Consider the following 56,555-nt stretch of genomic DNA (forward strand, 5'->3'; position numbering starts at 1 on the left):
AGGTCGATGAACGCTATTGGCACCGTCACGCGCTCAAGCCGGGGATCACCGGTCTCGCGCAGGTGCGGGGATTCCGGGGTGCGACGCATCGCCGCGACGATCTGACGCAGCGCCTTCAGGCCGATCTGGAATATATCCTGGGCTGGTCCGTGTGGCGCGACTTTGGCATTCTCGTGTCTACGGTACGGGTCGTTGTGCACCGCAACGCATTCTAGTGCACCGTAAAACACGTACAAAAAATGCCGCGACAGCAATTTAACATACGCTTTCTTAACCACCAGTATGGCATGGTGTCGTCATGCCCCTTCACGCACCTCTTGCTAACCTGGCTGACCCCGTATCGCCACATGCGGCGTTTCGTGGCGGCGATCCGCTTTCCGGCGCTACGACGGATTCGTTCGACGGGGCGCGTTCCGTCGCAGACCCGCTCGCGGCCGAGCTTCAGGTCGTCGACCCGCGTGCCGCCAACCCGTTGGCCGGCGACCGGATCGATTATGAGAACTGGCTCCTTCCGGTCGAGCCCGCCTCGTTGGGTGAACGCGCGATCCGGGCCGGTTCGACCATCGCCGGCGTGGCGGTCTTCGCCGCGGCGCTCGCTGGTGTCCTTGCCTGGATCATCTAGCGTGCGTGCGGAGATGACGGCGATCGAGCCGGTGGCCGAGCGCCGGCGAAAGCCGAGTCGTGCGGCAATAGCGCGCGCGAGCACGGTCCGTGCGGCCGATGCGCGGGCGATCGACGTCCGTGTCGAGGATCTGTCCGAAGGCGGTTTCCGTTTTTCCAGCGCCAGCGTCCTGCCGGTCGGCGCCCATATCCGCGTCGGCCTGGCCGGTGCGGGGCAGGCGACGGCGCGGATCGCATGGCGCGACGGCGAGGCGCATGGCTGCGCGTTCCAGCCCCTGCTGACGAACGACCAGATCCAGTCGGCCTTCACGCACACGATCTGCGAGTCTGCAGTCCTGTCGTTGATCCCCGACAGCGCGGTGGTGCCCATGCCCGCCGCGGGTGCGGCGCTGGCGCCGCCGCAGCGCTTTGCAGCGCCGGTGCGGCTTATCCTGCTGGTCGTGGCGAGCTGCGCATGCTGGGCTCTCGCGACGCTGCTGCTGCGAGGACTTTCATCGTTCTGAACCGACGCTGACGCTGGTGTGGTGGTCTGCGAGGTGCAGCCCTGCTTCGGGGGCGTTTGCCAGCCTTGCCGACCCGCTGAACGCACAAGATTTTCAGGATCTTAGCTAATTTTGCGCTAGTCTAGATATTAGTATTGATTATTTATGACCCCTGTCCCATGTTGAGACAAGACGGTTGAAACGACCGCTGAGGAGAGTGTTCATGACTGCGCTTCCCGGCCCGGCTATCCAGGCCCCATCCTATCCCGAAATCCCCTCGGCCGTGCTCGGTCTCATCACCGGCCTCGCGGTCAGCGTTGCGCTCTGGGCGTTGATCGTCCTGATGGCGTTTTTCCTGGCCTGATCTCAAGCACATGGGCGGTCGCTGTCTTGCGCCCGCCTGTGTCTGACGATCCCGGTCGTCGGACTGTCAAAGTGCTTAGGCGCCTCGGATATGACGCTTCGCCTTCGCCCTAGGGCCGCGGTGATCCTCAGGCTTGATCCGTGGCCAGACCCGCTCCATGCAACGGGCCTTGCACGCTCGCGGTGATGTCACCTTAGTCGACATGGGCATGGTGATCGATGCTCAGCGACGATACGCTTCTCGTCACCCAATCACCTCGGAATACGCGCCACGGCACCCCGGCGTTTTCAGCCCTGTACGCCGCGTTTCCGCAGGACATCTTCATACACATCGGCGAACTGCCGCGCGACGCTACGCCAGTCATAGGCCAGACTCGCGGCGATGTTGTTCGCGCGGTTCGACTCATAGGCAGCGCTCGCATCGCGGTGCGCGGCCTCGATCCGGCCCGCACCAGCCTCGACATCGTCGATGTCGAACAGGATGCCGCTGCCGGACGAGCGGACCAGCCGACGGAAGGGCGGGATGTCGCTGACGATCGGGGTCAGGCCAGCGGACAGGCCTTCGACCACGCTCAGCCCGAAGCCTTCATAGCGTGACGCCGAGCCGATATAGCTGGCCTCGCCGATCAACGCCTTGATACCCTCGTCGCTGGGCGACGGCACGAGCGTGACCGCCCGTTCGGTACCGGTCCGGCGCATATGCTCCTCGATCTGTGCAGGCGTGACGTCGGCCGGGCCGCCCGCGATGATCAGCCGCCAGTCGCTGTGAAGCCGGCCGAGCGCGGCGACGAGGTCGATCAGGCCGGTGATGTTCTTGTTCGAGGAAAAGCGACCGATATAGATCATCGTCTGCGTCGGCTGCGACGACCCTGCACCCTGCCACTTGCCGATATTGACGCCATTCTCGATCGTCACCGTCTTGCTCGCGGCGATCTGGTTGAACCGGGCGGCGTCGCTTTCGCTCGAGGCGATGATCCGGTCATAGGCGAGCGACGACGCGCGCGTGACGCTGGCGAAATAGGCGAGCTTCAGCCGGCTGGCGAAATCGGTGTGGAAGAAGCCGCCATGCGTCGAGGCGACCATCGGCCGGCGGTGGAGCGGGCGGGTGAGCGCCATGCCGTCGAAAAACGAATCGATCGCATGGACATGGACGATGTCCGCCTGGCCGAGATGCTGCAGCACGGTGGGTGCGAGCGGATAGCGCGTCGAGCCGCGGAACGGGATCCGCTGCACGGGCACGCCCTGATAGGTGTCGCGCGGCGGCAGCGTCGCGTCGAGACGCGAAAACTGGCGGTCGAGCGTGACCACCGACGTCGTGATTCCGCAGTCCCGCTTGAGCGCGACCGCGAGATTGCTGACGGCGTCTTCCAGCCCGCCAATGGCCGGATAAAATTGACGAACGACGTGAAGAACGTGCATCGGCTTCCCAACGTGATCCAGATTGCCAGCCCCTTTGTCTGATTACGGCCAACCGTCCAGCCCAAAGTCGATGGAGTGTCATGCATGTCCGATAAGCCAGCGCCGGCGCAGCCAAAGCGTTCCCGTGTCGTCATCCTGTCGGCATTTCAGGATTACCGGACGCCCAAGCGCGCCAGCATCCACCAGGTCGCGCATGCGCTGGCGCAGGATGGCTGCGACGTGTCGTTCATCTCGACCCGGTTCAGCCTGATCTCGAAGAAGAAGGGCGATTCGCGCTTGTTCCTGTGGGACCAGGCCAATGCCTGGCACAAGGTGGACGGCGTCAATTGCTATCTCTGGCGGACGCCGCTGCATCCCTTTGCGACGAACAATGCGGTCGCCGATGCGGTGATGGCGAAGCTGTTTCCGCTGTTCGCCAGACTGCCCAATGCCGATATCGACGGCGCGTTCCAGGCGGCGGACTATATCGTCATCGAATCGAGCGTCGCGGCGATCTTCCTCGACCGGATCAAGCGGCTCAACCCGACCGCCAAGATCATCTATTACGCCACCGACCGGCTCGATACCGTCGGCGCGCATCCCTATGTCCGCAGCCATCTGGTGAAGAACGCGCGGCATATCGACCATGTCTGCCTGCGGTCGACCAAGATGGTGTCGGATTTCCTGTGGGCGAAGGATCGCCTGTACCGCGCCGAATTCGGGATCGATCCCGCCGACTTCGAGACCGTCGGGCCGTCGCCCTATACCGCGCAGCGCAATGCCGTCGCGGTCGGGTCGATGCTGTTCGACGAAAGCTTCTTCCATGCGGTCGCGCCGCAGTTTCCCGATGTGCATTTCCACGTGATCGGCTGCGGGAAGAGCTTCAAGGGGCCCGACAACGTGTTCGTCCACAAGGAAATGCCGTTCCGCGCTACGCTGCCCTATATCAAGCATGCGAGCATCGGCATCGCACCCTACCGGCTGGCGCCGGGGGTCGAGTATCTTGCCGAGTCGAGTCTGAAATTGGGACAATATGAATATCTGCAGATCCCCGCGGTCTGCCCCGATTTCGCGGTCGGGACGAACCCGTTCCGCGCGGGCTATGTGTCGAACGATCCGGCGTCGATGATCGCGGCGACCGAAAAGGCGCTGGCGCTGGCGGGGCAGGTGCCCGCGCGGCATTTCTCGACCTGGACAGAGGTCGCCGACCGCGTGCTTCGTCCCGAAAACTACCCTGACGCCCGCATCGTCGCGGACTAAATGGGCGGGGCCGGCGCGTCGCCCGCGGGCGCGGGCCGGCCCGCCAACCCTCTCGGATATCGGCGTTTGATCGGTATCGGCACGGATCGCTGGAGCAGCGTACCGGCCCGCCGCATCAGGTGAACCACCTTATTGATGGCCGGCGGTTCATCTTCTAGGAGTTCCGTCGAATATCAATGTCCGTACGACGATCGTAGGGACCAACATCGTCTGAGGGATTATAATGCGCATAGCGATGGTGGGATCGGGTTACGTTGGTTTGGTGTCGGGTGCATGTTTCGCCGATTTCGGACATGACGTGATCTGCATCGACAAGGATGCCGGCAAGATCGCGGCGCTCGAAAACGGCATCATGCCGATCTACGAGCCGGGTCTGGATGCACTGGTGGCGCGCGGCGTCGAGGCCGGGCGGTTGCGCTTCGGTACCGATCTTGCCGCGAGCGTGAAGGGTGTCGACGCGGTCTTCATCGCCGTCGGTACGCCGTCGCGGCGCGGTGACGGTCATGCCGACCTGTCCTATGTCTATGCCGCCGCCGAGGAAATTGGCGGCGCGATCGACGGCTTCACCGCGATCGTCGACAAGTCCACGGTCCCGGTCGGCACCGGCGACGAGGTCGAGCGGATCATCCGCCGCGTCAATCCCGATGCCGACTTCGCGGTCGTGTCGAACCCCGAATTCCTGCGCGAAGGCGCCGCGATCGACGATTTCAAGCGTCCCGACCGCGTCGTGATCGGCAGCGACGATGAGAAGGGCCTCGCGGTCATGCGCGAGATCTATCGTCCGCTCGCCCTTGGTCGTTCGCCGCTCGTCGAGATGAGCCGGCGTGCTGCCGAGCTGACCAAATATGCCGGCAACGCGTTCCTGGCGACCAAGATCACCTTCATCAACGAGATCGCCGATCTGTGCGAGAAGGTCGGCGCGGACGTGCAGGATGTCGCGCGCGGCATCGGCCTGGACAACCGTATCGGCTCCAAGTTCCTGCACGCAGGCCCCGGCTATGGCGGTTCGTGCTTCCCCAAGGACACGCTCGCGCTGCTCAAGACCGCGCAGGATCACGACGCGCCGCAGCGCATCGTCGAGGCGGTCGTCGCGGTGAACGATAATCGCAAGCGCGCAATGGGCCGCAAGGTCATCGCCGCCGTCGGTGGCGACGTTCGCGGCAAGACGATCGCGGTACTCGGCCTGACGTTCAAGCCGAACACCGACGACATGCGCGACAGCCCGGCGATCGCGCTGATCCAGACGCTGCAGGACGCGGGCGCGACGATCAACGTCTATGATCCCGAGGGTCATGAGCAGGCGAAGGCGGTCATCAAGGACGTGACCTATTGCACCGGTCCCTATGAGACGATGGAGGGCGCCGAGGCGCTTGTCATCGTGACCGAATGGGACATCTTCCGCGCGCTCGACTTCAAGCGCGTCAAGTCGCTGCTGGCGTCGCCGGTGCTCGTCGACCTGCGCAACATCTATCCGCGCGACATGGTCGAGAAGGCCGGGCTGACCTATCACGCGGTCGGCCGCTGATCGACCGGGACAGGCGGCGCGCCGATCGGTGCGCCGCCTGTCTAATCAAGCCAAGGGCCAGTCCGGTTATTCGACCAGGCTGGCATATTGCATATGATCCGGGTCCCGCATCGTGTCGGGAGGGATGACCGCATCGTCGGTATCGCTGGTGGCCGGTGTGCCCGCGTCGGCGCCGGTCGCCGCTGCAGGCGATGCCGCTGCTGCAACCGCAAGAGCGGACTCGCTCGGTCCGACCCCCGATCTGACGACGACGATCCCCGCCTGCTCGGGCGCTTCGACCGCGGATCCGCAGGCGGCGAGCATCGCCAGCGCTGCGATGCCGACCATGCCGCGCAGGGCAGCGCCGGCGCGCGCGGGTCGGCCACCATCATAAAGAGAGTCCGTCAGGACACGGTTCAGGGCATGCGGGCGAGCGGCCGGGGCCGTCGCGGCGGACGCGACGGCGCGATGCGCGTCGTGGATCAGGGGCATTGGAAATTCTCCGTTGGCACCCGATCCTTCACTCGGCCGATGCAAAGGAGGTCTCTTCAAACCTGGTTAGCGGCGGGTTTAGGGTAATGGAGATCCTGTTCTACCATGATCAACCGCTGCTGCCGGGGCCGGCGCGTCCGGCCGGCCGGATCAGCGCCCGGGCAGGGATGGGCGCAGCACGTAGATGATATAGCCGACACTGGCCGCGAGCACGAGCACGGCGGGGATCGCATAGCCTTCGTTGCCGAGCCAGTTGCTCAGCGCACAGGCGATCGCGGGCGGCAGATAATGCCACACCGTATCGACCGGCTCATCCTCCATCGAGCGTTGCAGATAGAGCAGCGCCAGGCCCGCAAATACCGCGACGCTCAGCCAATCGTAAATTGTTTCCATGATATACTTCCCAAGCCGCCCGGAACCCGGCCGGCGCCACATTCCGTCAGAGGCGATCCCTATGCCCGGTCCTTCTAGATTTTCTCATCGTCTCGGGCAAATGCAGTATCTTGCCCCCGCTCTCGCGGTGGGACTGCCCTGACGACGACCACGGCGCTGCGCCCGACCCCGAGCGGGGGCGACGTCGAGGCCTGACGGGCTCGCGACCGGGCAGATGCAGTCGGGGATCAGCCAGCGTCAGGCGGTACTGCGCAAAGCAGCGAAGATCGACGATGCGAAGGGCTTCGCGCCGAAGGTCAGCCCGACGCCAGATTCCTGAACCGCGCGAGCATCGCGCTCGACAGGCGCATCGGGTCGAGCGGCTCCAGATCGGGGCGGCCGCCCGGCGGGCTGGTGCGAAGCGTGTCGATGCTCGCGCGCAACGCCGTCGGCGCGAGCGGCGGATCGAACAGCGTGACCCAGCCGCCGGCGATCTCCGCCGCCAGGCTGGGCAGCGTGCCGACCGCGGGGGCGAGCAGCGGGCGGTCGAGCGACAGCGTGACGAGTGCGGTGCCCGAATTGAGCGTCGACGTCTGGTTCATCAGACAGGCATCGCAGGCGGCGATCGCCGAGGCGAAGCGCAGATCGTCGAGCGGTCCTGTCACGACGCGGATCGTCCCTTCGGACCGTGCCGCGACGCCCGCCAGCTGCCCGACGATGTCGTCATCCCCCGCATCGCCCGCGATCAGCAGCATCTCATCAGGCCGGCGGATCGCGAGGAACGCCTCGGCGGCCTCGACGAGGTTCTTGCTGGGGCGGAGCGACCCGATCATGCCGAGCACCCAGATACCATCGGGAATCGCCCAGGCCGCGCGCGCTTCGGCGCGGGGGATCGCGGGATAGTCCTCACGATAATGCGGGTGCGGAACGATCGTCCCCGCGACCGCGGCGATCGCCGGATGCGCGGCGCGATAACGCTCGAGCGAGGCCGCGGACAGGCCGATCAGGTGATCGATCTGGCCGAGAAGCCGCGCATGATAGGCGTGCCAGATCCGGTGCCGCCAGCCGGTAAGGTCGCGGTGCGGCGTGACATTGTGCGCCGTCACGACGAGCTTGCCGCCCGATCGCCGGATCCCCCGGGCGGCGTTCAGCACGCGCGCTGCCTTGGCCGCGACGATCGCCGGGTTGTTGCTGCCCGAGCCTTCGAAGATCCCCTCGGGCCAGTGGATATGGAAGATGTCCGCGGCGGGGATGTGCCGCATCAGTGGACGGAACGCGGTGACCGAGGCCGCGGGCGCGCGGAACGCGCCGTACATGCGGCGGACATAGGGGTTGAGGTCGCTCGGATCACCGGCGGGCCAGGCGAGGATGCGGAGCGGATCAGCCACGGGCCACCGCCGTCCGCGCGAAGCGGATGAGCGCGAGCATGTCGCGGCGGCCGATCACGAACAGTGCGGCAGCATAGACGACCGCGCCGACCGCGACGTGGATGACCAGCGCGAGCAGCGGGGAGGGGACGTCGATCGTCCGGTGCAGCAGAAGGAGCGCCCCGACCATCACCGCGGATGCGGCAAGCGAGGGTGCTATGCGGGCAGCATAGGCCATCGGTTTTATCCTCAGCAGGTGGAGGGCCGCGCCGACCGAGAGCGGGTAGAGCAGGACGGCGCGGACGGTGAAGCCGATCGCGAGCGCCTGGAGACCATAGCGCACGACGACGAGAAACAGCGATATGTTGCTGACCGCGTAGATCGAGGTGAGGACCGTCTGCCAGTGCGGCTTGTCCTTCACCAGGATGATCGCCTGGTTGTACTGGCCGATCGTCGTCAGATAGGCGGTGCCGGCGATGATCGAGATGATCGGTGCCGCTTCCATCCATTTCGCGCCGAGCGCGACGCGCACGACCAGATCGCTGACCGCGATGAGCGACAGGAACATCGGCGCGGTGATCGCGGTGGTGAACGATACCGCGTTCAGAAACGCGCCGCGAAGCCGTTCCTCGTCGTCGCGAAGTCCGGCAAAGGTCGGCAGCGCGACGCGCGACAGCGCGGACGCCATCAGCTGGTTGAGGCCGAGCAGGATGCGCTTGGCGGCGTTGTAGATGCCCGTCGCCGACGCGCCGAGATAATAGGACGAGAAGAAGGTGTCGCTCTGCGTGTTGGCGAAGTTGGTGAAGCCGGTGATCGCGACGTGCCGGCCATAGCGCCAGGTCGCGAGCAGCTTTGCCCGTTCGACGCGCAGGCTCGGCCGCCAGTCGCTGACGACCCAGAGCAGGATCGTCGACAGCAAGGAGGTGGTGAGCTGCTGGACGACGAGCGCAGTCAGGCCCCAGCCGTTCATCGCGAGGAACAGGCCCGCACCGCCGCCGACGAGCAGCGCGAGGATCGAGCGGATCGCGAGCGGCTTGAACAGCAACTGGCGCGTCATCCACGCCTCATGCGTGCGCGACAGTCCCGAACTGAGCAGCAGGACGGAGGTCAGCCGGAGCGCGAACTCGATCCGCTCATTGTGCATGATCTCCGAGATGAACTGCGCCGACAGCAGCATCAGCGCCGCGCCGATCACCGCGCCGATCTGGATCAGCAGGAAGCAGGCGTTGTAGTCGCCGGCGTCGGGCGCACCGCGCGAGACGATCGCGGTGGCGAAGCTTTCGACCGAGATCTGCTTGAACAGCTCGACGAAGAGCAGACAGGTGGCGAGGATGCCGAAATCGGCGACCGGGACGAACCGCGCGGTCACCAGGAAGACCAGGAGGTTGATGACCTGGACGAGCGCGCTGTTGACGACCGACCAGATTGCGCCGCGTCCGACCTGTTTACCTAATGAGGGGGCAGCCATGACTCACTCCCACAAATCGTGCGGGAATGTCGCGAGCAGCGCCTGGGGATCGAAGGATATCGGCGGCGCGCCCCCCATTTCGAGCGCTTCGGCGACACTGTTCGCGGAGTCGATGCCGGATCGTCCGGTCCCGCGCGCATAATCGTCATATTTGAACGGCGGCTCGGTCTCGGTCAGGCGGACATGCCGCGCGGGAATGCCGAAGGCCTCGGCGATCACGACGCCGTGGAGCGAACTTGCGAGCACCAGATCGGCGCCGACGATCTGCTCGACGACTGCGTTCCAGCCGCGCAGCGGCGACACGAACGGCAGGCCGAGCGTCGGCGCGAGCGTGAGGTCGTGGAGGTTGGGGACGAACAGGACCGGCAGGGCGCTATGCCGCTTGAACCGGTCGGGGAACAGCGTCGGCAGCAGCAGCGCGGGGTCGCCATAGACCGCCGGGACGTCCAGCCCGCGCTCCGCGAGGAACGCCGCCGTCAGCGGACCGCGGACCGCGCGGATGTCGAGTGCGTCGAAAGCGTGACGATCGGCGGGAATCTTGCCGTTGACGCCCGAGCCCCAGACGGTGTCGCCGGTCTTGGCGAAATGCATCACCGATCCGACGGTGAACAGCGTCGCGTCGCGCGCCGTCTCCTCGTCGAGGCTGCGGCCGTGCAGCGCGAGAACACGCTCGGCGACGACCGTCGCGAGCCGGTCGCCGAAATTGATCGCGCTGCCCGCGGGACGCCATTCGAACACGTCGACGCGCGGATAGCGGTCGTCATAGGACGGTGGCGGCGCGTTACGCAGGCGCGAGAGTGCGCGGTGCAGGCGAGGAGGCATCATCTGTTTCATCGCTTCATCCGTTGTCCGAGTGTCGCGGCCAGGAAGGTCGCGTTCCCGACCAGATAGCGAGACGCCATCCGTCGGGGCTCCTGCAGAAGGCGGAAGGTCCATTCGATGCCCGCGCGCTGCATCCAGAGCGGCGCGCGGACGAACTGGCCCGCAGTGAAATCGAGAAAGGCGCCGATGCACAGGATCACCGCACCGACCGCGCCCGCATTGGCGGCCGCCCATTTTTCCTGACGCGGCTGTCCCATGCCCGCGAGCACGAGCCGCGCGCCCGATGCGCGGATCCGCTCCGACAGGGCGGGTGCCTCGTCGGCGCTGAAAAAGCCGTGATGGCTGCCCGCGATACGGATGTTTGGGAAGCGCTCTGCAAGGATCGCGCCGGCCCGCTGCGCGACGCCCGGCGGGCTGCCGAGCAGGAAGACGCCCGTTCCCGCCGGCAGCGCGGCGAGCACCGCGGGCGTCAGGTCGGTGCCGTTGAGATTGGCCGGGAAGCGCGTGCCGTAGAGCAGCCGGCTGGCGATATCGACGCCGCTGCCGTCGTTGAAGAACACGCCCGCCCGCGTCGCGGTCACGAAGGCGGGATCCGCCCGCGCAAGGTTGACGCTGTGCGCATTGCAGAAGCCGAAGATGGCCGGACCGTCGCCTTCTACCGCGGCAACGACCTGTGCAACGGCACCCGGTACATCGGTGGCGACCACATCGATGTGGCCGATTCGCCGAATCTCCATCATGCCCACCATGCTCAATCGATCAGGATCGAGCCGAGCACGGGGGTGGCATGCTCCTGCAGCACGGCCGCGGCGTTGCGCAGCGCGCGCGCATCCGACCGGTTGCGGCGCGCGACGATGATCGCCGCGTCGAGCCCGAAACAGGCCTCGAGCTGTGTCGCGCTGGCGGGGCCGGCATCGAAGATGACCAGCCCATAATGGTCGCGCAGCGGATCGAGCGTGTTGGCGAGACGCTGCCGGTCGAAGAGTTCGGACGCGTTGGGGACGCTAGGACCCGCCGACAGCAGCGACAGGCCGGGGATCGCGGTGGTCTGGGCGATCGCCTCGACGCGGCCGCCCGACGACAGCAGCGTCGACAGACCGGTGCGGTTGGGCAGGCGGAAGAGCCCGTGCTGACGCGGTGCGCCGATGCCGCCATCGACCAGCAGCGTCGAATAGCCGGCCTGGGCGCACGCGACCGCGAGATTGGCGGTGAGCACGGTGGTATGCAGCGTTTCGTCGTCGATCCCGATCATCGCGATCCCCTGAAGCGGAGAGCCGTCGGGACGGACGTCGCGCGTCACGATCGCGCGAATGTCGCGCGCGGTGACCGCGATGGGATCGTCGGGCGCGAATGCTGCGACGACGAGCGGATCGACGCGCTCATCGCCCTCGGCAAGAACCGTGAAGCCCTGTTGCAGCTCGATCGCGCGGCGCACCTGCTCCTCGGTCGCAAAGCCGAGCTGGACCGCCGCCTCGCCGAACAACAGCCCGGTTTCAGCCTGGCGATGCTCGATCTGGCGATGCGCCTCGGGCGACAGCGACAGCAATTTGCCCAGAAGCTGCCGCTGGCTGGGCGCTTCGGCGCCCGGCGCGACCGCGGGACGAACGACATTTGCCGTTTCGCTCGAACGAAGCCTCATGACGTCTGCCTTCCACCCAGCAGCGACGCGACGCGCGACTGCGAAAACGATACCGAGCCCAGCACGGGCACACCCATGGCCGTCGCTGCGCCACTCGACGTCCGCACCCGCGGCCGCCACAGTTCGAGCGCCAGCGCCGTCCCCGCCGCGAGCATCCCGCCCAGCACGAGGCCGAGCGCCAACCGCATCGGCACGTTGGGCGAGGAGGGGAACATCGGCGGCTGCGCGACGTCGAGCTGGACGACGTTGGTCGACGGCGCCTCGCTCTGCAGCCGCATCGTGCCCAGACGCTGGGTCACGGTATCATAGGCCGCACGGGCCGAATCGACGTCGCGCTGGAGCACGTCGAGTTCGGCGCGGTCGCCCGCGAGCGACAGCATCTTGCCGCGCTGCTGGTTCAGCAGGGCGCGCATCTGGCTTTCCTTGCTGCTTGCCGCACCGCTGGCGACGCGCACCGCATTGGTGCTCGTCCCGGTCTCGACCGCGAGCCGGCGACGCAGCGCCGACAGTTCCGCCTCGGCAGCCTGACGCTGCGGGTGGTTCGGACCGAGATCCGCGCTGAGCTGTGCGACTTCGGCCGTCTTGGCCGAGATCTGCGTGCGCAGACCCTGGACGACGCCGGCCGACTGCACGTCGAGTCCGGTGCTGCCGCCGCCCGCCCGCGCGCCGGCATCCGCCGCCGCCGCTTCGGCCGCGGTCAGCTGGCCGGACAATTCGGTCAGGCGGGCGGCGTCAGTGTTGTTGGTCGTCGTGTCGACGATCCCGGTGCGACGCTGGAACGCGGTGAGCCGGCCCTGTGCCTGCTCAAGCGCGGTGCGGACCTCGCGCGTGCGATCCTCGAACCAGCGCGAATAGGTGCGGGCGGGATCGGTCTGCAGTTGCAGGCGCGCATCTAGGTAGCTGGTGGCAAAGCCATTGGCGACCTGGGCCGAGAATTGCGGATCGGCCGATTTGAAGCGGATCGCGAGCACGCGCGAGGTCCGGCCCGGTATGACCTCGAGCCCGCCGAGCAGCTGACGACCATACCAGGCGTTGACGTCGCCGGTGCCACCGGTGCGCGCACGCCACTGGTCAGCAACCTGCGGGTTGGCGGCAAGCTTCAGGTCGCGGACGACCGCGGCGGCGATCGCCTCGCTCTGCAGGACGTCGGCCTGGGTCGCGACGAGCGCGGCCACGCCATCCTGCGGCGCCGCCTCGTCGGTAACCGACTGGGCCGGGCCGCCGTCGAACAGCAGCGAGGACTGCGCGACATAGGTCTTGGGCGTGACGGCCGTCCAGAGTGCGACCAGCACGACGATCAGCAGAATGATCGCCAGCTCGATACGCCAGCGCGCCTTGAGCGACGCGATCAGATCAGCGGGTATTAGCAAGGTTGCTCTCCTGCGGTGCGCCAAGCCGGGCCGCCGTGGTGGAAACAGGGGTCGTCATCAACAGCGCGATCAGCATCTGCGGCGCGGTACTGTCACGGAAATACACGCCATCGTGTTCGCCGTCATTGCCCCGTTCGCGGACCAATGCGGGGTCTAGCATCGAAATGGCACGATCATATCGATCGGTATCAAGCAAAACGACGTCCATTGTCGCGGCGGCGCGGGCCAAAGCCTCGAGCGCATCGCGCTGTTCGAGCGTGCAGCCGAGCACGACCTTCGCGAACAGCCGTGCATCGGGCTCGTTCATCTGCGCCCAGTGGCTGAACGCATCGACAAAGCCGGTGCGGGTATGCGCCTTAGTAACGATATCCGCGTCGCTGCTGACAGCGGCGAGCGACGAATGCCCGGCCAGCATACGCAGGTGATAGGGCGAGCCACAGGCGGCATCGGCGATCATCGCGCGCGCATCGGTATCGAAGCGGACGCCGGTATTGGCCTCGCCGCGTGCGATCAGCGCGTCGACGCTGTCGGCGCCGATCCGGCCCAGCGACACGATCCGCATGTGCCGGCGCAGCGACGGGTGGCCAGCGACGACGTCGGACACGGTCCGCGCGATCCCAACCAGCACGAACAGCACCGGCACGAGCGCGTCGGACAGCAGCTTCATCGCCGCGGCGACGTCGCTCTTCACGCTCGCATCCTCGATCCGGTCGAACTCGTCGAAGATCAGGATCGTCGGCGCGGTCACGCGGTCTGCCACCAGATCGACGAACGCCCGCGGGCCGAAATTCTCCGGCATTTGTTCGAGCTTCTGCGCAAAGGCGCGCTGCCCGCCCGGTGCGAAGGCTGCGGGCGGGAGCGCGTCGAGATAGAGCCGGATGATGTCGGCGAAGGTCGCATGCGGTTCGCACGCGAAATAGAGCACGACGGCGCCCGATTCATCCGCATGCTCACCGAGCACGCGCACCAGCGACGTCTTGCCCGAGCCGCGCGCACCGTGGATCACCGCATGCTGGTGAAAGTCGAGCGTCGCGGCGAGCAGATGGTCGAGCTCGACCGCGCGTCCGAACAGCTCGCCGCGGGTCCGCACCGGGCGTGCGGCATCGAACGTGTCTGCGATCCGGCGCCGGTCGCCGATCAGCCGCGTCGCGGTGCTTGCCGGGGCAGGATCCGCGGGCAGGTCGACGACCGGCGCGGCGGGCGGGGTGTAGCGATGCGTCAGCTCGATCACGGGGGGCTCGGCCCATCCGCGGCCGTCCAGCCAGCGCGTCAGCGATGCAATCCATGACTTCAACATAATTCTTGTATCTGCCTTGCCGATCCGGGGAGCGGGTACGCGACGTTGCTGCAACGCACAATAGGATTGCCGTACGGCTCCACGGGGCCACTATACCCTGTGATCATTAAGATTTGTGCCGTATCAGGATAGACATTTGCGGTTTGTCCCCGGTCTTGTCGGGTTGCACGCTGTACATATACGGCCCCCACAGGGCGCCGCCTGCCCAATAGGTCCAACCGAGCCAGACGTCTGAGCCCGCGTCAAGTGTGACGAGCACCGCATCGAGCGCGGCGAGGCAGTTCGGGTCGCTGCTCGCGCCGAATTCGCCGAGAAATCCCCGTGCCTTGTTGGCGCGCAGCCAGGCGGTGGCCGAGTCGAATGCCTGTGCGGCGGCCTTTGGCGACACGCATTCCGGATGCGTTCCCGAGGAGTCGGCATCCGGATATTGGTGCATCTCGAACGCCATGTTGTTCGCCGGGTCGACGAGCGTTTTCAACGCCTCGCCGTTCGAGTCGCTGCCTTTCGTCCAGGAATGAGCACCCGACCAGTTCGTTCCCGGGACGAGCACCAGATTGCGCGCGCCCGTCGCGCGGATCGCCTGTAACGACGCCTCCGCAATCGGTCGCCACGCCGTGGCGGAGAGGCCATTGGGTTCGTTCATCACGCCGAACGCGATGCGCTGATCCCCGGCATAATGGCGGGCGAGGCGGGTCCAGAGGTCGGCGAGCATGGCGCCGCGCGGGTCGATCTGGTCGAGCCGTTGTCCCCGGTATTTGGCGTAATTGTGCACGTCGAGGATGATCAGGCCGAACCCGCCGAGCCCCGCGATCGATTCGTCGAGCCGTGCGAGTTCCGCGGCGTCGATCGGGGCATTGGGCCGCGGTTGCAGCCGTTCCCAGAGAACGGGCACGCGGATCGCGTTCATGCCCGCGGCGACGAAGGGCGCGGTCTCCTGTGGCTTGGGGTAGAAATAGTCGAAGCCGTAGCGCCCGGGAATGCGCTTGGAGGCAAAGCCGCCCGTCGCGATGTTGACGCCGGTATAGCGCGGATGCGCAGGCTTGCGCGGCCCAGTCGCGGAGGGGGCATCGGCGGCGGGATCGAGCGTGATCGGCAGACCGGTTCGCGCGGGCGCAATCATGACCGCAACGCCAGCCGTCGCGACCAGCGCAGCGCCCCCCAGCGCGATGAACAGGCCGTTATGTCGCATCGGCACGCCCATCACCCAAGCCGGTGACCCGTGCAAGCGTCACTCGACCAACGCCGGGGGAATCGCGACGGCTGGCCCGGGTAGCGAGGTGCGCCGGCGCCGGCGGCGACGGACGTGGCGGGGCAGTAGGGCATGAAAAAAGGCGCCCCGTTGCCGGCGCGCCCTCTTCTCAGGCCGTGGCCGCAGACGTCAGGCTGTTGCGAAACGGACCTGGCGACGACGAACGCGCAGGGCACCGCATGAAACGAGACATCCCGGCCACCGGAATCCGATCACTGATTCAGAGCCATTTTTCATTGATGAAGACCGAGTCCTCGGCCTTCAGTTCGCCGTCGAGATCGACCTTCTTCAACTTCTCACCATCGCGGAAGATCGTGACGTTCCGCGTCGATCCGGCAAGCGTCGGACCACCGGCGCGAGCCAGTGCCTGGCGAACCGTCATCCCGGTCTTCAAGGGGAAGGATCCGGGCGAATTCACCTGACCGTAGATATAGACCACAGGCGCGACCGGAACGAAGAGCGTGTCCTTCGCCTCGAGCAGCGTCGCCGCGCTCCATTCGCCGCTGAGGTCCGAGAGGAGGATGCGGTGTTCGACCGGGTCGCCGTCGCGCTTCAGGATTGCAAAGTCCGCGCTTGTTCCACGCGTGCCGCCCGCGCGGGCGAGCGTCATGCCGACGGTCAGCTGCAGATCGAGCGGATAGATGCCGGGAGTTCCGACCTCGCCGAACACGGTCACCGAACTGCTGACGAACTGCGTGACCTCGACATTGACGACGGGCTTGACGAAATAGCCGCCGCTTCGCAGCCGGGCGGCGATGTCCGCGGCCAGTTCCCGCGCGGTCTGGTTGCGCACCTGGACCGCGCCGAGGAACGGCAGGGTGATCGTGCCGTCGTTTTTGACGCGCGTCTTGACCACCTGACCCGGACCCTGGCCGAAAATCGTCACCTCGACCTCGTCATTGGGGGCCAGCCGATACCCGTCGTTGGGCACGGCACCGGTCGACGCAGGCGTGGGGGGCGCGGTTGGTACCTGCGCCCCGGCGGCCGCAGCGGCCATGAGCAACGGCAGAACAAGCGAATGCGCCATGCGGATCTTCATCATCATCCCCTTAGAAACGGGCCGTGACACCCGCCGATGCGGATGTGGCCGTATAGTCGTAAATCGCATTGTCAGCCGTGCGGCGCTGGTGAGCGACGTTCAGGCTGAGCCGTAGCGACCGGTGAAAATCGAATGCATAGCTTCCGCCGACGACGTTCAGCCTGTCCTTGCCGCGTGGTGGCTGAAGCGTGAGCGCCAGATCCTCGCCGCGCGGGTCGCGTCGCGCGCGCTGGGCGAACAGCGTGGCGGTGCTACGCGCCGAGAGCAGATAGGACACGTTGAGATTATAGCTGTCGGCGATGATATAGGTCGCGCCAAACGAGCTCTGATTCTGCACCGCACGGCGGCCGGAGCCGACGATCGTGAACCGGGGCACCGGGCGTATCGTCACCTGCGCGTCGAACGACGGGCCGCTGAAGGACGGCACGGCCGCGCGCTTGGGGTCGGCATGCGTGATGCCGCCGCCAAGCCGGAAGCTGACGCGCGGCGCGACCGAACGTTCGAAGACCAGCTGGACGTCGGTGATCATCGTCGAATCGTCGATCCCGGTCAGATCCTCGATACCCGGGCGCGCGATCTTCGCAACCGAGCCAATGAGCTGCAGCGTACCGAGGCTGGGCCGCCCATAGCCGATCCCCGCGCGTAGCGCCGACTGGTTCGTGTCCAGAACCTTGCGGCTGCTGTTGGTGAGCGACACGCGGTTGACACCCACCGCGGGAAAGAACCCCGCCGCGGCGCGGCAGCTCGCGCCGACGTCATAGACCTGGCGCAGGAAGCTCTCGGTCACCACGGTGTTGGTGTCGCCGAGATCGAACTGTGCGCGTTCGAGCGCCGCGCTGCCGGTCACGCTGCAGGGCGCGCCGACCGGGGTCGTCACGCTCGAGGTGAGGTTGATCCGCTCGCGATCGAGGCCGCTGAACCGGGTGTTGAAATCATAGCCGACCGTGCCGCCGGCGGTGACGCGGGTGCGTCCGAAGATGCGGTTCAGATCGACCGCCAGCGCCGGCGAAACGCGGATATTGTCGCGCGGCCCGCTCCCGCGCGCGTCGTTGAGACGCAGCACGTTGCTGTCATAGACACTGGTGATCACCGGCACGACACGAAACCGGTCGACATTGCCCGCGACGGGCACGCTGACGGGTGTGTTGACGTTGACCGTCTGTGCCTGCGCACCGCTCACCAAACCGCCAGTCATCGCCGCCGCGAGCGCGACCTTGCCGATCCGTGCAGTTCGCTCGTCTCGAGCCCTTCGCATTGTTTCCCGTCATGTTTTCAATTGCTACCCGCATGATGCGCGGTCGCATTTGTCCTTCGAGCTATTCCGGCGCTTGTCAAATCTCGACTCGCGGCACCGGGCCCAAGGGCACCGCGTCTCGATAAGTGAAAAGCGCGATCAGGTCGAGTGACGGCGTCGCACGGTGCTGTCCCTTGATCGTACACCGGGTCGCGACGATTCGGGTGTCAGGCCTCGGCGATCAGGCTGAGAACGTCGCCGATCAGGCGTCGCATCGCGTCGCGCGCACCATCGGCATCGCGCGCGGCGATCGCGACGGCGACCGCGGCATGGTCGGCGATGTTCGCGCTGCGCCCCTTGATCCGGTTGGTGAAGCGGATCGAGGTGCGAAGCGCGGTTTCGACCACCGACTGGAACTGTGCGTAGAAGGGATTGCGCGACGCGCGCAGGACGGCGACGTGGAACGCGATGTCCGCGTCGAGCGGATCGTCATAGCTGCGCTCCGCAGCGGCCATCCGCGCCAGCCCCGCCTCGATCGCGACCATGTCCTGTTCGGTGTGGTACAGCGCCGCGAGCGCCGCCGCTTCGGGTTCGATCCCGATCCGCAGCTGGTTGAACTGCTGCAGCAGTTCGACCGAGAATTTGCGGTCGAGCAGCCAGCGCAGCACATCGGTGTCGAACAGGTTCCAGCTGCTCGCTGGCTGCACGATCGTGCCCTGTCGCGGGCGCGCGCTGACCAGTCCCTTGGCGGTGAGCATCTTGACCGCCTCACGGGTGACCGATCGACTGACGCCATGCGCCACCGCGATCTCCGCCTCGGTCGGGAAGGGCCGATCCGTATATTGGCCGGTCACGATGGCCTTGCCGAGCAGGTCGAGCATGCCATGCGTAAGGTTCCGTCCCAGATCCCGATTCTCCAGGGCAACGACGTCGGTCAGCACACGCTCCATAAAGCCTGTGTGGCGCAAACCGGTCCGGCTGTCACCCACTGCAAGCGTCTGGGCGGGGTGGATTGTCATATAATTCTGCCGCGCGTGTGCCGGGACGGCGCTGCGGACGGGCAAACGGGCAATAACGCTATCGCCGGAGGACCGAACCGCCTAGACGGCGCGCTCCCCGGGGGGCCGCTGACGCGCGGCTGAGAGGTGGGCTGCAGCCCATGACCCGCTGAACCTGATCCGGTTGATACCGGCGTAGGGAGGGCTGGCGGCGCGTCCGTCGTCCCTCCGTGTGGAGTGGACGCAAGACCGTGATGATCCTTCGATTTGACCTGATGGCGGGCCGGCCGCCCCGTGTTGCATGCAGTGCGCTGGCAGTGGCACTTGGTGCTGTGGTGGCCTTCGCCCCCGCCGGCGCGCAGACGCAGGCGGATTCGCGGGACGGCGCCGACCCGGTCGATATCCGCGTCGTCGGCCTTCTCGATCCCGAAGGGCTGCTCCCCGACCAGACGGTGCCCAAGTCCGAGAGCGCGATCGCCGCGGCGTTCATCACCAAGCAGGCGCCGACGCTCAACGCGTTCCAGCTGGTCAACCTGCTGCCCGGCGCGACCGTCGCGTCGAGCGATCCGTATGGCCTGTCGACCAGTTCGAGCCTGACGTTGCGCGGGCTGGGGCAGGACGAGATCGGTGTGACGATGGAGGGCGCGCCGCAGAACGACATCGGCTATTATTATGCCTATCCCTCGCAGTTCGCCGATACCGAGAATCTGCAGCGGATCGCGCTGGCGCAGGGCGCGGTCGATATCGCGTCGCCGACGCTGGGTGGTGCGGGCGGGTCGCTGTCGCTCTGGCTCGACGATCCGAGTGCGGCGCCGCGCGGGCTCGTCGACCTGTCGATCGGATCCTATGCGGCGCGCCGCGGCTTCGTCCGGCTCGATACCGGGCGGATCGGCCAGACGGGGTTGCGGGCCTTCGTCTCCTATTCGAACACGCGCGCGAACAACTGGCGCGGTGCCGGCCATGACACGCGCCAGCATGTCGATGCCAAGCTGCTCGGCGAATGGGGGAATGGCAATCGCGCGAGCCTGGCGCTGTCGTTCAACGATGCGAACTCGTCGACCTATCGCAGCCCGACGCTCGCCGAATGGCGCGCGCAGGGACGCGATTTCAACTTCGATGCGCGGTACAGCGCGGGCAACACCAATTACTGGCGGCTCTACCGCGCGCCGTTCCGCAACCTCTATGCGTCGGCGCCGGTGCATCTGGCTCTGGGCGCGGGGGTGACGCTCGACAGCACCAGCTATCTGCAGTTCGGCTACGGTAATTCGCCCTATGGAACGCAGCTCGGCACGACCGGCAATTTCCTCGGCATCGAGCCGCTCGCCGATCCGATCGCGCTGCCGGGCGCGGTCGACGGGGTCGCGACGGTGCTGGGCAATTACACCGGCGACCAGCGCCGCGTGGGCACGGTCAACACGCTGACGATCGAGCGCGGCATCCACCGGCTGACCGCGGGGCTGTGGTTCGATCACGGCACCGATCGCGTCGTCCAGTCCTACACCGCGGTCGGTGCCGACGGCGAACCGGCCGATCGCTGGGGCTATCGCGCAAAGGCGATCCGGACCGCGGACGGCCGGCTGCTCGCCTATGAGAACCAGCGGACCGTGACGGTGACCAAGGCGGCGTTCCTGGCCGACCACGTCACGCTGACCCCGCGTCTTGCGGTCGATATCGGGTTCAAGGGCGTCAATGTGCTTCGCAGCGGGCGCAATTACCTGCCCGGGCCGCAGGACCGCGTCCGCCTCGACAGCTTCGCCGCGCTGCCGCGGGCGGCGGTGCATTACGAGATCGACGACCGGCAGCAGCTGTTCGCCAACATCACCACCAATTTCCGCACGCCGAACGAGTTCACGCTCTACGACAGCTATGCGGGCGGTGCGCTGGTCAGCGCGGGGACGACCGCGCTGAAGAACGAATATGCGGTCTCGCAGGAGCTGGGCTATCGCTATATCGGGCCATCGCTGTCCGCATCGGTGACGGGGTTCCATTATGATTTCCGGAACCGCCAGCTGGCGACGGTCATCACCAGCGGCGGCGCGCTGGTCAATTCGACGCTGAATGCCGGGGGGCAGAGCTCCTACGGGATCGATGCCGAGATCGACTACCGCCCGGCGCGCGGCGTAAGCGTCTATGTCTCGGGCGAATATCTGCGCGCGCGGGTCAGCGACGACCTGCCGGTCGGCGACGACTTTCTGCCGACCCGCGGCCGGCATGCGGTCTCGAGCCCGACCGTCCAGGTCGGTGGCGGCGGGACCTATGACGACGGACGGCTGTTCGGCAGTGTCGCGGTGAAATATGTCGGGCGGCAATATGCGACCTTCGTCAATGACGAGAGCATCAAGGGCTATGCGACGCTCGACCTGTCGGTCGGCGTGCATCTGGCGTCGATGCTCGACGGCAAGCGGACCGACCTGCGGCTGAACGCGATCAACGTGACCAATCCGCGCGTGCTGGCGGGCGTGCAGTCGGTCTCGACCAATGCGCGTGACGTGATCGGGCGCGGCGGGACGCTGATCGCGGGATCTGCGCCGACCTATTATGTCGGAAGTGGTGCGGCCGTCATGGCGACCATCTCGCGCGGCCTGTGACCGGAGCGTGCGCGATGATCGGCGCGGGCTCGCCGGCGGCGCATCTGGTCCACGGGATGGGCACCGACATGGCCGCGCCGAGCTGGCCGGCGATCACCGCCGAGGAAGCCGCGACCGTGGCCGCGCAGTTTCCGGCCGCCGGTCCGCTCGAGCGCGTGCACTGGCATTCGCCGCGGCCCTTCTCCGCGGCGGCGCTGATCGAGGCCGGGCAGGGGATGTTCCTGCTCAAGCGGCACCACCGCCGGATGCGGACGCCCGATCAGCTCGGCGCGGAACACCGGTTCATCGCGCACCTGCGCCCGCACATTACGGTGCCCGAGGTCATGACGCTCGCCGCCAGCGATAGCGGCGCGCTGGCCCGCGGCGACTGGACCTATGAATTGCATCGCAAGGCCGCCGGCGTCGACCTGTATCGCGACCGGCCGTCCTGGACGCCGTTCCTGTCACTGGCGCAGGCGCGGGCGGCGGGCGTGGCGCTGGCCCGGCTGCACCGCGCGTCGCAGGGGTTCGATGCGCCGCCGCGACCGCCGCAACCGCTGGTCGCCAGCTTCACCATCCTGCCCGATCCCGATCCGATCGCGGCGGCGGAACGCTATGTCGCGGCGCGGCCGGCGCTCGCCGCGTTCCTCGCCCCGCGGCCGTGGCGGCGCGAGCTCGTGTCGCTGTTCAGCGCGCTCGGCGACGGCTTGCAGCCACGGCTCGCCGCGCAGCCAGCCTTGTGGACGCATAATGACTGGCATCCCTCCAACCTGCTCTGGGAGGAGGAGGACGTGCGGACCGTCATCGATTTCGGGCTGGCGGACCGGACCTGCGCGCTGCACGACCTGGCGATCGCGATCGAACGCAGCGGTGTCGCCTGGCTGGCGCTCGGGCAGGGCGAGGATGCCGCGATCAGCCAGCCCGAGGCGGCGTGCGCGCTGCTGGCTGGCTATGCGGCGACCACCGCGTTCGGTGCGGAGGACCGGGCGACGCTCGTCCGGCTGCTGCCGCTGGTGCATCTCGAATTCGCCTTGTCGGAGGTCGCGTATTTCGCAGGGGTGCTCGGCGACATGAGCGCGGCGGCGCTGGCCTGGGACGGCTATCTGATCGGCCATGCGGCGTGGTTCCTGTCCGAACCGGGGCAGGCGTTCCTCCGCCGGATCGCCGATGCGGAGCACGGCGCGTGACGATGCTCGAGATCGCCGCGGTCGCGGTCAGTTTCCTCGGCATCTGGCTGACCGCGGTGCGGCGGCTGTGGTGCTGGCCGGTCAACCTGCTGGCCTGTGCGCTGTACTTCAAGCTGTTCCTCGACGTGCGGCTCTATGCGGACATGATGCTGCAGGCGGTGTTCGCGGGTGCGCTGCTCTATGGGTGGCGCAACTGGACGCGCGGGCGGCAGGATGCGGGCGACGTCGCTGTCGTGCCGCTACGGCCGATCCCCGCGCTGGCGGGGCTCGGCGCGGGTGCGGGTGCCGCGATGGCGATCGGCTTTGTCATGAGCCGCTATACCGACGCGGCGCTGCCCTGGATCGATGCGACGCTGAGCAGCTTCAGTCTGGTCGCGCAATATTGGACCGCGCGGCGGCACAGTGCGAGCTGGCTGCTGTGGATCGTCGTCGACATCGTCTATGTCGGGATGTTCGTCGTGAAGGGCCTGATGCTGACCGCGGGGCTCTATGCGGCGATGATCCTGCTCGCGCTGCTGGGCTATCGACAGTGGCAGGCGGCGCGTCAGAACCAGGCGCGCACCCCGAGCGCGAGCGAGACGCCGCCGGTCGTATCGCCATCGCTGCGCGCATAACGCGCGGTGGCACCATAGCGCCGCTCCCAGGACAGCCCGACATAGGGCGCGAATTCGCGGCGGATCTCGTAGCGCAGCCGCACGCCGAGTTCCGCCGTCGATAGCCCCGCGCCGATCCGGCTGCCGGGCATGTCCTGCGCGGCGAGGTTCAGCTCGACACGCGGCTGGAGGATCGCGCGCTGGGTGATGCGCTGGTCGTACCAGGCCTCCGCACGCGCCAGCACGTCGCCCTTGTCGGACAAGAACAGCGTGCCCTCGACGTCGAACCAATAGGGCGCCAGACCCTCGACCCCAAGCGCGGCATAGGTCCGTTTGGCACCTGCGCCGAGATCCTGGCGGACGCCCGCCTGCAGGTTCCAGTACGGGTCGAGCGCGCGCGAATAGAGCGCCTGCACTTCGGCGGCCTCGACCCCGTCGCCGAAGCCACCCTCGCCCTCGGTCTTGACGACAAGGCGGTGGATGTCGCCGCCGAACCAGCCTGCGCCGTCCCAGCGATAGCCGTCGCGACCGTTGCGCACCTGCACCTCGGCGAGGTTGAAGAGGATCTGGCTGAACCGCATGCCGCCATGCTCGTCGCGCATCATCCGATTGGCCGTCGCCATCGTTGCGGAATCGTAGAAGCGCGCCGCCGCCAGCGTGGTCGGCGGCGCGGGGGGCGGTGCGTTGCCGGCGGGTTGGTCCGTGCCCGCCGGGGCGGCGGGACTGTCAGACGCGGCCGGGGTGCAATGGCCCATCGCGGCGTGTTCGGGCAGGCACGGGTCGGCGGCGGTCGGATTGGCTGGGGGTGGCGGGGCCGCGCCAGTCGCGACGGGTTGGCAGTGGCCCATTGCGGCATGCTCGACCGAGCAGGCGGCGGTCGGGGACATGTCCATCGCGGGCATCGCCGATGCAGCGGGCTTCGCAGCGCGCGCCCGCGCGGGCGTCGCCTTGCGTGCCGCGGGTTTTGCCGGGGCGGTCTTTTTGGGTGCCGGCCTTTTTGCTGCGGGCTTTTTGGGCGCGGGTTTGGCGGGCATCGCCATGCCGGGCATCTTCATTCCGTGCATCTCGTGCATCTGCGCCGCGGCGGGCGTGGCCGTGACGGTCGCGAGGAAGAGAGCGAGCGTCTTCATGCCGCTGCTCCCGCTTCGCTGTCGGGGCGGACGGTGACGACCTGCATCATGCCCGCGTGCATGTGGTAGAGCATGTGGCAATGGAACGCCCAGTCGCCGACCGCATCGGCGGTGAGGTCGAAGGTCGCGGTGCCGCCGGGGGCGACGTTGATCGTATGCTTGCGCGGCGCATGATCGCCGTGACCAGTCACCAGCTCGAAGAAATGGCCGTGCAGGTGAATTGGGTGCGCCATCATCGTGTCGTTGACCAGAGTCACGCGGACGCGTTCGCCCTGGCGGAACGGGATCGGCGCCTTCACCTCGTTCAGCTTCACGCCGTCGAACGCCCACATATAGCGTTCCATGTTGCCGGTCAGGTGGATCTGCAGCTGTCGCGTTGGCGCGCGCAGGTCGGGATTGCGCTCGAGCGCGACGAGATCGCGGTACACGAGCACCGTGTGGCCGGTGTTGCTCAGGCCCTGCGGCGGCTCGCCGGTGCGATCCATTGGCATCGGCGCGACGGTCTGCACGGTCGGCGTCTTCGGCAGGCCCGGCGCGTTGGCAAAGTCACGCATGCTGTGGCTCATGGCCGGCATCGGTGCATCGCCGGCGGGAGCCTTCACGGGCTTGTCCATGCCCGGCATCGCGCCGTGGTCCATCCCCGCCGTGCTGCCCATCGCGCCATGATCCATCGCGGCCATGTCGCCCATGCCCATGTCCTTCATGGTCGCGAGCGGGCGTTTGCGCAGTGCCGGGACCGCAGCGACCATCCCGATGCGCGGCGTCAGCGTGGCGCGCGCCATGCCCGACCGGTCCCAGGCCTCGGCGACGAGCGTGTGGGCGACGGGCGCGGCGGGTTCGACGATCACGTCATAGGTTTCGGCGACCGCGATCTGGAACTCGTCGACCGCGACCGGACGCACGTTCTGGCCATCGGCCTGCACGACGGTCATCTTCAGCCCGGGAATACGGACGTTGAAATTGGTCATCGCCGAGGCGTTGATGATGCGCAGGCGGACGCGCTCGCCGGGCGTGAACAGCGCGGTCCAGTTGTCTGCGGGGCCATGCCCGTTGACGAGATAGGTGTAGGTCGCGCCCGTGACGTCGGACACGTCGGTCGGGTCCATCCGCATCCCGCCCCACATCCGCCGTTCGCCCGCCGGCTGATCCCGGCCCGCGAGCAAGCCGCCAAGCGTCTGCTTCTGATAGTTGAAATAGCCGCCCTGGAGCTTCAGCTTGCGAAAGATGGCGTGCGGGTGAAGCGGGCTGTGATCCGACAGGACGATCACATGTTCGCGGTCGGACACGATCGGATCGGCGCCGGCGGGATCGATCACGATCGGGCCGTAATGCCCCATCTGCTCCTGCAGCCCCGAATGGCTGTGATACCAATAGGTCCCCGCCTGCACGACGGGGAAGTCGTAGGTGAAGGTGGTTCGCGCCGGGATGCCGGGAAAGCTGATCCCGGGCACGCCGTCCATCTGGAACGGCACGAGCAGCCCGTGCCAGTGGATCGACGTCTCCTCGTCGAGGCTGTTGGTCACCGACAGGCGGACCTGCTGCCCCTGTTTCAGCCGGATCAGCGGCGCGGGGCTGGTGCCGTTGATGCCGATCGCGTGGCTGCGCGTGCCGTCGATCGTCCGCGTCAGATGCGCCACGGTCAGCGCGATATCTGTGCCGGACAGCATCGGCAGCGGGGTCGCGATCCCGGCGGACACGGGCTGGGCCCAGGCGGGCAGCCAGGGCAGCGCAAGCGCGCCGCCGCCAAGCGTGGCGTCGCGGAGGAATTGGCGGCGGGTCGGTCGGGTCATGCGGATCCTCGGGCCGGGAGCGACCACGTCTGTCAGGTCATACGCCGCCGATCGGCTTGCCCCTCATGACGTTAGACAAATCAGGTGGCGGCGGCGAGTGCTGCGCGGGCGCGACGGATCCGGGTCTCGACCGCCTTAACGCTGATCCCCAGCGCCTGCGCGGCCTCTGCCTGGCTCAGCTCGTGGATCGTGCACAGCAGCAGCGGCTCGCGCAGCGTGGCGGGGAGCCGCGCGATATCGGCCAGCGTACGCGCGAGGTCGTCGCGACCGATCGCGTTCGTCTCCGTATCCGCCGCCCCATCCGCGACCCGCTCGCCCGCCTCGATCGGCAACACGCGGGCGAGCATATGGCGGACGCGGCGGCGACGGTGCCAGTCGCGGCATTTGTTGATCGCGATCCGCGCGAGCCACGCGCGCAGCGACCGGTCGCGGTCATAGCGGGACAGCGCGGCGTGCGCCGCGACGAAGCTCTCCTGCAACAGGTCGAGCGCCTCGTCGGGATCGCCGATCTGCGCGAGGATCAGGCGGTAGAGCGGCTGCTTGTGCCGCCGCATCAGCGCCGCAAACGCCGCCTGCCGGTCCGCCGCCGGGCCGGCGAGATGCGCGGTGACCAGCGCGGCGTCGTCATAGGCATCGAGATCGATGCTCGTGCGGCGCGCGGTCCTGTCGGGGCGGGGCGGGATCAATGCGCGGGGGTCAGCGCCTGCACGACGACCCGGTCGAACGCCGCGGTCTGGTCGGCGCGCATCACGCCGCGCATCGCAAAGACATGCGCGAGCGTCGCCTTTTGCAGCGCGCCCATCGTCCGGTGCGACCGGTCGACCGCGGCGGCGACCGCGGGGCCATTGGCATGCTCGCGCTCGATCGCGGCGGCGAGACGGACATTGTCGGCGCGCAGCTCCGCTTCCAGGGCCGCGCGGCGGACCGCGAACTCTGCCTCGAGCCGGTCGAGCGCCGCCTCCTGCGGGGCGTCGAGCACCACGTCGCGGTGGAGCAGCGTGTGGAGTTCGGTGCCGTGCGCTGCGCCCGGCGTCCGGATCCAGCCGCCGATAAACACGCCGGCGATCGCCGCGAGGAAGGCAAGGACGATCGTCGGTGCCGCACGCCGGACCACGAACGTCACTGCCCGAGCAGCAAGGTCGAGGGGGCGAGCGCGCCGTCGATCCCAATCGGGATCGACGCCTGCGCCGGCGCGCCATGGCCGATCGGTGCCGCCCCGCCGATCAATCCCAGCACCAGCGCGGTACCGACCGACCACCGCCCGACCAGGAGGCTGGTGTGCCGACTGCGCGCATTCTCGGCGATAGCATCGAACACCGACGCCTCGACGCCATCGAGCGCACGGGGCACCGGCATCGCCGCCAGCCGGGTCAGTCCTTCATCGACAGGATCCTGCATCGTCTGCTCCCTCTGCATCCAGACATACGCACCGCCGCGCGCGATCCCGCATGGTTTTTGGCGGGTGGCGAGAATGGGCTTGCCGCCGCGATGCTGACGCTACTGCTTGAAGCAGTGCGCGCGGTGCCATTGCAGGAAATGGGCTCACGGCGGACTGCGCACGACCGGATATCCGCCCCTGATCGTTGAAAACGCCGCGTTCGACCGGGCCATCGGGGCCAGCAAAGGGCACCGGCGTCGCGAAGTCGAGATAGGAGCCGGGCTCGATCAGCGCGAGATACATCGCCGGCGTTGAGGGATCGGGGATGATCCGCTCGACCTTGGCGACCGCGAAATAGCCGCGCGTGGCCGCGACCTTGCGGGGTTCGTAATAGAGGATCCAGTCGCCGATACTGGGCTGCGCACGGCTCAGATACTGGGCGGGAAACTGGTATCGTTCGGCCGGGCTGTCGTCGTAGATCGAGTCCGAGCGGTGAATGAAAACGCCAAAGGCCATGGCCTGACCTTAGCGCATCGCCCCCGATCCACCAGCCGCGACCGCGCACGCCCCGACGGGAAGATCAGGCGAACATTTCCATCTGGCGTGGCTTCGGCGCGACGATCGGGCGGAGTTCGGCGCGGTCGGACAGCGCGACGGGGCGCCAGTCCTCGGCGATGATGAACGGGCGGATCTTGGCGACCGCCACGGTCAACCGCGCGATATCGGCGAGGTGGAGGCGGCGCCAGCGGCGGCTGGTCAGGATGCCGTTGACCGCCTTCACGCCGAGCCCGGGGACGCGGAGCAGCATCTCGCGCGGGGCACGGTTGACGTCGACCGGGAACGACCCGCGGAACTTCAACGCCCAGGCCAGTTTCGGATCGATGTCGAGCGGAAGCATGCCTGTCGCGTCGTCCGCTGCGGCGACGACCTCGTGCGGCTGGAATTCGTAGAAGCGCATCAGCCAGTCGGACTGATAGAGCCGGTGCTCGCGCATCAGCGGCGGGCGCTGCAGCGGTAAAACGGCGCTGGCGTCGGGGATCGGGCTGAACGCCGAATAATAGACGCGGCGAAGACCGAACCGGTCGTACAGCGTCGAGGCCTTCCGGACGATGTCCCCATCGGTCGCGGCATCGGCGCCGACGATCATCTGCGTCGACTGGCCCGCGGGGGCGAAGCGCGGCGCGGACTTGTACTTGGCCTTGGCGTCCTTGCCGTCGACGATCGAGGCCTTGACCTCGCGCATCGCGGTCTCGATCCGGACGCCGTCCTTTTCGGGGGCGAGCCGCTTGAGCCCGCCTGCGGTCGGCAGCTCGACGTTGATCGACAGGCGATCGGCGTAGAGCCCCGCTTGGTGGACGAGTTCGGGATCGGCGTCGGGGATCGTCTTGAGGTGGATATAGCCGCGGAAATGATGATCCTCGCGCAAGCTGCGCGCGACCTCGACCATCTGCTCCATCGTGTAGTTGGACGAGGCGATGATCCCTGAGGAGAGGAACAGCCCCTCGATATAGTTGCGCTTGTAGAAGGCGATCGTCAGGTCGACGACCTCCTTGGCGGTGAAACGCGCGCGGCGGACGTTCGAGCTCTTGCGGTTGATGCAGTAATGGCAGTCGAAGATGCAGCTGTTGGTCAGCAGGATCTTGAGCAGCGAGATGCAGCGGCCATCGGGCGCATAGGCATGACAGATGCCCATGCCCTCGGTCGAGCCGAGCCCCTTGCCGTCCTTCGAATTGCGCTTGGCAGTGCCCGACGACGCACAGGATGCGTCGTACTTCGCGGCATCGGCCAGGATCTCGAGTTTCTCACGGGTGTCGAGCTGGGCCATGCGTTCATCTTACGTTCCGCGCATGGGCCTGTCGATTGATGCGGATCAACTGTCCGGGGGATTATCCAAACAGGCCAGCGACGTAGCGGATGATGTCGACGAAGCTGCCAAGGCTGATCGGGAGGAGCATCAGCGCGAGCGCATAGACGAGGAGCATGCGGCTGAGCGCCTTCTCATGGCGGAAGGCGGGCTTGCGCGGCGGAAGATCGTCCTTGCGCGGCCAGATCGTCGAGTCGTCGAGGAACATCCAACCATTATAGCGCGATTGCGCGCGTTTCGCAGCGGGTGACGCCTTTATGCCGCGACGAGGATGGTGGCGGCCTGAAGATCGACCGAGACGAGGCGACTGACCCCGGGTTCGATCATCGTCACGCCGAACAGCCGGTGCATGCGGCTCATCGTGACCGCATTGTGCGTGACGACGAGGTAGCGCGTGGCGGTGTCGCGCGCCATCCGGTCGAGCAGGTCGCAGAAGCGGTCGATATTGGCGTCGTCGAGCGGCGCGTCGACCTCGTCGAGCACGCAGATCGGCGCGGGATTGGTCAGGAACAGCGCGAAGATGAGTGCGACCGCGGTTAGCGCCTGCTCGCCGCCCGACAACAGGGTCAGCGACTGGAGCCGCTTGCCGGGGGGCTGGGCGAGGATCTCGAGCCCCGCCTCGAGCGGATCGTCCGAATCGACAGGCTCGAGATGCGCGCTGCCGCCGTTGAACAGCGTTGCGAACAGCCGCTGGAAATGGCCGTTCACCGTCTCGAACGCCGCGAGCAACCGCTGTCGCCCCTCGCGGTTGAGCGTGCCGATCGAGCCGCGCAGCCGGTGGACCGCCTGACCCAGCTCGTCGCGGTCGGCCGCATTGCCGACCGCCTCGCTCTCGAGCGCGGCGAGCTCTTGGTCGGCGACGAGATTGACCGCGCCGATCCGCTCGCGCTCGGCGGTCAGGCGGTCCGGCGCGCGGGTCTCGTCCGCGGGGGTGCGGACATCGGCGGCCGCGAAGCCGAGGCGTTCGGGCAGGACGGGGGCGGGGCAGGCGAAACGCTCCCCCGACAGCCGCCCGAGCTCGCGGCGGTGCTGGTCCTGCGTATCGACGCGCACCAGCGCGCCGGCGCGGTGTTCGCGGGCCTCGGCGAGCGCTTCGGCCGCGCGGCGATGCGCGTCGTCGGCGGTGCGGAGCGTGGCTTCGGCGGCGCGTTCGGCAGTCTGGAGCGTGTCGGCGTGGGCGCGCGCAGCCGTGTGCTCGGTATCGAGCGTGGCGATCGCGGCATCGAGCGTGGCGGGACGGTCCGCGAGCGCCTCTGCATCGGCGGCGACGTCGCGGGCCCGGCGGTCCAAGGCGGTGATGCGGGTTGCGGCTTCGCCCGCGCGCGCACGCCAGCTGCGGATATCGGCCTGTGCGGCGGCGAGGCGTTCGCGCGTTTCGGCGCGCAGCCTGTCCTGTGCGGCGCGGTCGCTGCGCGCCTGTGCGACCGCGCCGCGGCGGGCCTCGGCGTCGCGGTGGAGCGTCGCGACCGCGTCGGCGCTGGCGCGACCGTCGGGCAATGCCGCGGCCGCGGCCTCGGCGGCGGCGAGCTCCGCGGCGGCGTCGGCCTGTTCGGCATGGACGCGGTGGGCGCGCTGGTCGAGATCGGCACGCTGTCCGGCGCGGCGTTCAAGCGCGGCGACGGCGCGATCCTCGCTGCGCTGCGCGTCACGGATGCGGGTCTCGGCCGCGGACAGGCGTGCGCGAGCGTCGTGCGCAGCGTGGCGGTGCGCGGCGATCCGTTGGTCGATCGCGGTGCGCGCCGCGTCATGCGTGGCGAGCGTGGCGGCGGCGGCGGGGCGCGCGGCCTCCAGCGCGTGCAGGCGATTGCGACGTTCAAGCCGCTCGGCGGCCGCGGCGCCGCTGCCCTGCGCGACGAAGCCGTCCCAGCGGCGCAACACGCCGTCGCGGGTGACGAGGCGCTGGCCGACTGCGAGCGGCTGGCCGTCGTCACGGTCGGTGACGAAGACCTGGGCGAGCCGGCGCGCGAGGGACTCGGGCGCGTCGACGTCGGCGGCGAGCGCGGTGGTGTCGGGCGGGGGCGCGGGATCGCCGGGCGCGGGCACAGCGCCCGCCCAGGCGGCGGGGTCGGTATCCAGATCGTCGCCAAGCGCGGCGGCGAGCGCGCGCTCCAGCCCCGGCGTCGCGGTGACATGGTCGAGCAGCCGGTCGCGACCGCTGCGCTGGGTCGCGCGGGTGAGCGCGGCGGCCTCGCTGTCGAGCGCGGCGAGCTCGGCGCGGGCGGTGGCGCGCGCGGTCTCGGCGGCATCGCGCAAACCACTTGCGGCGCGTTCGTCGCTATCGGCCTGCGCGAGTGCATGGCGGGCGGCGGCGGCGTCCTCCAGCGCGGCGAGACGCGCCTCGGCGGCTGTGGCGCGATCCGCCTCGAGCGGGGCGGAATCGCCGAGCGCGCGGTGCGCCGCCGCGATCTGCGCCGCGTCGCGTGCGGCGCGATCGGCGCGGGTGCGCGCGGCAGCGAGCGCGGCGGCGGCGACGCGCGCCTCGGCGACGTCGCTCGCATGGCGGGTCATCGCCTGCGCCAGCGCGACCTCGACGTCGCGCGCGGCGCGTTCGGCCTCGGCCTGCGCCGCATCGAGCGCGGGAAGCGCGGCGGTGGCGGTGGCGATCGCGGCATCGAGCGCGGCGATCTCGGTCGCGAGGCGGGCGAGCGCATCGGCGGCGTCGCTGGCGAGGCTGCCCTCGCGCAGCCGGTCCTCGACGATACGGCGGCGCGAGTCGGCGAGATCGGCGAGGCGGCGGTCGAGCGCGGTGCGTTCGGTCCGCAGGCCGGCCAGCCTATGGCCGGTGTCGGCGGCCTGGTCGCGCGCGGCGAGCGCGGCGACGCGGGCGGTGGCGACCGCGGCGGCGGCGTCGTGCTGCGCTTTCGCGGTAAGGGATTCGGCGGCGGCGGCAGCGGCCACTCGCGCCTCGGCCTGCGCGGCATCGGCGGTCGCCGACTCGGCGGCGGCGGCGGCGTCCCGCCAGCGCGCGTAGATCGTCCGTGCCTCCGCGACGCGGATCTGGTTCGACAGCAGGCGATAGCGTTCGGCGGCGCGCGCCTGGCGTCTGAGCGCGGCGGCGCGTGCGTCCTGGTCGGCGATGACCGCATCGAGCCGTGCAAGATTGGCCTCGGTCGCACGCAGCCTCGCCTCGGCATCCTTGCGGCGGACGTGCAGCCCGGCGATCCCGGCGGCATCCTCGAGCATCGCGCGGCGGTCGGCGGGCTTGGCGGCGATGACCGCGCCGATCCGGCCCTGGCTGACCAGTGCGGGGCTATGCGCCCCGGTCGCGGCGTCGGCGAAGAGCAGCCCGACATCCTTCGCGCGGACATCGCGGCCGTCGATCCGGTAGGCGGACCCTGCGCCGCGTTCGATCCGGCGGACGATTTCGCGTTCGTCGGCGCCGTCGGGGCCGGCGATCTCGGCGAGGATCGAGACTTCGGCGAAATCGCGCGCGGGGCGGGTGGCGGTCCCCGCGAAGATCACGTCGTCCATGCCGGCACCGCGCAGCGACTTGGCGCTGGCCTCGCCCATCGTCCAGCGCAGCGCCTCGAGCAGGTTCGACTTGCCGCAGCCATTGGGGCCGACCACGCCGGTCAGCCCGGGTTCGATCACCAGGTCGGCGGGTTCGACGAAGCTCTTGAACCCGGTGATGCGGAGGCGTTTGATCTGCATGGCGCGCGCTCTCCCTTCACGATTGGCGAGCGTAGCGCGCTTCTGGTCTCCCGCGAAGGCGGCAGCCCGGACTGGGTCCCCGCCTTTGCGGGGAAACAGTCCGGGCTGCCGAATGCCCGCCGGACGGGATGCGGCTTACGCGCCGGCGGCCTTCAGCGCCTTTTCCATCTCGCTCCACGACAGCACGTTTTCCATCTTCTTGCCGTTCAGCAGGAAGGTCGGCGTGCCGGTGACGGTGCCCGACTGCATCGCATTCTCGGTCGGCTTGGCCATGATCTCGAGCTGCTTCTGGTCGGCGAGGCAGGCACGCGCCTTGGCCTCCGGGATGCCGCGCTGCTTGACGAAGTCGATCGCGCCCATGTGCTCGGCGAGCTTGGTCGCGACCGCGGTCGGGGCGAGATTGGCAAGGCTCTGCTGCATCGCCGGGGGCATCGTCTGGAGCTTGTCTAGGAAGGCGTTCTGGTTCTGGTACATCTGCTCGAGGATCGGGAAGAACGGGGCGGTCCCGCCGCACTGCCCGAGCAATGTCAGCGCGACGTCGGGCGCGCCGTGGACAAGAAAGTCGCGAAATTCGAAGCTGACCTTGCCGGTCGAGACGTAGTTGTCGGTCAGCGGCTTGAACGCCTCGCGGCCGAACGCGCCGCAGGTCGGGCACGAGCGCGCGCCATATTCGACGAGCTTGATCGGGGCATTGGGGTTGCCCATCAGATAGCCCTCGTCGGTCTTGACGACGGTCTCGGTCCAGTTCTGACCGGCGGGGGCGGTCGCCGCGGCGACGGGTGCTGCGGCCTGGGTGGTGTTCGACGAATCGCCCCCCGAACAGGCAGCGAGCGCGAGCGGCAGGACGGCGATGGCAGTGACGAACTTCATGCGGGATACTCCAACGAAATTAGCGGGCGCCGGCAGTGCGCAGCGCGGGTTCAAGCTGGGCCCAGCCGCCATGCGGCATGACCTTGCCGTTGATGAAGAAGGACGGCGTCGAATCGACCTCGGGCGGTGCCGCCGCGGTGATGGCGAGGATCCGGTCGATCTCCGCCGTATCCGCGAAGCACGCGTCGATCGCGGCGGCGGACAGCCCGCGCGCCTTGACCAGATCGGTCAGCCCCGCGCCATCGGCATAGGCCTTGAGCTGCGCCGGCCGCGGATAGAGGTTGATGCGCGCGGCGTTGACCTGCTGGAACTCGATCCCCTTTTCGAGCCAGGCGGGCTGCGCCGCGAAGATCGCCGCCGATGTCGGGAAGAAGCCACGCGGCCCGGTGCAGCGGGCGAGCACCGCCGCAGCGAGATCGAGCCGGTCACGGATCATGTGGCGGAATTCGAGGCTGGTCGATCCAGACGCGATCATCTTGCCCTTCAGCACCGCCTGCGACTGGGTCGAGAAATCGGCACAATGCGAACAGGTGTAGCTGGCATATTCGACCAGTTTGACCCGGGCTGCGGGGCTGCCGAGCACATAGGTGCCGCTCGCCGTCCGGGTGACGGGCACGGGCTTCGGGGCGGGCGCGGCCGCGGCGAGCAGCACGAGACCGAACAACGCAAAGAACAGACGCATTCAGCTGATCCTGGGAAGGCCGCTCGTCGAGGCGACGCCGGCGGCGAGGGATTCGAGGACCGCACGCAGTTCGGGATCGGCGATGCTCTTCAGGCTGAGACCGAGATCGGCGGGAACGGTGCGGAGCGGGGGCGGCGCCGCCTTGACGCGCGGCTTCGCAACCTCGCCTTGGCGGATGGTGATGCGCGCGACCGCGGCGTAGCCGAAGAAGCGGTTCACGCGCTCGGTAATCTCGGGAATGACGTGCTGCATCATCGGCGCATGCGCGCCGCGCACGGTCAGCGTCAGGACGCCATCCTGTTTCTGTCCCATCGGGAAGCGGATCGATTCGGGCGTGCTGACACCGGAAAAGCGCTCGCCGACGATCTCGGGCCAGCGGCTGACGACCGAGGACTGGATGAAGCCGAAGCGCCGGAACGCCGCGCCGCCGATCGCGGGGAGCAACTCGGCGACGGCGCGCGACCGGTTGGCGCGCGGCGCATCGGCGTCGACTTTGGGTTTGCGGGCAGCAGCTTTGCGGACGGCGGTCTTGCGCGCGGGCGGAACGTCCGTCGCGTTGGCCGCGGTCGCGGACTTTTGTTCGGTGGTGATACCGGGCGGGTTGCTCATCGCGCCACCCATGCCATAGGCAGCGCGTGAACGCCAAGCGCTCTTCGGTCCCCGTGGCCCTGCTCGACTGGTATGACGCGCATCGTCGCGTGCTGCCGTGGCGCGCCCGGCCGGGCGAGACGGTCGATCCCTATCGCGTCTGGCTGTCGGAGGTGATGCTGCAGCAGACCACGGTCGCCGCGGTCACCCCGCGCTTCCTCGCCTGGACCGCGCGCTGGCCCGATTTCGCGAGCCTCGCAGCGGCGGACGATGCCGATGTGATGGCCGCCTGGGCGGGGCTCGGCTATTATGCCCGCGCGCGCAACCTGGTGAAGGCGGCCAAGGCGGTGGTCGCGGAGCATGATGGCGTGTTTCCGCGGACCGAGGCCGAGCTGCGGACGCTCCCCGGGCTCGGCGCCTATACCGCGGCGGCGGTGGCGGCGATCGCGTTCGGCGAGCGTGCGGTGGTGGTCGATGCCAATGTCGAGCGCGTCGTCGCGCGGCTGTTCGCGATTGCGACGCCGCTCCCCGCCGCGCGTCCGGCGATCCGGGCGGCCGCGGACACGATCACGCCGGACATGCGAGCGGGCGATTTCGCGCAGGCGATGATGGACCTGGGATCGTCGATCTGCACGACGCGCAACCCCAAATGCCTGTTGTGCCCGCTCCGCCCCGACTGCGACGGCTTTGCGGAAGGGGAGCCCGAACGGCTGCCGATCAAGGCGAAGAAAGCCGCCAAGCCGCAGCGTCACGGGACGATCTTCTGGCTCGAGCGCGACGGACAGGTGCTGCTGGTGCGTCGCCCCGACACCGGGCTGCTTGGCGGCATGCGCGCGCTGCCGACCGGGCCCTGGACCGACCAGCCGCCGGGGTTCGAGGCCGCGCCGGCACAGGCCGACTGGCAGATGCTCGACGACCGCGTCACGCATGGCTTCACGCATTTCGACCTCGAACTCGGGCTTGCGGTGGCGCGGGTGGAGGCGCATCAACCCGGCGAATGGTGGCCCGTCGAGACCCTGGATACCGCCGGGCTGCCGACTGTTTTCGCCAAGGCCGCCCAGGCTATACGGGCGCGATAGGGAGGCCTGCATGACGCGTGCACACTGGATTTCGACCGGCGTGATTGCCGCACTGGCGGCGACCGCAGCCTTGGGGCAGGCGCAGCGACAGGCCGCCCCGGGCCCTATCGCCGTCACCGAACGCGCGGGCGATCCCGCACGCGCCGCCTTGCCGAGCGTCGAACGACTGTTCGACGGCTATGTCCGCGACAACAAGATGCCCGGGATCGTCGGCGCGTTCGGGCTGGGCGATCGGCCGACCCTGTTCCTCGCGAGCGGAAAAGTCGGCGACGAGCCGGGGCGGCCGTTCGCCGATGCCGATTCGCTGTGGCGGGTCTATTCGATGACCAAGCCGATCACCGGTATGGCGGCGATGATGCTGGTCGAGGACGGTCGGCTGAACCTCGACGATCCGCTGAGCAAATACATCCCCGCATTCAAGACGATGACGGTCGCGACCAACCCCGACACGTCGCTGGCGACGCGGCCCGCGACGACGCCGATCACGATCCGCATGCTGCTGACGCATACTGCGGGGCTCGGCTACAGCATCAACGTGAAGGGACCGCTGCTCAAGGAATATGAGCAACGCGGTGTGCTGCCGATGTCGGTCAATGCACAGATGGAAACGCAGATGGCCAAGGTGCGCCCGACCTCGCTCGAGGACTTCGCGAACCGTGCAGCGACGCTGCCGCTGGTCGCCGAGCCGGGCACCAAATGGAGCTATTCGATCGGGCTCGACGTGATGGGCCGGGTGATCGAGGTGGCGAGCGGAATGTCGTTCGAGCGGTTCCTGCAGACGCGGATGTTCGCGCCGCTCAAGATGAATTCGACCTTCTTCATGGTGCCGCAGGACCAGCTGAAGCGGCTGGCGACCAACTATGCGTTCGTCGGCGACAACCGCACCCCGCTCGACCCTGCGGCGACGTCGGTGTTCGCGGAGCGGCCGAGCTTTCCCTATGGCGGCGCGGGGCTGGTGATGTCGGCGCGCGATTATGACCGGTTCCTGCACATGCTGCAGGATGGCGGGACGCTGGGCGGCGTGCGGGTGATGAAGCCCGAGACGGTCGCGCTCGGCATGTCGAACCTGATGCCCAAGGGGGTGTCGTTCGGCGGGATCGGCACCGGGACCGGTGCGGCGGCCGCAGGTAATGCGATGGGGTTCGGCGCGGGCGGGTCGGTGTATCTCGCGGACGTGCCGGGCGGCGCGTCGAAGGGCACCTATGGCTGGGGCGGCGCGGCGGGGACGTTCGCCTGGGTCGACCCGGTCCGTCATGTCCGGAGCACGGTGATGGTCAATTATTTCCCCGGCGAGAAATGGCCGTTGCGGAAAGAGGTGGTCGGCGCGCTGGTCGCCGATGTCGCGCGAAGCGGATCCGCGGGGGGCGTGCGCCGATGAGCTCGACCGCGGATCTCATGCCCGATGTCGCACCGGGTTTTACCGGCGGGACGCTCGATCGTGCCGATGCTCTGCGCCACGATGCAGACGCTCTGGCGGCGGCGCAGGGCGACTGGCGGGCGCGGCTGCTCGCGCTCGACGGTCTGTTGCCCGCCGTGACGGGCGAGGGGCGGCTCGAATGGACGTCGATGGTGGACCTGCCCGACGATGCCGAGCCGATCCTGCTCGGGCTCGACGAGAGCGGGCGGCCGCATTTCACGGCGCTGCTGGCGGGCATGGGGGTCGACAACGCCCCGGCGATGCGCTCGCCCGCGCTGATGGCGGTGCTGGGCAGCCTCGCGCCGGGCGAGGCGGCGACCTATGCCGCGGCGCGCAGCGTGCTCGACTGGCATGTCCGGCACCGCTTCTGCGCGAAGTGCGGGACCGCGACGGCGATGTTCCGCGCAGGCTGGGCGCGCAAATGCCCCAATTGCGCGACCGAGCATTTCCCGCGCGTCGATCCCGTCGTCATCATGATCGCCGAGCATGACGGGCGCGCGCTGCTCGGCCGCGGCAAGGGGTGGCCGCCGGGGCGCTATTCGGCGCTGGCGGGGTTTCTCGAGCCCGGTGAGTCGATCGAGGAGGCGGTCGCGCGCGAGATCGCCGAGGAATCGGGCGTGCGTGTCGGGCGCGTCCGCTATGTCGCGAGCCAGCCCTGGCCCTTTCCCTCGTCGCTGATGATCGCGTGCGTCGCGGAGGCGGTCGACGACGCGATCACGCTCGACGTGAACGAGCTGGAGGATGCGATGTGGGTGCCGCGCGAGATGGTGCGCGCGGTGCTGCGCGGGGAGGAGGGACCGTTCCTGCCGCCGCCGCCCTATGCGATCGCGCACACGCTGCTGACCGTCTGGGCGAAGGGGTGACTCAGCCGCGCGTGCGCGCCTGGCGGTAGGTGCCCAGCACGCGGAGCCATTTCGAATGGAAGCCGAGTTCCTCGAGCGCGTGGTCGAGGTTCGCGTCGCCTGGCTTGCCGACCACATCGGCGTAGAATTCGGTCGCGGCAAAGCTGCCGTTGCGCTGGTAGCTTTCCAGCTTCGTCATGTTGACGCCGTTGGTCGCGAAGCCGCCCATCGCCTTGTAGAGCGCGGCGGGGACATTACGGACCTCGAAGATCAGCGTCGTCATCCAGTCGCCGCCCGCCGGCTCCTGCGCCGCCGGTGGCTTGCCGCCGCGCGCGAGCGTGACGAAGCGCGTCGTGTTGTGATCGGCATCGGCAATGTCGGTCGCAAGCAGATCGAGCCCGTAGAGCGCAGCGGCGGCGGGCGGCGCGAGCGCGGCGATCGTCGGGTCGGCAAGCTCGGCGACCTTGGCCGCGGCGCCCGCGGTGTCGGGATAGCTCACCGGCTCGATCCCGTGCGCCTTGAGCCAGTGGCGGCACTGGCCGAGCGCCTGCGGATGGCTCATCGCCTGGCGGATACCATCGCGCGGGCCGCAGCCCATCAGCGCGTGGCGGATCGGCAGGAAATGCTCGCCGGTAATCACCAGCCCCGATTCCGGGAGCAGGAAATGGATATCGGCGACGCGGCCGTGAAGCGAATTCTCGATCGGGATGATCGCGCAGTCGGCGCGGCCGTCCTTCACCGCGTCGATCGCATCGGCAAAGTCGAAACAGGGCAGCGGCAGGCCGTCCGGAAATGCCTCGGTCGCCGCGACATGGCTGTTGGCGCCGGGCGCACCCTGAAACGCGACCGCGCGCGCGGGCTCCGCCATCGCGGCTTGGGTCATCCGCGCGACGATCGGACGGGCGGGGGCGGCGAAGTTTTCCATCGCCACGGCGCGTAGCCAGCGGGCCGGATGCAATCAAGGGCGCGCGGCGCCCGCGCAAGACGGGGCGCAGCGTTTGCTTGCGGTGTCGGTCAGGCTTTTCTATGGCTGTCCTAAATCAAATAGGGGTGGGTGCGCTTTATGGACGACAGGACCAATACGATCGCCGGCTGGGTGCTCGCAGGTTGTGGTGCGGCGCTTGGGCTGTCGATCGTGGGGGGCATGTTGTTCCACGGCGAGCGCCCCGAGAAGATGGGCTATGCGATCGAGGGCGTCGTCGAGGAGGGTGCCGGCGGTGGCGCTGCCGAGGTGGCGATCGCGTCGCTGCTGCCGACCGCCGACGCCGCCAAGGGTGCCGAGGTCTTCAAGAAGTGCGCCGCGTGCCATACGATCAACCAGGGCGGCGCGAACGGGATCGGTCCGAACCTGTATGCGACGCTGGGCGAAGGGATCGCGCAGGGCAAGGGCGGCTATGCCTTCACCGACGCGCTGAAGGGCGTCGGCGGCAAGTGGGACTTCGACAAGATGAACGCGTGGCTGACCAGCCCGCGCAAGTTCGCGCCGGGCACCAAGATGACCTTTGCCGGATTGGGCAGTGCCGAGGACCGCGCGAACGTGATCCTGTATCTCAACCAGCAGGGGTCGAACCTGCCCTTGCCGGCAGCGCCTGCCGCCGGTGCAGAACCCGCCGCCGCTGGAGATCAGCCTGCGACCGCCAACGCCGCCGAGGCTGCGGTCGAGAACGGCGGCGATACCGCGGATATCGCGAACACCGGCACGGCCGCCTCGGGTGCGCCATCGGTCGATCCGGAAGCCGCACGCAAGGGTGCGCGGACGGAGCAGTAATCGCGGCTCCCTCTCCTCGGTGAGGAGAGGGGCTGTTGCGGGGTGTGCGCTGCCTGGCGGCCCCTCACCCCGGCCCTCTCCCCCGAGGGGAGAGGGGGCAGAAGGTCAGGCTCCTGCGGCCTCTGCGGCTTCGGCCGCAGCGCGCTCGCGGTAGAAGGACTGGACCGCGGCCCAGGCTTCGTCGGCGGTCTCGACATAGCGGAAGATCGACAGGTCCTTTTCGCTGACCACGCCTTCCTCGACCAGCGCGTCGAAATTCACCACGCGCTCCCAGAACTGGCGACCGAACAGCAGCACGGGGATCGGCTGGATCTTGCCCGTCTGGATCAGCGTCAGCAGTTCGAACAGCTCGTCGAACGTGCCGAACCCGCCCGGGAATGCGGCGAGCGCGCGGGCGTGGAGCAGGAAGTGCATTTTCCGGAGCGCGAAATAGTGGAACTGCACCGATAGCGACGGGGTGACGTACGGGTTGGGGGCCTGCTCATGCGGCAGGACGATGTTCAGCCCGATCGACTCGGCCCCGACATCGGTCGCACCGCGGTTCGCCGCTTCCATGATCGACGGACCGCCGCCCGAACACACCACGAACTGACGCCAGCCGCGCTCGTCGCGGGGCAGGACGCTGACCTTGGCGGCGAGCTCGCGCGCGACGTCGTAATATTTCGACTTCTCGACCAGCCGCTCGGCGATCTTCTTCGACTTTTCGTCGCTGGCGAGTTCGAGCAGCGCCTGTGCCTTGGCGGGCTCGGGAATGCGCGCCGAGCCGTAGAAGACGAAGGTCGAGGCGATCTTCGCTTCCTCGAGCACCAGTTCGGTCTTGAGCAGCTCGAGCTGGAACCGCACCGGACGAAGGTCTTCGCGGAGCAGGAAGTCCATGTCCTGGAAGGCGAGCCGGTAATGCGGATGCTGGGTCTGCGGCGTGGAAACGATCTCGCGGGCGGTTTCAGCGTCCTGGCTGGCGTTCGCGAAAACGCGTGAGGGAATGCGGGTATCTGTCATTTCGGCGGATTTAGTCGAAAGCCGTGCGCAGGGCTAGACCGGTGTACTAGCGGCAGAAATTCGCGCGATCGTCCTCGAGATGGAGGTGGTTGCGGTGCGCGGCGTTATAGTCGGGGCTGAGCACCGTCCCGAACCGCTTGCAGGCCGAGGCGCGGATCGTCTGGAGGAACTGGCGAACCTGCGGGTCGGGCGACGACCAGTCGTTCAGGATGCTGATCCGTCGTCCGTCCTTCAGCACGAACCCGCCGATATCGACCGCGTTGGCGACTGCATGGCCCGAGCGGCGGCTCGCGTTGCGGGTCGAGCCGACGACGTTGCGGCATGCATAGCTGCCCATGCTGTCGATCCGCGCGAGTTCGCTGCCGAGCATCTGATAGGCGGCGGGGGCGACCGCGTTGCGCGTCCAGCCGATCAACGCGCGCGCCGCGCCGCAGCGGACTGCGGTGAGGTTGGCGACCGGGACGCCGATATCGACCAGCTTGACCGTGCCCGCGAGCCCGCAGCCGGGGCCGGTCTCGCGGTCGGGCAGGAGCTGGAACGAGACGTGGAGCTGGCGCAGGTCGGCGAGGCACTGCGCGGTCTCGCGATTGCTCGGGACCGAGAGGTTGGGGCGGGTCTGTTGCGGCGCGGCGGGGCGATCGGCGCGGCCGCAGGCGGCGAGCGCGAGAATGGGCGCGAGCGCGAGCAGGACAGGGTAAAGGACGCGGTACATGGAGCCATCATCCCCGCGTGGCACCGGCTTGTCACGCGTCGCGGGGCGGCGTTGCGGCGAGTCGAGGCATGGGCGTGTGCGGCGCGGCCCTTCGACTTCGCTCGGGGCGAACGGGGGAGCGTGGCGACGGAAGCGCATGCGCGGACAAGGTTGACTCGCCGCGCTACGTCGTTAGGGCCGGCGACGGGCCACGCGGTCCCAACGCCGCGCGTGCTCTCTGTGAGGAGAGATACATGACTGATACGACCTACGCCACCGCCACAGGTGCGCCTGTGCTGCCTGCAACCAAGCCAGCACGCCCCTTTTTCTCCAGCGGTCCCTGCGCGAAGCCTCCGGGCTGGTCCGCGGACAAGCTCGCCACCGATTCGCTCGGCCGCTCGCATCGCTCGAAGATCGGCAAGACCCGCCTCCAGTACAGCATCGACCTGATGCGTGAGCTGTTGAAGCTTCCCGATACGCACCGCATCGGTATCGTCCCCGGTTCCGACACCGGCGCGTACGAGATGGCGATGTGGACGATGCTGGGCGCCAAGCCCGTCACCGCGCTCGCCTGGGAAAGCTTCGGCGAGGGCTGGGTAACCGATGCGGTCAAGCAGCTCAAGATCGACCCGACCGTGGTGCGCGCCGATTACGGCCAGCTGCCCGATCTGGACTCGGTCGACTGGTCGAACGACGTGCTGTTCACCTGGAACGGCACCACCAGCGGCGTGCGCGTGCCCAACGCGGACTGGATCCCAGACGACCGCGAAGGCCTGTCGTTCGCCGACGCGACGTCGGGCGTGTTCGCCTATGACATCGACTGGACGAAGATCGATGTCGCGACCTTCTCATGGCAGAAGGTGCTCGGCGGCGAGGGCGCGCACGGCGTGCTGATCCTCGGCCCGCGCGCGGTCGAGCGGCTCGAGAGCTACACGCCTGCGTGGCCGCTCCCGAAGGTGTTCCGCCTCGTCTCCAAGGGCAAGCTCGCCGAGGGCGTGTTCAAGGGCGAGACGATCAACACGCCGTCGATGCTGGCCGTCGAGGACGCGATCTTCAGCCTCGAATGGGCGAAGTCGCTCGGCGAGGACGGGCTGATCGCGCGGTCGGACGCGAATGCGGCGGCTCTGGACACGATCGTCGCGAAGCGCGACTGGCTCGGCCATCTCGCCGCTGATCCGGCGACGCGGTCGAAGACGAGCGTCTGCCTGACGGTCGAGGGTGCGGACGAGGCGATGATCAAGGCGATGGCCGCCGCGCTCGAAAAGGCGGGGGCTGCGTATGACGTGGCGGGCTACCGCGACGCGCCGCCGGGCCTGCGCATCTGGTGCGGCGCGACCGTCGACACCGCCGATATCGTCGCGCTCGGGCCGTGGCTCGACTGGGCCTACGCGACCGCCAAGGCGGGTTGATCTAGCCTAGCCGCTCTCAACTTCTGTCCGTCATCCCGGCGCACGCCGGGACCCATGGGCACGGAGCATCCGCTCATGACGCGGACCGCAACCATGGGCCCCGGCGTCCGCCGGGGTGACGGGGTTGGCGAGGCGGGTTTTCCACATTGAGCGCACCACAGTTTCCCGACATTCCCAGGAGCAATCCCATGCCAAAAGTCCTCATTTCCGACAAAATGGATCCCCGCGCCGCCCAGATCTTCCGCGAGCGCGGCGTCGAGGTCGACGAGATCACCGGCAAGACGCCCGCCGAACTGATGGCGATGATCGGCGAGTATGACGGTCTCGCGATCCGCAGCTCGACCAAGGTCACCAAGGAGATCCTCGAGCACGCGACCAACCTGAAGGTCGTCGGCCGCGCGGGCATCGGCGTCGATAACGTCGACATCCCCGCCGCCTCGGCGAAGGGCGTGGTCGTGATGAACACGCCGTTCGGCAACTCGATCACCACCGCCGAGCACGCGATCGCGCTGATGTTCGCGCTCGCCCGCCAGCTGCCCGAGGCCGATGCCTCGACCCAGGCGGGCAAGTGGGAGAAGAACCGATTCATGGGCGTCGAGCTGACGTCGAAGACGCTCGGCCTGATCGGCGCGGGCAATATCGGCTCGATCGTCGCCGACCGTGCGCGCGGGCTCAAGATGAAGGTCGTTGCGTTCGATCCGTTCCTGACCCCCGAGCGTGCGATCGAGATCGGTGTCGAGAAGGTCACGCTCGACGAGCTGCTCGCGCGCGCCGATTTCATCACGCTGCACACGCCGCTGACCGACCAGACGCGCAACATCCTCTCGGCCGAGGCGCTCGCCAAGACCAAGAAGGGCGTGCGGATCATCAACTGCGCGCGCGGCGGGCTGATCGACGAGGTCGCGCTGAAGGCGGCACTCGATTCGGGGCAGGTCGGCGGCGCGGCGCTCGACGTGTTCGTCGAGGAGCCCGCCAAGGCATCGCCGCTGTTCAATACGCCGAACTTCATCAGCACGCCGCATCTCGGCGCGTCGACGACCGAGGCGCAGGTCAATGTCGCGATCCAGGTCGCCGAGCAGATGGCCGATTTCCTGATGTCGGGCGGCGTCACCAACGCGCTCAACATGCCGTCGCTGTCGGCGGAGGAAGCGCCCAAACTCAAGCCGTACATGGCGCTGGCGGAAAAGCTCGGTGCGCTGGTCGGGCAGCTGACGCATGGCGCGGTGACGCGGATCTCGGTGCATACCGAGGGCGCGGCGGCCGAGCTGAACCCCAAGCCGATCACCAGCGCGGTGCTGGCGGGGTATCTCCAGACGCAGACCGCGACCGTCAACATGGTCAACGCCCCCGTGCTGGCGCGCGAGCGCGGGCTCGAGGTGCGCGAGGTGCGGACCGAGCGCGAGGCGGATTACCACACGCTGCTGCGCGTGTCGGTCAAGACCGAGGATGGCGAGCGGTCGGTCGCGGGCACGCTGTTCGGCGATTCGGCGCCGCGTCTGGTCGAGCTGCTCGGGATCAAGATCGAGGCGGATCTGGCGGGGCCGATGCTCTATGTCGTCAACGAGGATGCGCCGGGGTTCATCGGGCGTCTCGGGACGGCGCTCGGCGAGGCGGGGGTCAACATCGGCACGTTCCATCTGGGCCGCCGCCAGGCGGGCGGCGAGGCGGTGCTGCTGCTGTCGGTCGACGAGGCGGTGACGCCGGAACTGCTGACGAAGGTGCGCGCGCTGCCGGGGGTTAAGACCGCGATGGGTCTCAACTTCTAAGGCTCGCGAACGGGGGGCGAAGTGGTTAGAGGCACGCGCATGACTGCTTTGCTCCCCGAAGGTTTTCGAGACCGCCTGCCCCCCTTCGCCGATTCGGCAGCCGCGCTCGAAGCGCGTGTGCTCGAGGCTGCACGCCTGCACGGCTATGAGCGCGTCGATCCGCCGCTGGCCGAATTTGCCGACGGCCTTGAAATGCGGTTGAAGGCGGGCGGGCTGCACGATGCGGTGCGGTTCGTCGATCCGGTGTCGCAGCGTACGCTCGCGATTCGGCCCGACATCACCGCGCAGGTCGCGCGGATCGCGGCCACGCGGATGGGGCATCATCCGCGGCCGGTGCGGCTGAGCTATGCTGGCTCGGTACTAAAGCTGCGCGCGTCGCAGCTCGCGCCCGCGCGCGAGACGCGGCAGATCGGCTGCGAGCTGATCGGGCTCGATTCGGTCGCCGCCGCGCAGGAGGTCGTCGCGGTCGCGGTCGACATGCTCGGTGCGGCGGAGGTCCGCGGCGCGTCGATCGACTTCACGCTCCCCGATCTGGTGTCGACGCTTGCGGCGGGCCCGCTGCCGGTCGCGCCCGACCAGGTCGCGACGCTGCGCGACCGGCTCGACGCGAAGGATGCCGGCGCGGTCGCCGCGCTCGCGCCCGCCTATCTGCCGCTGATCGAGGCGGCGGGGCCGTTCGAACCGGCGATGGAGCGGCTGCGGATGTTCGATACGACGGGCGCGCTCGCGTCGCGGCTCGACGCGCTCACGCGGATCGCCATGGCGCTCGATGGCCGCGTCGCCCTGACGCTCGACCCGACCGAGCGGCACGGGTTCGAATATCAGACCTGGCTCGGCTTCTCGCTGTTCGCGGATGGCAGCGCGCGTGAGGTCGGGCGTGGCGGCACCTATACCGTGGTGCATGAGAGCGGGGCCGAGGAAGCGGCGACGGGCTTCTCGCTGTTCGCCGACCCGCTGGTCGACCGGGTCGTCAGCGTCGATCGCCGACGGCTGTTCCTGCCGCTGGGTACACCGGCGGCCGACGGTGCGGCGATGCGGGCGCAGGGCTGGGTCACGGTCGCCGCGCTCGACGCGGGCGATACCCCCGAAGCGCAGGTCTGCACGCATCTTTGGGTGGCGGATGCGCCCCGCGCGCTGTAGGCGCTGCGGGTAATTCTCAGGAGATAGAGTTTGGCCAACGTAGCAGTCATCGGCGCGCAATGGGGCGACGAAGGCAAGGGCAAGATCGTCGACTGGCTCGCCGAGCGTGCCGACATGGTCGTGCGGTTCCAGGGCGGTCACAATGCCGGCCACACGCTCGTCGTCGGCGAGAATGTGTACAAGCTGTCGCTGCTGCCGTCGGGCATCGTCCGCGGCACGCCGTCGTTCATCGGCAACGGTGTGGTGCTCGATCCTTGGGCGCTCAAGGACGAGATCGCCCGGCTCGGCGCGCAGGGTGTCGTCGCGACGCCCGAGACGCTGCGCATCGCCGATACCTGCGCGCTGATCCTGCCGTTCCACCGCGATCTCGACGGTCTGCGCGAGGATGCGAGCGGCGCGGGCAAGATCGGCACGACGCGGCGCGGCATCGGCCCGGCCTATGAGGACAAGGTCGGTCGCCGTGCGATCCGCGTGTGCGACCTGGCGCATCTCGACGATCTGGGGCCGCAGCTCGACCGTCTGACCGCGCATCACGACGCGCTGCGCGCCGGGTTCGGCGAGCCGCCGATCGACCGTGCGGCGCTGATCGCCGAGCTGCGCGAGATTGCCGGCTTCGTCCTGCCGTTCGCCAAGCCCGTGTGGCGCGACCTGAACGCGGCGCGCTCGGCCGGCAAGCGGATCCTGTTCGAGGGCGCGCAGGGCGTGCTGCTCGACGTCGATCATGGCACCTATCCGTTCGTCACCTCGTCGAACACGATCGCAGGCGCTGCGGCGGGCGGTTCGGGCCTGGGGCCAAGCGCCGTCGGGTTCGTGCTCGGAATTGCCAAGGCGTACACGACGCGGGTCGGGTCGGGGCCGTTCCCGACCGAGCTCGAGAACGAGACCGGCGAGCGGCTCGGCGTGCGCGGGCATGAGTTCGGGACGGTGACGGGGCGCAAGCGTCGCTGTGGCTGGTTCGACGCGGTGCTGGTGCGCCAGTCGGCGGCGGTCGGCGGCATCACCGGGATCGCGCTGACCAAGATCGACGTGCTCGACGGGTTCGAGACGGTGTCGATCTGCACCGGCTATCGTCTGCGCGGCGAGACGCTCGATTATTTCCCGGCGCATGCCGCCGACCAGGCGCTGGTCGAGCCGATCTACGAGACGATGGAAGGCTGGCAGGAAACGACTGCCGGTGCGCGCAGCTGGGCCGATCTGCCAGCGCAGGCGATCAAGTACATCCGGCGTATCGAGGAGCTGATCCGCTGCCCGGTGGCGCTGGTCTCGACCAGCCCGGAGCGGGCGGACACGATCCTGGTGCGGGATCCGTTCTCGGACTGAGGCGACGGTCGCTGACACGAAAAAGGCCGGGCGATTGCCCGGCCTTTTTTTGGATCAGCCCGTGTGGCTCAGCGTGGCGGCGTGCCGCCGACGGTGCCGCCAGTTGTTGCCGAACCGCCCATGGTGCCGCCCATGGTACCACCTGCGGCCGTGCCGCCCATCGTTCCACCCATGGTGCCCGGGCCCGTGCTGCCGGTCGACATCGAACCGGAGGTGGTGCCGGTCGTGGTGCCGGTGCCGGTCACCGTATCGGGACCCGTGGTGGTACCGGTCGTCGTACCCGTCGTGCCGCGCGTGCGGCTACGGGCGCGGGTGCCGCGCTGGGTGCGGGTCTGGGTCGCGGAATCGGTGGCCGTGGTGCCCGACTGCGTCGTCGGTCCCCTGGACATGCCGCCCATCGCGCCGCCGGTGGTGCCGCCACCCATGGTACCGCCCATGGTGCCACCAGTCGTGCCGCCGCCCATCGTACCGCCCATGGTGCCACCTGCGGTACCGCCGGTGGTCTGGGCCATGGCGGCGGCCGGAAGGATCAGGGCTGCCGCTGCGATCGAGGTCAGAATACGCATGTTTCTCTCCTATCGTGTTGGAGACACAGCGTTCCGGTTCGACTTATGTTCCCCCGTCAGCCGCATTGGCCGCGGTGGAGCAGCGCCTGATCGGCAAGGACGAGTGCGACCATCGCCTCGACGACGGGCACGCCGCGGATGCCCACGCAGGGGTCGTGGCGGCCCTTGGTGGCGATCGTCGCGGCCTCGCCGGACGGACTGATCGTCTCGACGGGAGTGAGGATCGAGCTGGTCGGCTTGAACGCGACCCGCAGGCGGATCGGCTGGCCGGTGGCGATCCCGCCGGCAATCCCGCCGGCATGGTTGGCCAGGAATTCGGGGCCTTCTGCGCCCGGGCGCATCGGGTCGGCATTGGCCTCGCCCGACAGTGCGGCGGCGGCGAACCCGTCCCCGATCTCGATCCCCTTGACCGCGTTGATGCTCATGCAGGCCGAGGCGAGTTCGGCATCGAGCTTGGCATAGAGCGGCGCGCCCCAGCCCGCGGGGACGCCGGTCGCCTCGCACGCGATCACCGCGCCGAGCGATGATCCCGCCTTGCGCGCGGCGTCGACCAGCGCTTCCCAGCGCAGCGCCGCTTCGGCATCGGGGCAGAAGAACGGGTTCTGATCAATCTGTGCGTCGTCGAAGTTCGCCGGGTCGATCGCGTCGCCGCCGATCGCCTCGACCCAGGCGCGGACGCGCACCTGCGGCACGACGAGCCGCGCGACCGCGCCGGCGGCGACGCGCGCCGCGGTCTCGCGCGCCGACGACCGGCCGCCGCCGCGATAATCGCGAAACCCGTATTTGGCGTCATAGGCATAATCAGCATGGCCGGGACGATAGGCCTTGGCGACGTCCGAATAGTCCTTCGAGCGCTGGTCGACATTCTCGATCATCAGGCTGATCGGCGTGCCCGTCGTGCGGCCGTCGAACACGCCCGAGAGGATGCGCACGGCATCGGGCTCGCGCCGCTGCGTGGTGAAGCGCGAGGTGCCGGGGCGGCGCTTGTCGAGCCAGGGCTGGATGACGGCTTCGGTGAGGGGGATGCCGGGGGGGCAACCGTCGACCACCGCGCCGAGCGCGGGTCCGTGGGACTCGCCCCAGGTGGTGAAGCGGAACATCCGCCCGAAGCTGTTGACGCTCAAAACCCTCTCCCCTCGGGGGAGAGGGAGGGGCCCGCCGCAACGCGGTGGGAGGGTGAGGGGGCGTTGGCGCGGGCGACGATCGCCGCAGCAACACCATCGATATTCGTCATCACGTCATCATTCCCGAACCGGCATATCCGGTAGCCTTCGGCTTCTAATAACGCGGTTCGCCGTTTGTCATAGGCCTGCGCATCGGCGGACGCGTGCGTGTCGCCGTCGATTTCGATGACGAGCGCAATCTCGGCGCAAAGAAAGTCGACGATATAGGGGCCAATCCAGACTTGGCGGCGGAATTTGAGGCCGGCCAGCTGGCGGTTTCGGAGGATTTGCCAGAGGCGATGTTCGGGTTCGATGGGCGCTTTGCGTGCATCGCGTTGACGGTCTCGCGCTGCGACGCCGGGTGGCCGTTTCATCCCCTCACCCTCCCATGCTTCGCACGGGCCCCTCCCTCTCCCCTGAAGGGAGAGGGGGTAGTCTGTGCTTGTTCCGTTTACACCAGTGCGATGTCGGGGGCGTCTTCGGCTTTCATGCCGATCACGTTGTAGCCGGCGTCGACATGGTGGGTTTCGCCCGTGACGCCCGATGCGAGGTCGCTGAGCAGGTACAGCCCGGCGCCGCCGACATCGTCGATCGTCACGTTGCGCTTGAGCGGCGAGTTCAGCTCGTTCCACTTCAGGATCAGGCGGAAGTCGCCGATCCCGCTGGCCGCCAGCGTCTTGATCGGGCCGGCCGAGATCGCGTTGACGCGGATATTGTCGCGGCCGAGATCGACTGCGAGATACTGGACGCTCGTCTCGAGCGCGGCCTTGGCGACGCCCATCACGTTGTAATGCGGGATGACCTTCTCGGCGCCGTAATAGCTGAGCGTGAGCATCGAGCCGCCCGGGTTCATCATCTTCGCCGCCCGCTGCGCGACCGCGACGAACGAATAGACGCTGATGTTCATCGTCATCAGGAAGTTGTCGAGGCTGGTGTCGACGAACCGCCCGCGCAGCTCGTTCTTGTCCGAAAAGCCGATCGCGTGGACGACGAAATCGATCGTCGGCCATTCCTCTGCCAGCTTGGCGAAGGTCGCGTCGAGCGCACCCATGTCGGAGACGTCGCAGTCGAACAGCCGCGCGACGCCCAGTTGCTCGGCGAGCGGACGGACGCGCTTCTCCATCGTCTCGCCCTGATAACTGAACGCGAGCTCCGCGCCGGCCTCGGACAGCTTCTTGGCGATTCCCCAGGCCAGCGACTTGTCGTTCGCCAGCCCCATGATCAACCCACGCTTGCCCGCCATCAAACCGTTCACGCCGTTCTCGCCTTCGCCTCTACCTCGTCAGCCGGTTGCTCTAGCGCTGTTTCGAGGGGTTCCGCCAGTGCCGCGTTCAAATGCGCCCCGAATACGAGCCCCAGACCGATGACGTAGAAGAACAGCAGCATGATGACGACGCCCGCCAGGCTGCCATAGGTCAGGTCATAGCCACCCAGGCTCGACAGGACGATCGGCAGCAATGCGGTAGCGCTGATCCACCAGACGGCGGTGAAGAGCGCGCCGGGCCATTTGCGGCATTTCGAATAGCGATAGCGCGACGGCGTCACCGAGTAGAACAGCAAATACAGCGCGCCGAACATCAGCAGGCCGGGGATCAGGCGGGACAGGCCGACCCATCCGGCGGCGTCCTGCGCGAAGGGGACGAGGCGGTAGATGAACTGTTCGGCCGCGGTCAGGATGCCCTGCACCAGGAAGGAGAGCAGCGCCATGATCACCGATCCGACGATCACCGCCGACGAGCCGAGCCGCGATTTCCAGAAGGGTGCGGTCGCCTTGATCCCATAGGCGCGGTGAAAGATGTCGCGGATCGTCTCGACGAAGCTGCCGACGGTCCACAGCCCGACCAGCGCGCCGAGCCACAGCAGCGAGCCGGTGCGCGCCGCCAGCACGTCGGCGATCGGCTTGCGCAGCAGGTCGGCGACGTTGGGCGGCAGCACGTTCAGGAAGGATTCGACCGCACGGATCGTCTCGGTGCTCTGCCCGAACAGCGACAGGATCGCCGCGGCCACGATGAAGAACGGAAAGACCGTCATCAGCGCGAGATAGGCGAGGTTGCCCGCGTGGATGAATCCGTCGTTGAACACGCCGACCGCGGCACGCTTGACGACCTCGAAGGCGTGGCTGCCCGGCTTGACCTTCGCCATGCCGCGATTGAGGCGCCTGCGCGTGCCGCCGTGATCATGGGCACGCGCCTCGGGCGTAAGATTGCTGTCGTTCACAAGGCGTTCAGACGCCCATGGCCCCCCGCGGGTTCCCGGTATTGCTCTTCGCCCAGCCCTCGACGAAGTCGGCAAGCGCCTTGTTGTCGGCCGGAATGTCGATCATCAGCGTGACGAGCTGATCGCCGCGGCCACCGGTTTTCTTGTGGAAGCCCTTGCCCTTGAGGCGCAGCGTCTTGCCCGAGGTCGTACCCTTGGGGATCGTCAGCATGACCGGCTTTTCGACAGTCGGCGCCTTGATCGAGCCGCCGAGCACCGCCTCGGCAAGGCTGATCGGCAGGTCGATGCGAACGTCGTCGCCGTCGCGCGTGAAGAAGCGGTGCGGCTGGACATCGATGGTCAGGATCGCATCGCCCGCGCCGCCCGGGCCCTGCTCGCCCTTGCCCGCGAGCTTCATCTGCGTGCCACTCTCGACGCCTGCGGGCAGTTTCAGATCGAGCGTCTTGCCATCGGAGAGCGTGACGCGCTGGGGCTCGAGCGTCGCCGCGTCGACGAACGGGACCTGCAGGCGATAGGCGACGTTTTCGCCCTTGGGCTGCGGGCGCCGGCCGAAGCCGCTCGCGAATCCGCCGCCACCGCCGCGCTGGGCGCCGCCGAACAGCCCCTCGAAGATGTCGCTCATGTCGGGGCCGCCGCTCTCATAACCTTCGCTGCGAAAGCCACCGCCGGGCTGAGGGCGCCCACCGCCACCGCCACCGAAGCCGAACGGCGCGGCGGGGTTGCCGTCGCCGTCGATCTCGCCGCGATCGAAGCGCGCGCGCTTGTCCTTGTCGTTCAGCAGATCGTACGCGTTGGTGACCTGGCTGAACTTCTCCGATGCCTTCGGATTGTCCTTGTTGCGATCGGGATGAAGCTCCTTGGCGAGCTTGCGATACGCCTTCTTGATGTCGGCTTCGTTCGCGTCGCGGGCAACGCCCAGGGTCTTGTACGGATCGGCCACTTAGGTCCCCACTCTGTCTTGCGCGTCTATGTGGGGCCGCCGCGGGCGCAACGCAATTCCCGTGCCGTGCGTTTGGCGGGCGAGAGGAGACGATGATGGCTGACAAGCAACCGATGCAGGGCGTGCCCGAGGGCGATGATGGTGCCAAGCAGAAGGACGGGGTGAACGATGCGCCGGCCAAGGACAAGGGCGGCGAGAGTGGCGGCGGGTCCTATCCGAACCCGCATGAGGGGAAGGACTGACCTGTCTGTTCTCCCGCGAAAGCGGGAGCCCAGAGTCGCGGGGACGGCGTTCGTGGTTCTGGGCCCCCGCCTTCGCGGGGGAACACATAGGAGCTAGCTCGAAACCGTGTCGTCCAGCGGAGCGACGTCGACGCTGACGTCCATGCTCTGTGCGCCCGAGCCCAGCACCACGCCGTCGACCGGCGCGATCTCGGCATAATCGCGGCCGACCGCCATGACGATATGGTCGCTGGCCATCCAGATGCCGTTGGTCGGATCCATCCCGACCCAGCCATGCACCGGCCCGCACCACAGCAGGACCCAGGCATGCGTCGCGTCCGCGCCGACCAGCCGCGGCTGGCCCGCGGGCGGGATGGTGCGGATATAGCCGGACGCATAGGCGGCAGGCAGGCCGGCGGCGCGCAGGCCGGTGATCATGATCTGCGCGAAATCCTGGCACACGCCCTTGCGGTGGAGAAACGCCTCGTGCGGCGGGGTGTCGACCAGCGTCGCGTCCGCATCGAACACGAATTCGCGCTGGATCCGGCGGGCGAGCGCGATCCCTGCTTCCAGCGCGCCGCGCGCGGGGTCGAGATCGGCCGCGCAATAATCGGCGATCGCATGGTCGAGCGGGATCAGCGGCGAGGGATAGAGATAGGTGGCGGGGCTCGCCGCGGAGAGGTCAGTGCTCGCGCGCGCCAACGCCGCGATCTCGGCGAGCGTCGGGTCGCCGGCGGCGGGGACGGGGACGAGCCGGTCGACCGTGATCCGCGACCGGCTTTCGATCGTCAGGTGGCGTACCGGGCTGTCGACCACCAGCCGGGTGACGTTGGCGAGCCCCGCCTCGGCGCGCGCGGGGCTGACGCGTCCCGCGGGATGCACCGAGAGCGTGTAGGCGTCGAGCCGCTGGCCCGGCCAGTCGATCGGCTTCAGCCGCAGGTTGCAGCGCGCGAACTTGACGCTCGCGCCATAGTCGAAGGTGGTGACGTGACGGATGTCGTATATCATGCGAGCGTCAGTTCGCTGGTGCGGAGCGGTTCTGCGCCCTGCAGGAAATAGCGTCTCGCCAGCGCGTCCGACACGCCCGCCAGCCGGCGTTCGACGTCGCCCAGCGTATCCGCGTCCAGCTCGGCCGCAGTCGCGGTCATCACGATCGCCATGAGTGCGGTCGCCTGCGCCTGTTGCGGTTCGGCCATCTCGTCGTCGCTCAGCACCGGCAGCTCGGCGAGCCGGGCGGCGATGCGGTCGGCGGAGAAGGCGAGGCTGCGCGGGTTGCCGGGGTCGAGCGCGACGAGATCCATGACCGGCACGCGCGCGATCCCCGTCGGATAGCGCTGGCGATAGGTGATCTGGCTGTCGGCGAGGTCGAGCAGCACCGACAGGTCGTCGGGCGAGGCGCCGGGCATGCCGAACAGCCGGATCGCGCGGGCCATCGCCATCGCGCGCTCGATCCGGCGGCCGAGATCGTGGAACCGCCATGCCGCGGTGCGTCCCATATGCTCGGCGGACAGCCCGGCGATCGCGGCATAGCGGCGCTGGAGCGAACCGGCGCGCTCCAGCATCCCGCGATGCGTGGGGAAGGGCGCCTCGAGCAGCCGGACCATGTCCGAGGACAGTCGGTCGCGCGATCCCTCGCCGATCGCACGCGCATGGCGGTTGATCGTCGCGACCGACTGCCAGCCCTCGTCCTCCATCGCGGTGCGCGCGAACGCGGTCAGGTCGGCACGGCGCAGCGCGGGGGGATGCGGTGCGGCACCGCTGCCGACGATCAGCCCGACGAGCTTGCCGACGGTCTGCGACGACAGCACCGCGCCGCCGTCCGCGTCGATCGAATTGCCGAGCATCACGCGGATCGCCGCGAGCAATGCCTCGCCGCGCTCGAGATAGCGGCCGAGCCAGTAGAAATTGTCCGCGACTCGGCTGGGCAGCGTGCCGGGATTGCGGCGGACGTGGAGCGAATCGGGCGCGGTAAGCAGCGAGACGGGTGCGACCGGTTCGGGCCCATAGACGCAGACATCGGCGGACCAGATGCCCTCGCCCATCACTGCGGCGCGCGCGTCGGGATGCTCGCCGATCCGCGCGAACCCGCCAGGCAGCACGGTCCATTCGCCGTCGCCGCCGCGTGCTGCAAAGACGCGCAGCGTGAACGGGCGCGGCTCGAGCGTGTCGCCAACCACGACGGGCATGGTCGAGAGGCGGACGATCTCCTGCCCGACATAATCCTGCGGGCGGCGGGCCATGTCGGCGAGCAGCGCGGCACGGTCGGCGCCGGTGATGTCGGCACCCGCGGTCGCGCCGTTGGGCAAGCCGAGCGGGCGGGTGTGATAGGCGGGGGCGATCAGCAGCCGGTCGAGATCGGCCTCGACCGCGGCCCGCGCCGCGTCCTGCCCGCACCACCAGGTCGCGATGTTGGGCAGCAGCAGGTCTTCGCCGAAGATCGTGCGCGCGAGTCGCGGCAGGAAGGCGGAGAAGGCGGGGGCCTCGAGCACCGCGGAGCCGGGCGCGTTCGACAGCACGACATTGCCGGCGGCATAGGCGTCGATCAGGCCGGGCACGCCGATCTGCGAATGCGTGTCGAACGCCAGCGGATCGAGCAGCCGCGGATCGAGCCGCCGCCACAGCGCGTCGATCCGCTTCAACCCGCCGATCGTGCGGACATAGAGGTTGTCCTCCAGCGCGGCGAGATCCGCGCCCTCGACGAGCAGCAGCCCCAGATAGCGCGCGAGATGCGCCTGTTCGGGATAGCTCGGGTTGAACCGGCCGGGGGTGAGCAGCCCGATCCGCGGATCGGTGCGCTTGCACATCGCCGCCAGCCCTGCGCGGAATGCGGCAAAGAAGGGCGCGTGGCGCTGGACGTTCAGCCGCGCCTGCAACCCGCCGAGCGTCCGGCCGACCGCGAGCCGGTTCTCGAGCGCATAGCCCGCACCCGCGGGTGCGCGCAGATGGTCGGCGAGCACGCGCCATTCGCCACTGGGCCCGCGGCCGAGATCGATCGCGATGAAATCGAGATGGCGGCCGCCGGGCGGATCGAGCCCGACCATCGGCCGCAGGAAGAACGGGCTGCCGGTGACGAGCGCGGCGGGGATATGGCCGTCCGCGACCAGCTTTCCCTCGCCGTACAGATCGGCGATCACCGATTCCATCAGCGTCGCGCGCTGGACCACGCCCGCGGCGATCCGCGCCCACGCGTCCGCCTCGATCAGCAGCGGGACGGGGGAGACGGGCCAGGGGCGCTCGTCGGGTTCGTCGGCGATGCGGAAGCCGGTGCCGATGTCGACCGCGTGGCGCTGGACGCGTTCGCGAACGTGGCCGAGATCGTCCGAGGCGACCATCGCGAGCTCGGCGAAGGTCGCGGTCCAGGCGGGGTCGATACTGCCGTCGGCGGCGGGGCAGAGCATGTCGGTGGCGGTGCTGCGCGCGCAATAGTCGGCGATCCAGCGCTCGGCATGGCGTGTCGCGTCATAGGCGCTCGATTGCGCCGTATCGGTCGGGGGCGTGGATTGCGTCGCCATCTCCATGCCTTGATGCCTTCGAATAGTGGCGGCGGGTGTTTCACCTTTCGCTGGTGCGGCGCAACCTAAATTGTCGGGCGTGGGGTAGGTCGGGGAGGGGGAACAGGACTTTCCCGGGCTGGCCGTTCCCCGGCGGAGGCCGGGGCCCAGGTGGGAAGGTGGTCGTAACCTTGCGCTGCATATCCTTTGCGACTGTTCCCCAACTGGGCCCCGGCCTTCGCCGGGGAACG

The 56,555-nt window shown here is 68.4% G+C and carries 55 protein-coding genes and 1 riboswitch (1 of these 56 cut by a window edge); of the genes, 18 read left to right on the plus strand and 37 right to left on the minus strand.

All coding sequences use genetic code 11. The annotated features are described in order from the left end of the window. From GV027_RS14115 to GV027_RS14130, 4 genes are all read left to right on the plus strand, one after another. Positions 1-215, plus strand: the 3' end of a protein-coding gene (locus GV027_RS14115) for an exopolysaccharide biosynthesis polyprenyl glycosylphosphotransferase (protein ID WP_236559233.1). The gene continues 1,306 nt to the left of window position 1, outside the view; the window shows 215 of its 1,521 coding nt (coding positions 1,307-1,521); its start codon lies beyond the left edge, outside the window; the stop codon is at positions 213-215. A gap of 83 nt (positions 216-298) precedes the next feature. Next, entirely contained in the window at positions 299-622 is a 324-nt protein-coding gene (locus GV027_RS14120) for a hypothetical protein (RefSeq protein WP_031394409.1), read from the plus strand. A 1-nt stretch (position 623) separates the two neighbouring features. Continuing rightward, positions 624-1,124 (plus strand): PilZ domain-containing protein, encoded by a 501-nt coding sequence (locus GV027_RS14125; protein WP_166746302.1) that lies wholly within the window; start codon positions 624-626, stop codon positions 1,122-1,124. A gap of 202 nt (positions 1,125-1,326) precedes the next feature. Then, complete coding sequence (locus GV027_RS14130; protein ID WP_156360375.1) at positions 1,327-1,467, plus strand: hypothetical protein; 141 nt, start codon at positions 1,327-1,329, stop codon at positions 1,465-1,467. Between the two features lie 287 nt (positions 1,468-1,754). On the opposite strand, the gene GV027_RS14135 is transcribed toward GV027_RS14130, so the two are convergent. Beyond that, positions 1,755-2,885, minus strand: a complete 1,131-nt coding sequence (locus GV027_RS14135; protein WP_159512267.1) for a glycosyltransferase family 4 protein — start codon at positions 2,883-2,885, stop codon at positions 1,755-1,757. Between the two features lie 84 nt (positions 2,886-2,969). Between GV027_RS14135 and GV027_RS14140 the strand changes: the two genes are divergently transcribed. Both GV027_RS14140 and GV027_RS14145 read left to right on the plus strand, forming a co-directional pair. Further along, on the plus strand, positions 2,970-4,124 hold the full coding sequence (locus GV027_RS14140; protein WP_159512268.1) for a GumK N-terminal domain-containing glycosyltransferase: 1,155 nt from the start codon (positions 2,970-2,972) through the stop codon (positions 4,122-4,124). Between the two features lie 223 nt (positions 4,125-4,347). Further along, positions 4,348-5,649, plus strand: coding sequence for a UDP-glucose dehydrogenase family protein (locus GV027_RS14145; RefSeq protein WP_159512269.1), 1,302 nt, complete (start codon positions 4,348-4,350; stop codon positions 5,647-5,649). Positions 5,650-5,715: 66 nt separating this feature from the next. On the opposite strand, the gene GV027_RS14150 is transcribed toward GV027_RS14145, so the two are convergent. From GV027_RS14150 to GV027_RS14210, 13 genes are all read right to left on the minus strand, one after another. Further along, on the minus strand, positions 5,716-6,120 hold the full coding sequence (locus tag GV027_RS14150) for a hypothetical protein (RefSeq protein ID WP_159512270.1): 405 nt from the start codon (positions 6,118-6,120) through the stop codon (positions 5,716-5,718). A gap of 150 nt (positions 6,121-6,270) precedes the next feature. Beyond that, positions 6,271-6,513: an XrtV sorting system accessory protein gene (locus GV027_RS14155; protein ID WP_031396237.1), complete on the minus strand. Its 243-nt coding sequence runs from the start codon at positions 6,511-6,513 to the stop codon at positions 6,271-6,273. Positions 6,514-6,809: 296 nt separating this feature from the next. Next, positions 6,810-7,880, minus strand: a complete 1,071-nt coding sequence (locus GV027_RS14160) for a hypothetical protein (protein WP_159512271.1) — start codon at positions 7,878-7,880, stop codon at positions 6,810-6,812. Continuing rightward, positions 7,873-9,327 carry a lipopolysaccharide biosynthesis protein gene (locus GV027_RS14165; RefSeq protein ID WP_042467778.1) on the minus strand — a complete coding sequence of 485 codons (1,455 nt, stop codon included), beginning with the start codon at positions 9,325-9,327 and terminating at the stop codon, positions 7,873-7,875. Before GV027_RS14165 ends, GV027_RS14160 begins: the two co-directional genes overlap by 8 nt. A 3-nt stretch (positions 9,328-9,330) precedes the next feature. Beyond that, the gene (locus GV027_RS14170) at positions 9,331-10,161 is read right to left on the minus strand and encodes a polysaccharide pyruvyl transferase family protein (protein WP_201302626.1); all 831 of its coding nucleotides are present in this window, start codon (positions 10,159-10,161) and stop codon (positions 9,331-9,333) included. Then, positions 10,158-10,886, minus strand: coding sequence for a WecB/TagA/CpsF family glycosyltransferase (locus tag GV027_RS14175; protein ID WP_236559234.1), 729 nt, complete (start codon positions 10,884-10,886; stop codon positions 10,158-10,160). Before GV027_RS14175 ends, GV027_RS14170 begins: the two co-directional genes overlap by 4 nt. A 14-nt stretch (positions 10,887-10,900) precedes the next feature. Continuing rightward, positions 10,901-11,788, minus strand: a complete 888-nt coding sequence (locus GV027_RS14180; RefSeq protein WP_159512273.1) for a CpsD/CapB family tyrosine-protein kinase — start codon at positions 11,786-11,788, stop codon at positions 10,901-10,903. Beyond that, complete coding sequence (locus GV027_RS14185) at positions 11,785-13,158, minus strand: GNVR domain-containing protein (RefSeq protein ID WP_159512274.1); 1,374 nt, start codon at positions 13,156-13,158, stop codon at positions 11,785-11,787. Before GV027_RS14185 ends, GV027_RS14180 begins: the two co-directional genes overlap by 4 nt. Continuing rightward, a complete protein-coding gene (locus tag GV027_RS14190; RefSeq protein WP_107930472.1) occupies positions 13,142-14,455 on the minus strand; it encodes an ATP-binding protein in 1,314 nt (437 codons plus the stop codon). Before GV027_RS14190 ends, GV027_RS14185 begins: the two co-directional genes overlap by 17 nt. Positions 14,456-14,561: 106 nt before the next feature. After that, the gene (locus GV027_RS14195; RefSeq protein ID WP_236559346.1) at positions 14,562-15,644 is read right to left on the minus strand and encodes a glycoside hydrolase family 5 protein; all 1,083 of its coding nucleotides are present in this window, start codon (positions 15,642-15,644) and stop codon (positions 14,562-14,564) included. A 280-nt stretch (positions 15,645-15,924) separates the two neighbouring features. Continuing rightward, positions 15,925-16,743: an SLBB domain-containing protein gene (locus tag GV027_RS14200; protein ID WP_159043454.1), complete on the minus strand. Its 819-nt coding sequence runs from the start codon at positions 16,741-16,743 to the stop codon at positions 15,925-15,927. A gap of 10 nt (positions 16,744-16,753) precedes the next feature. After that, a complete protein-coding gene (locus GV027_RS14205; protein ID WP_081874419.1) occupies positions 16,754-17,998 on the minus strand; it encodes an outer membrane beta-barrel protein in 1,245 nt (414 codons plus the stop codon). Between the two features lie 206 nt (positions 17,999-18,204). Next, positions 18,205-18,927, minus strand: a complete 723-nt coding sequence (locus tag GV027_RS14210) for a FadR/GntR family transcriptional regulator (protein ID WP_051916620.1) — start codon at positions 18,925-18,927, stop codon at positions 18,205-18,207. 164 nt (positions 18,928-19,091) lie between these two features. Continuing rightward, positions 19,092-19,180, plus strand: a riboswitch (TPP riboswitch). Between the two features lie 70 nt (positions 19,181-19,250). Between GV027_RS14210 and GV027_RS14215 the strand changes: the two genes are divergently transcribed. Genes GV027_RS14215 through pnuC form a run of 3 tightly spaced genes read left to right on the plus strand, consistent with a single transcriptional unit; the run spans position 19,251 to position 23,343 of the window. Then, positions 19,251-21,563: a TonB-dependent receptor domain-containing protein gene (locus GV027_RS14215; RefSeq protein ID WP_159512936.1), complete on the plus strand. Its 2,313-nt coding sequence runs from the start codon at positions 19,251-19,253 to the stop codon at positions 21,561-21,563. A gap of 14 nt (positions 21,564-21,577) precedes the next feature. Next, positions 21,578-22,729, plus strand: a complete 1,152-nt coding sequence (locus GV027_RS14220) for a phosphotransferase enzyme family protein (RefSeq protein WP_236559236.1) — start codon at positions 21,578-21,580, stop codon at positions 22,727-22,729. Further along, positions 22,726-23,343: a nicotinamide riboside transporter PnuC gene (gene pnuC / locus GV027_RS14225; protein ID WP_159512275.1), complete on the plus strand. Its 618-nt coding sequence runs from the start codon at positions 22,726-22,728 to the stop codon at positions 23,341-23,343. The genes GV027_RS14220 and pnuC overlap by 4 nt, the downstream gene beginning before the upstream one ends. On the opposite strand, the gene GV027_RS14230 is transcribed toward pnuC, so the two are convergent. The 12 genes from GV027_RS14230 to GV027_RS14285 all read right to left on the minus strand — a co-directional run bounded on the left by GV027_RS14230 (position 23,274) and on the right by GV027_RS14285 (position 35,296). Then, positions 23,274-24,452 carry a copper resistance protein B gene (locus GV027_RS14230; RefSeq protein ID WP_159512276.1) on the minus strand — a complete coding sequence of 393 codons (1,179 nt, stop codon included), beginning with the start codon at positions 24,450-24,452 and terminating at the stop codon, positions 23,274-23,276. The two genes, pnuC and GV027_RS14230, sit on opposite strands and share 70 nt — an antisense overlap. Then, on the minus strand, positions 24,449-26,242 hold the full coding sequence (locus GV027_RS14235) for a copper resistance system multicopper oxidase (protein ID WP_159512277.1): 1,794 nt from the start codon (positions 26,240-26,242) through the stop codon (positions 24,449-24,451). The genes GV027_RS14230 and GV027_RS14235 overlap by 4 nt, the downstream gene beginning before the upstream one ends. Positions 26,243-26,322: 80 nt before the next feature. Further along, positions 26,323-26,928: an RNA polymerase sigma factor gene (locus tag GV027_RS14240; protein ID WP_443029538.1), complete on the minus strand. Its 606-nt coding sequence runs from the start codon at positions 26,926-26,928 to the stop codon at positions 26,323-26,325. Beyond that, positions 26,925-27,365 carry a periplasmic heavy metal sensor gene (locus GV027_RS14245; RefSeq protein ID WP_416365535.1) on the minus strand — a complete coding sequence of 147 codons (441 nt, stop codon included), beginning with the start codon at positions 27,363-27,365 and terminating at the stop codon, positions 26,925-26,927. Before GV027_RS14245 ends, GV027_RS14240 begins: the two co-directional genes overlap by 4 nt. Further along, a complete protein-coding gene (locus GV027_RS14250) occupies positions 27,362-27,640 on the minus strand; it encodes a hypothetical protein (RefSeq protein ID WP_042467721.1) in 279 nt (92 codons plus the stop codon). The genes GV027_RS14245 and GV027_RS14250 overlap by 4 nt, the downstream gene beginning before the upstream one ends. Beyond that, positions 27,621-28,136 (minus strand): hypothetical protein, encoded by a 516-nt coding sequence (locus GV027_RS14255; protein ID WP_236559237.1) that lies wholly within the window; start codon positions 28,134-28,136, stop codon positions 27,621-27,623. Before GV027_RS14255 ends, GV027_RS14250 begins: the two co-directional genes overlap by 20 nt. Positions 28,137-28,200: 64 nt before the next feature. Continuing rightward, positions 28,201-29,445, minus strand: coding sequence for a putative DNA modification/repair radical SAM protein (locus tag GV027_RS14260; RefSeq protein ID WP_159512278.1), 1,245 nt, complete (start codon positions 29,443-29,445; stop codon positions 28,201-28,203). A 61-nt stretch (positions 29,446-29,506) separates the two neighbouring features. Then, positions 29,507-29,692: a hypothetical protein gene (locus GV027_RS14265; RefSeq protein WP_031394247.1), complete on the minus strand. Its 186-nt coding sequence runs from the start codon at positions 29,690-29,692 to the stop codon at positions 29,507-29,509. 47 nt (positions 29,693-29,739) lie between these two features. Beyond that, positions 29,740-33,135 carry a chromosome segregation SMC family protein gene (locus tag GV027_RS14270; protein ID WP_159512279.1) on the minus strand — a complete coding sequence of 1,132 codons (3,396 nt, stop codon included), beginning with the start codon at positions 33,133-33,135 and terminating at the stop codon, positions 29,740-29,742. A 135-nt stretch (positions 33,136-33,270) separates the two neighbouring features. Next, a complete protein-coding gene (locus tag GV027_RS14275) occupies positions 33,271-34,005 on the minus strand; it encodes a thioredoxin domain-containing protein (protein WP_031439788.1) in 735 nt (244 codons plus the stop codon). Positions 34,006-34,024: 19 nt separating this feature from the next. Then, positions 34,025-34,687, minus strand: coding sequence for a DsbA family protein (locus GV027_RS14280; RefSeq protein ID WP_159512280.1), 663 nt, complete (start codon positions 34,685-34,687; stop codon positions 34,025-34,027). After that, positions 34,688-35,296, minus strand: coding sequence for a DUF721 domain-containing protein (locus GV027_RS14285; protein ID WP_159512281.1), 609 nt, complete (start codon positions 35,294-35,296; stop codon positions 34,688-34,690). 26 nt (positions 35,297-35,322) lie between these two features. Here GV027_RS14285 and GV027_RS14290 point away from each other — a divergent pair, with 26 nt between their 5' ends. From GV027_RS14290 to nudC, 3 genes are read left to right on the plus strand one after another with little or no spacing between them, the layout of a single operon-like run. Continuing rightward, positions 35,323-36,354: an A/G-specific adenine glycosylase gene (locus GV027_RS14290; RefSeq protein ID WP_443029539.1), complete on the plus strand. Its 1,032-nt coding sequence runs from the start codon at positions 35,323-35,325 to the stop codon at positions 36,352-36,354. A 10-nt stretch (positions 36,355-36,364) separates the two neighbouring features. After that, positions 36,365-37,732, plus strand: a complete 1,368-nt coding sequence (locus tag GV027_RS14295; RefSeq protein WP_159512282.1) for a serine hydrolase domain-containing protein — start codon at positions 36,365-36,367, stop codon at positions 37,730-37,732. Continuing rightward, on the plus strand, positions 37,729-38,634 hold the full coding sequence (gene nudC, locus GV027_RS14300) for an NAD(+) diphosphatase (RefSeq protein ID WP_236559238.1): 906 nt from the start codon (positions 37,729-37,731) through the stop codon (positions 38,632-38,634). Before GV027_RS14295 ends, nudC begins: the two co-directional genes overlap by 4 nt. A 1-nt stretch (position 38,635) precedes the next feature. Here nudC and GV027_RS14305 read toward each other — a convergent pair whose 3' ends face one another. Further along, positions 38,636-39,538 (minus strand): prephenate dehydratase, encoded by a 903-nt coding sequence (locus tag GV027_RS14305; RefSeq protein ID WP_159512942.1) that lies wholly within the window; start codon positions 39,536-39,538, stop codon positions 38,636-38,638. Between the two features lie 138 nt (positions 39,539-39,676). Here GV027_RS14305 and GV027_RS14310 point away from each other — a divergent pair, with 138 nt between their 5' ends. After that, entirely contained in the window at positions 39,677-40,381 is a 705-nt protein-coding gene (locus GV027_RS14310; RefSeq protein ID WP_031396507.1) for a c-type cytochrome, read from the plus strand. A 105-nt stretch (positions 40,382-40,486) separates the two neighbouring features. Here GV027_RS14310 and GV027_RS14315 read toward each other — a convergent pair whose 3' ends face one another. Together GV027_RS14315 and GV027_RS14320 are read right to left on the minus strand one after the other, a co-directional pair. After that, on the minus strand, positions 40,487-41,380 hold the full coding sequence (locus GV027_RS14315) for a TIGR00730 family Rossman fold protein (protein ID WP_056407191.1): 894 nt from the start codon (positions 41,378-41,380) through the stop codon (positions 40,487-40,489). Positions 41,381-41,426: 46 nt separating this feature from the next. Continuing rightward, a complete protein-coding gene (locus tag GV027_RS14320; RefSeq protein ID WP_192069614.1) occupies positions 41,427-42,092 on the minus strand; it encodes an extensin family protein in 666 nt (221 codons plus the stop codon). Positions 42,093-42,325: 233 nt separating this feature from the next. Between GV027_RS14320 and GV027_RS14325 the strand changes: the two genes are divergently transcribed. The 4 genes from GV027_RS14325 (at position 42,326) to GV027_RS14340 (ending at position 47,706) form a co-directional block, all read left to right on the plus strand. Further along, complete coding sequence (locus GV027_RS14325; RefSeq protein ID WP_159512283.1) at positions 42,326-43,480, plus strand: phosphoserine transaminase; 1,155 nt, start codon at positions 42,326-42,328, stop codon at positions 43,478-43,480. Positions 43,481-43,668: 188 nt separating this feature from the next. Continuing rightward, complete coding sequence (serA, locus tag GV027_RS14330) at positions 43,669-45,246, plus strand: phosphoglycerate dehydrogenase (protein WP_159512284.1); 1,578 nt, start codon at positions 43,669-43,671, stop codon at positions 45,244-45,246. A gap of 39 nt (positions 45,247-45,285) precedes the next feature. Then, complete coding sequence (locus tag GV027_RS14335) at positions 45,286-46,386, plus strand: ATP phosphoribosyltransferase regulatory subunit (protein WP_159512285.1); 1,101 nt, start codon at positions 45,286-45,288, stop codon at positions 46,384-46,386. Between the two features lie 30 nt (positions 46,387-46,416). Beyond that, positions 46,417-47,706, plus strand: coding sequence for an adenylosuccinate synthase (locus GV027_RS14340; RefSeq protein WP_031440105.1), 1,290 nt, complete (start codon positions 46,417-46,419; stop codon positions 47,704-47,706). 68 nt (positions 47,707-47,774) lie between these two features. Here the strand turns inward: GV027_RS14340 and GV027_RS14345 are convergent, their stop codons facing one another. From GV027_RS14345 to GV027_RS14370, 6 genes are all read right to left on the minus strand, one after another. Beyond that, the gene (locus tag GV027_RS14345; RefSeq protein ID WP_159512286.1) at positions 47,775-48,272 is read right to left on the minus strand and encodes a hypothetical protein; all 498 of its coding nucleotides are present in this window, start codon (positions 48,270-48,272) and stop codon (positions 47,775-47,777) included. Between the two features lie 56 nt (positions 48,273-48,328). Continuing rightward, on the minus strand, positions 48,329-49,396 hold the full coding sequence (gene aroC / locus GV027_RS14350) for a chorismate synthase (protein WP_159512287.1): 1,068 nt from the start codon (positions 49,394-49,396) through the stop codon (positions 48,329-48,331). Further along, positions 49,393-49,809, minus strand: a complete 417-nt coding sequence (locus GV027_RS14355; RefSeq protein ID WP_159512288.1) for an endonuclease domain-containing protein — start codon at positions 49,807-49,809, stop codon at positions 49,393-49,395. Before GV027_RS14355 ends, aroC begins: the two co-directional genes overlap by 4 nt. 77 nt (positions 49,810-49,886) lie before the next feature. Beyond that, positions 49,887-50,690 (minus strand): enoyl-ACP reductase FabI, encoded by an 804-nt coding sequence (gene fabI, locus GV027_RS14360; protein WP_107930438.1) that lies wholly within the window; start codon positions 50,688-50,690, stop codon positions 49,887-49,889. Beyond that, complete coding sequence (locus GV027_RS14365) at positions 50,687-51,652, minus strand: YihY/virulence factor BrkB family protein (RefSeq protein ID WP_201302627.1); 966 nt, start codon at positions 51,650-51,652, stop codon at positions 50,687-50,689. Before GV027_RS14365 ends, fabI begins: the two co-directional genes overlap by 4 nt. Before the next feature lie 7 nt (positions 51,653-51,659). Further along, complete coding sequence (locus GV027_RS14370) at positions 51,660-52,592, minus strand: DnaJ C-terminal domain-containing protein (protein ID WP_082446926.1); 933 nt, start codon at positions 52,590-52,592, stop codon at positions 51,660-51,662. Positions 52,593-52,687: 95 nt separating this feature from the next. Here GV027_RS14370 and GV027_RS14375 point away from each other — a divergent pair, with 95 nt between their 5' ends. Then, positions 52,688-52,834, plus strand: a complete 147-nt coding sequence (locus tag GV027_RS14375) for a hypothetical protein (protein ID WP_156360378.1) — start codon at positions 52,688-52,690, stop codon at positions 52,832-52,834. Between the two features lie 93 nt (positions 52,835-52,927). On the opposite strand, the gene GV027_RS14380 is transcribed toward GV027_RS14375, so the two are convergent. Then, a complete protein-coding gene (locus tag GV027_RS14380; RefSeq protein ID WP_159512289.1) occupies positions 52,928-53,821 on the minus strand; it encodes a transglutaminase family protein in 894 nt (297 codons plus the stop codon). Beyond that, entirely contained in the window at positions 53,818-56,325 is a 2,508-nt protein-coding gene (locus GV027_RS14385; RefSeq protein ID WP_159512290.1) for a circularly permuted type 2 ATP-grasp protein, read from the minus strand. The genes GV027_RS14380 and GV027_RS14385 overlap by 4 nt, the downstream gene beginning before the upstream one ends. Between the last annotated feature and the right edge of the window lie 230 nt (positions 56,326-56,555).

Source organism: Sphingomonas sp. T1 (assembly GCF_902506585.1).
In the GTDB taxonomy this organism is placed as follows: Bacteria; Pseudomonadota; Alphaproteobacteria; order Sphingomonadales; family Sphingomonadaceae; genus Sphingomonas; species Sphingomonas aerolata.

Bases quoted from the DNA above. Each gene is read 5' to 3' on its own strand.
- GV027_RS14120 (WP_031394409.1), top strand. From the start codon at position 299: ATGCCCCTTCACGCACCTCTTGCTAACCTGGCTGACCCCGTATCGCCA.
- GV027_RS14130 (WP_156360375.1), top strand. From the start codon at position 1,327: ATGACTGCGCTTCCCGGCCCGGCTATCCAGGCCCCATCCTATCCCGAA.
- GV027_RS14135 (WP_159512267.1), bottom strand. From the start codon at position 2,885: ATGCACGTTCTTCACGTCGTTCGTCAATTTTATCCGGCCATTGGCGGG.
- GV027_RS14140 (WP_159512268.1), top strand. From the start codon at position 2,970: ATGTCCGATAAGCCAGCGCCGGCGCAGCCAAAGCGTTCCCGTGTCGTC.
- GV027_RS14145 (WP_159512269.1), top strand. From the start codon at position 4,348: ATGCGCATAGCGATGGTGGGATCGGGTTACGTTGGTTTGGTGTCGGGT.
- GV027_RS14150 (WP_159512270.1), bottom strand. From the start codon at position 6,120: ATGCCCCTGATCCACGACGCGCATCGCGCCGTCGCGTCCGCCGCGACG.
- GV027_RS14155 (WP_031396237.1), bottom strand. From the start codon at position 6,513: ATGGAAACAATTTACGATTGGCTGAGCGTCGCGGTATTTGCGGGCCTG.
- GV027_RS14165 (WP_042467778.1), bottom strand. From the start codon at position 9,327: ATGGCTGCCCCCTCATTAGGTAAACAGGTCGGACGCGGCGCAATCTGG.
- GV027_RS14170 (WP_201302626.1), bottom strand. From the start codon at position 10,161: ATGAAACAGATGATGCCTCCTCGCCTGCACCGCGCACTCTCGCGCCTG.
- GV027_RS14175 (WP_236559234.1), bottom strand. From the start codon at position 10,886: ATGGAGATTCGGCGAATCGGCCACATCGATGTGGTCGCCACCGATGTA.
- GV027_RS14180 (WP_159512273.1), bottom strand. From the start codon at position 11,788: ATGAGGCTTCGTTCGAGCGAAACGGCAAATGTCGTTCGTCCCGCGGTC.
- GV027_RS14190 (WP_107930472.1), bottom strand. From the start codon at position 14,455: ATGTTGAAGTCATGGATTGCATCGCTGACGCGCTGGCTGGACGGCCGC.
- GV027_RS14195 (WP_236559346.1), bottom strand. From the start codon at position 15,644: ATGCGACATAACGGCCTGTTCATCGCGCTGGGGGGCGCTGCGCTGGTC.
- GV027_RS14200 (WP_159043454.1), bottom strand. From the start codon at position 16,743: ATGAAGATCCGCATGGCGCATTCGCTTGTTCTGCCGTTGCTCATGGCC.
- GV027_RS14205 (WP_081874419.1), bottom strand. From the start codon at position 17,998: ATGCGAAGGGCTCGAGACGAGCGAACTGCACGGATCGGCAAGGTCGCG.
- GV027_RS14210 (WP_051916620.1), bottom strand. From the start codon at position 18,927: ATGGAGCGTGTGCTGACCGACGTCGTTGCCCTGGAGAATCGGGATCTG.
- GV027_RS14215 (WP_159512936.1), top strand. From the start codon at position 19,251: ATGGCGGGCCGGCCGCCCCGTGTTGCATGCAGTGCGCTGGCAGTGGCA.
- GV027_RS14220 (WP_236559236.1), top strand. From the start codon at position 21,578: ATGATCGGCGCGGGCTCGCCGGCGGCGCATCTGGTCCACGGGATGGGC.
- GV027_RS14230 (WP_159512276.1), bottom strand. From the start codon at position 24,452: ATGAAGACGCTCGCTCTCTTCCTCGCGACCGTCACGGCCACGCCCGCC.
- GV027_RS14235 (WP_159512277.1), bottom strand. From the start codon at position 26,242: ATGACCCGACCGACCCGCCGCCAATTCCTCCGCGACGCCACGCTTGGC.
- GV027_RS14250 (WP_042467721.1), bottom strand. From the start codon at position 27,640: ATGCAGGATCCTGTCGATGAAGGACTGACCCGGCTGGCGGCGATGCCG.
- GV027_RS14255 (WP_236559237.1), bottom strand. From the start codon at position 28,136: ATGGCCTTTGGCGTTTTCATTCACCGCTCGGACTCGATCTACGACGAC.
- GV027_RS14260 (WP_159512278.1), bottom strand. From the start codon at position 29,445: ATGGCCCAGCTCGACACCCGTGAGAAACTCGAGATCCTGGCCGATGCC.
- GV027_RS14265 (WP_031394247.1), bottom strand. From the start codon at position 29,692: ATGTTCCTCGACGACTCGACGATCTGGCCGCGCAAGGACGATCTTCCG.
- GV027_RS14270 (WP_159512279.1), bottom strand. From the start codon at position 33,135: ATGCAGATCAAACGCCTCCGCATCACCGGGTTCAAGAGCTTCGTCGAA.
- GV027_RS14275 (WP_031439788.1), bottom strand. From the start codon at position 34,005: ATGAAGTTCGTCACTGCCATCGCCGTCCTGCCGCTCGCGCTCGCTGCC.
- GV027_RS14280 (WP_159512280.1), bottom strand. From the start codon at position 34,687: ATGCGTCTGTTCTTTGCGTTGTTCGGTCTCGTGCTGCTCGCCGCGGCC.
- GV027_RS14285 (WP_159512281.1), bottom strand. From the start codon at position 35,296: ATGAGCAACCCGCCCGGTATCACCACCGAACAAAAGTCCGCGACCGCG.
- GV027_RS14295 (WP_159512282.1), top strand. From the start codon at position 36,365: ATGACGCGTGCACACTGGATTTCGACCGGCGTGATTGCCGCACTGGCG.
- nudC (WP_236559238.1), top strand. From the start codon at position 37,729: ATGAGCTCGACCGCGGATCTCATGCCCGATGTCGCACCGGGTTTTACC.
- GV027_RS14305 (WP_159512942.1), bottom strand. From the start codon at position 39,538: ATGGAAAACTTCGCCGCCCCCGCCCGTCCGATCGTCGCGCGGATGACC.
- GV027_RS14310 (WP_031396507.1), top strand. From the start codon at position 39,677: ATGGACGACAGGACCAATACGATCGCCGGCTGGGTGCTCGCAGGTTGT.
- GV027_RS14315 (WP_056407191.1), bottom strand. From the start codon at position 41,380: ATGACAGATACCCGCATTCCCTCACGCGTTTTCGCGAACGCCAGCCAG.
- GV027_RS14320 (WP_192069614.1), bottom strand. From the start codon at position 42,092: ATGTACCGCGTCCTTTACCCTGTCCTGCTCGCGCTCGCGCCCATTCTC.
- GV027_RS14325 (WP_159512283.1), top strand. From the start codon at position 42,326: ATGACTGATACGACCTACGCCACCGCCACAGGTGCGCCTGTGCTGCCT.
- serA (WP_159512284.1), top strand. From the start codon at position 43,669: ATGCCAAAAGTCCTCATTTCCGACAAAATGGATCCCCGCGCCGCCCAG.
- GV027_RS14335 (WP_159512285.1), top strand. From the start codon at position 45,286: ATGACTGCTTTGCTCCCCGAAGGTTTTCGAGACCGCCTGCCCCCCTTC.
- GV027_RS14345 (WP_159512286.1), bottom strand. From the start codon at position 48,272: ATGCGTATTCTGACCTCGATCGCAGCGGCAGCCCTGATCCTTCCGGCC.
- GV027_RS14355 (WP_159512288.1), bottom strand. From the start codon at position 49,809: ATGAAACGGCCACCCGGCGTCGCAGCGCGAGACCGTCAACGCGATGCA.
- GV027_RS14375 (WP_156360378.1), top strand. From the start codon at position 52,688: ATGGCTGACAAGCAACCGATGCAGGGCGTGCCCGAGGGCGATGATGGT.
- GV027_RS14380 (WP_159512289.1), bottom strand. From the start codon at position 53,821: ATGATATACGACATCCGTCACGTCACCACCTTCGACTATGGCGCGAGC.
- GV027_RS14385 (WP_159512290.1), bottom strand. From the start codon at position 56,325: ATGGCGACGCAATCCACGCCCCCGACCGATACGGCGCAATCGAGCGCC.